The 56,952-nt window shown below is 73.3% G+C and carries 49 protein-coding genes (2 of these 49 only partly in view); 33 read left to right on the top strand and 16 right to left on the bottom strand.

Annotation, left to right across the window (positions count from 1 at the left end):
- A protein-coding gene (locus UQW22_RS01835; protein WP_407319134.1) for a FadR/GntR family transcriptional regulator crosses the window boundary here: on the top strand, nt 1-459 show its 3' portion. 249 nt of this gene lie to the left of the window's left edge; only the last 459 of its 708 coding nucleotides appear in the window; its start codon lies off the left edge, out of view; the stop codon is at nt 457-459.
- On the opposite strand, the gene UQW22_RS01830 is transcribed toward UQW22_RS01835, so the two are convergent.
- Nucleotides 429-1,685 carry an AGE family epimerase/isomerase gene (locus tag UQW22_RS01830; RefSeq protein ID WP_407319133.1) on the bottom strand — a complete coding sequence of 419 codons (1,257 nt, stop codon included), beginning with the start codon at nt 1,683-1,685 and terminating at the stop codon, nt 429-431. The two genes, UQW22_RS01835 and UQW22_RS01830, sit on opposite strands and share 31 nt — an antisense overlap.
- 103 nt (nt 1,686-1,788) lie before the next feature.
- Nucleotides 1,789-2,808: a LacI family DNA-binding transcriptional regulator gene (locus tag UQW22_RS01825; RefSeq protein ID WP_407319132.1), complete on the bottom strand. Its 1,020-nt coding sequence runs from the start codon at nt 2,806-2,808 to the stop codon at nt 1,789-1,791.
- A gap of 342 nt (nt 2,809-3,150) precedes the next feature.
- Between UQW22_RS01825 and UQW22_RS01820 the strand changes: the two genes are divergently transcribed.
- The 4 genes from UQW22_RS01820 to UQW22_RS01805 all read left to right on the top strand — a co-directional run bounded on the left by UQW22_RS01820 (nt 3,151) and on the right by UQW22_RS01805 (nt 12,656).
- On the top strand, nt 3,151-8,589 hold the full coding sequence (locus UQW22_RS01820) for a fibronectin type III domain-containing protein (protein ID WP_407319131.1): 5,439 nt from the start codon (nt 3,151-3,153) through the stop codon (nt 8,587-8,589).
- 95 nt (nt 8,590-8,684) lie between these two features.
- Nucleotides 8,685-9,713, top strand: a complete 1,029-nt coding sequence (locus tag UQW22_RS01815; RefSeq protein ID WP_407319130.1) for a beta-ketoacyl-ACP synthase III — start codon at nt 8,685-8,687, stop codon at nt 9,711-9,713.
- Nucleotides 9,714-9,846: 133 nt separating this feature from the next.
- Nucleotides 9,847-11,139 carry a Gfo/Idh/MocA family protein gene (locus UQW22_RS01810; protein WP_407320697.1) on the top strand — a complete coding sequence of 431 codons (1,293 nt, stop codon included), beginning with the start codon at nt 9,847-9,849 and terminating at the stop codon, nt 11,137-11,139.
- A gap of 170 nt (nt 11,140-11,309) precedes the next feature.
- Complete coding sequence (locus UQW22_RS01805) at nt 11,310-12,656, top strand: Gfo/Idh/MocA family protein (protein WP_407319129.1); 1,347 nt, start codon at nt 11,310-11,312, stop codon at nt 12,654-12,656.
- 7 nt (nt 12,657-12,663) lie between these two features.
- Here UQW22_RS01805 and UQW22_RS01800 read toward each other — a convergent pair whose 3' ends face one another.
- Nucleotides 12,664-13,821, bottom strand: a complete 1,158-nt coding sequence (locus tag UQW22_RS01800; protein ID WP_407319128.1) for a Gfo/Idh/MocA family oxidoreductase — start codon at nt 13,819-13,821, stop codon at nt 12,664-12,666.
- Between the two features lie 28 nt (nt 13,822-13,849).
- Nucleotides 13,850-15,817: a DUF6807 family protein gene (locus tag UQW22_RS01795; RefSeq protein ID WP_407319127.1), complete on the bottom strand. Its 1,968-nt coding sequence runs from the start codon at nt 15,815-15,817 to the stop codon at nt 13,850-13,852.
- A gap of 255 nt (nt 15,818-16,072) precedes the next feature.
- On the opposite strand from UQW22_RS01795, the gene UQW22_RS01790 reads away from it, so the two are divergent.
- The 5 genes from UQW22_RS01790 (at nt 16,073) to UQW22_RS01770 (ending at nt 21,740) form a co-directional block, all read left to right on the top strand.
- On the top strand, nt 16,073-16,996 hold the full coding sequence (locus UQW22_RS01790) for a carbohydrate ABC transporter permease (protein ID WP_407319126.1): 924 nt from the start codon (nt 16,073-16,075) through the stop codon (nt 16,994-16,996).
- The gene (locus tag UQW22_RS01785; RefSeq protein WP_407319125.1) at nt 16,989-17,942 is read left to right on the top strand and encodes a carbohydrate ABC transporter permease; all 954 of its coding nucleotides are present in this window, start codon (nt 16,989-16,991) and stop codon (nt 17,940-17,942) included. The genes UQW22_RS01790 and UQW22_RS01785 overlap by 8 nt, the downstream gene beginning before the upstream one ends.
- 82 nt (nt 17,943-18,024) lie before the next feature.
- Nucleotides 18,025-19,368: an ABC transporter substrate-binding protein gene (locus UQW22_RS01780; protein ID WP_407319124.1), complete on the top strand. Its 1,344-nt coding sequence runs from the start codon at nt 18,025-18,027 to the stop codon at nt 19,366-19,368.
- A gap of 146 nt (nt 19,369-19,514) precedes the next feature.
- Nucleotides 19,515-21,113: a UxaA family hydrolase gene (locus UQW22_RS01775; RefSeq protein ID WP_407319123.1), complete on the top strand. Its 1,599-nt coding sequence runs from the start codon at nt 19,515-19,517 to the stop codon at nt 21,111-21,113.
- Nucleotides 21,114-21,368: 255 nt separating this feature from the next.
- A complete protein-coding gene (locus UQW22_RS01770; RefSeq protein ID WP_407319122.1) occupies nt 21,369-21,740 on the top strand; it encodes a BBE domain-containing protein in 372 nt (123 codons plus the stop codon).
- A gap of 7 nt (nt 21,741-21,747) precedes the next feature.
- Here UQW22_RS01770 and UQW22_RS01765 read toward each other — a convergent pair whose 3' ends face one another.
- Nucleotides 21,748-22,029 carry a hypothetical protein gene (locus UQW22_RS01765; RefSeq protein ID WP_407319121.1) on the bottom strand — a complete coding sequence of 94 codons (282 nt, stop codon included), beginning with the start codon at nt 22,027-22,029 and terminating at the stop codon, nt 21,748-21,750.
- 169 nt (nt 22,030-22,198) lie between these two features.
- Here UQW22_RS01765 and mgrA point away from each other — a divergent pair, with 169 nt between their 5' ends.
- Genes mgrA through UQW22_RS01750 form a run of 3 tightly spaced genes read left to right on the top strand, consistent with a single transcriptional unit; the run spans nt 22,199 to nt 24,817 of the window.
- Nucleotides 22,199-23,260, top strand: coding sequence for an L-glyceraldehyde 3-phosphate reductase (gene mgrA / locus UQW22_RS01760; RefSeq protein WP_407319120.1), 1,062 nt, complete (start codon nt 22,199-22,201; stop codon nt 23,258-23,260).
- 4 nt (nt 23,261-23,264) lie between these two features.
- A complete protein-coding gene (locus tag UQW22_RS01755) occupies nt 23,265-24,125 on the top strand; it encodes a PfkB family carbohydrate kinase (protein ID WP_407319119.1) in 861 nt (286 codons plus the stop codon).
- Entirely contained in the window at nt 24,122-24,817 is a 696-nt protein-coding gene (locus UQW22_RS01750; protein WP_407319118.1) for a nucleoside/nucleotide kinase family protein, read from the top strand. The genes UQW22_RS01755 and UQW22_RS01750 overlap by 4 nt, the downstream gene beginning before the upstream one ends.
- Here UQW22_RS01750 and UQW22_RS01745 read toward each other — a convergent pair.
- From UQW22_RS01745 to UQW22_RS01730, 4 genes are all read right to left on the bottom strand, one after another.
- Nucleotides 24,789-26,042 (bottom strand): ATP-binding protein, encoded by a 1,254-nt coding sequence (locus UQW22_RS01745; protein WP_407319117.1) that lies wholly within the window; start codon nt 26,040-26,042, stop codon nt 24,789-24,791. The genes UQW22_RS01750 and UQW22_RS01745 overlap by 29 nt on opposite strands.
- A gap of 167 nt (nt 26,043-26,209) precedes the next feature.
- Nucleotides 26,210-27,565 carry an FtsX-like permease family protein gene (locus UQW22_RS01740; protein ID WP_407319116.1) on the bottom strand — a complete coding sequence of 452 codons (1,356 nt, stop codon included), beginning with the start codon at nt 27,563-27,565 and terminating at the stop codon, nt 26,210-26,212.
- A complete protein-coding gene (locus tag UQW22_RS01735; protein ID WP_407319115.1) occupies nt 27,562-28,275 on the bottom strand; it encodes an ABC transporter ATP-binding protein in 714 nt (237 codons plus the stop codon). Before UQW22_RS01735 ends, UQW22_RS01740 begins: the two co-directional genes overlap by 4 nt.
- A 111-nt stretch (nt 28,276-28,386) precedes the next feature.
- The gene (locus UQW22_RS01730; protein ID WP_106264886.1) at nt 28,387-28,860 is read right to left on the bottom strand and encodes an Lrp/AsnC family transcriptional regulator; all 474 of its coding nucleotides are present in this window, start codon (nt 28,858-28,860) and stop codon (nt 28,387-28,389) included.
- A 332-nt stretch (nt 28,861-29,192) separates the two neighbouring features.
- On the opposite strand from UQW22_RS01730, the gene pdhA reads away from it, so the two are divergent.
- The 9 genes from pdhA to UQW22_RS01685 all read left to right on the top strand — a co-directional run bounded on the left by pdhA (nt 29,193) and on the right by UQW22_RS01685 (nt 40,028).
- The gene (pdhA, locus tag UQW22_RS01725) at nt 29,193-30,377 is read left to right on the top strand and encodes a pyruvate dehydrogenase (acetyl-transferring) E1 component subunit alpha (RefSeq protein WP_407319114.1); all 1,185 of its coding nucleotides are present in this window, start codon (nt 29,193-29,195) and stop codon (nt 30,375-30,377) included.
- Nucleotides 30,374-31,417: an alpha-ketoacid dehydrogenase subunit beta gene (locus tag UQW22_RS01720; RefSeq protein ID WP_407319113.1), complete on the top strand. Its 1,044-nt coding sequence runs from the start codon at nt 30,374-30,376 to the stop codon at nt 31,415-31,417. The genes pdhA and UQW22_RS01720 overlap by 4 nt, the downstream gene beginning before the upstream one ends.
- Nucleotides 31,414-32,895: a dihydrolipoamide acetyltransferase family protein gene (locus UQW22_RS01715; RefSeq protein WP_407319112.1), complete on the top strand. Its 1,482-nt coding sequence runs from the start codon at nt 31,414-31,416 to the stop codon at nt 32,893-32,895. Before UQW22_RS01720 ends, UQW22_RS01715 begins: the two co-directional genes overlap by 4 nt.
- Nucleotides 32,892-34,559, top strand: coding sequence for a carboxyl transferase domain-containing protein (locus UQW22_RS01710; RefSeq protein WP_407319111.1), 1,668 nt, complete (start codon nt 32,892-32,894; stop codon nt 34,557-34,559). The genes UQW22_RS01715 and UQW22_RS01710 overlap by 4 nt, the downstream gene beginning before the upstream one ends.
- A gap of 5 nt (nt 34,560-34,564) precedes the next feature.
- Complete coding sequence (locus tag UQW22_RS01705) at nt 34,565-36,718, top strand: biotin carboxylase N-terminal domain-containing protein (RefSeq protein ID WP_407319110.1); 2,154 nt, start codon at nt 34,565-34,567, stop codon at nt 36,716-36,718.
- Nucleotides 36,715-37,908, top strand: a complete 1,194-nt coding sequence (locus UQW22_RS01700) for an acyl-CoA dehydrogenase family protein (protein ID WP_407319109.1) — start codon at nt 36,715-36,717, stop codon at nt 37,906-37,908. Before UQW22_RS01705 ends, UQW22_RS01700 begins: the two co-directional genes overlap by 4 nt.
- Nucleotides 37,909-37,986: 78 nt before the next feature.
- Complete coding sequence (locus tag UQW22_RS01695) at nt 37,987-38,499, top strand: MaoC family dehydratase (RefSeq protein ID WP_407319108.1); 513 nt, start codon at nt 37,987-37,989, stop codon at nt 38,497-38,499.
- On the top strand, nt 38,496-39,371 hold the full coding sequence (locus UQW22_RS01690) for an HpcH/HpaI aldolase/citrate lyase family protein (RefSeq protein WP_407319107.1): 876 nt from the start codon (nt 38,496-38,498) through the stop codon (nt 39,369-39,371). The genes UQW22_RS01695 and UQW22_RS01690 overlap by 4 nt, the downstream gene beginning before the upstream one ends.
- A gap of 51 nt (nt 39,372-39,422) precedes the next feature.
- Nucleotides 39,423-40,028: a thymidine kinase gene (locus tag UQW22_RS01685; protein ID WP_407319106.1), complete on the top strand. Its 606-nt coding sequence runs from the start codon at nt 39,423-39,425 to the stop codon at nt 40,026-40,028.
- Here UQW22_RS01685 and UQW22_RS01680 read toward each other — a convergent pair.
- Nucleotides 39,985-40,536 carry a MarR family winged helix-turn-helix transcriptional regulator gene (locus tag UQW22_RS01680; protein WP_407319105.1) on the bottom strand — a complete coding sequence of 184 codons (552 nt, stop codon included), beginning with the start codon at nt 40,534-40,536 and terminating at the stop codon, nt 39,985-39,987. The genes UQW22_RS01685 and UQW22_RS01680 overlap by 44 nt on opposite strands.
- A 120-nt stretch (nt 40,537-40,656) precedes the next feature.
- Here UQW22_RS01680 and UQW22_RS01675 point away from each other — a divergent pair, with 120 nt between their 5' ends.
- The 5 genes from UQW22_RS01675 (at nt 40,657) to UQW22_RS01655 (ending at nt 44,455) form a co-directional block, all read left to right on the top strand.
- The gene (locus UQW22_RS01675) at nt 40,657-41,448 is read left to right on the top strand and encodes an SDR family NAD(P)-dependent oxidoreductase (protein ID WP_407319104.1); all 792 of its coding nucleotides are present in this window, start codon (nt 40,657-40,659) and stop codon (nt 41,446-41,448) included.
- 71 nt (nt 41,449-41,519) lie between these two features.
- A complete protein-coding gene (locus UQW22_RS01670; protein ID WP_407319103.1) occupies nt 41,520-42,245 on the top strand; it encodes a ThuA domain-containing protein in 726 nt (241 codons plus the stop codon).
- Nucleotides 42,246-42,308: 63 nt separating this feature from the next.
- A complete protein-coding gene (locus UQW22_RS01665; protein ID WP_407319102.1) occupies nt 42,309-43,004 on the top strand; it encodes a hypothetical protein in 696 nt (231 codons plus the stop codon).
- A 63-nt stretch (nt 43,005-43,067) separates the two neighbouring features.
- A complete protein-coding gene (locus tag UQW22_RS01660) occupies nt 43,068-43,811 on the top strand; it encodes a YcnI family protein (protein WP_407319101.1) in 744 nt (247 codons plus the stop codon).
- Nucleotides 43,808-44,455 (top strand): copper resistance protein CopC, encoded by a 648-nt coding sequence (locus UQW22_RS01655; protein ID WP_407319100.1) that lies wholly within the window; start codon nt 43,808-43,810, stop codon nt 44,453-44,455. The genes UQW22_RS01660 and UQW22_RS01655 overlap by 4 nt, the downstream gene beginning before the upstream one ends.
- A 15-nt stretch (nt 44,456-44,470) precedes the next feature.
- On the opposite strand, the gene UQW22_RS01650 is transcribed toward UQW22_RS01655, so the two are convergent.
- Entirely contained in the window at nt 44,471-45,142 is a 672-nt protein-coding gene (locus UQW22_RS01650; protein WP_407319099.1) for an AIM24 family protein, read from the bottom strand.
- A gap of 81 nt (nt 45,143-45,223) precedes the next feature.
- On the opposite strand from UQW22_RS01650, the gene UQW22_RS01645 reads away from it, so the two are divergent.
- Entirely contained in the window at nt 45,224-46,390 is a 1,167-nt protein-coding gene (locus UQW22_RS01645) for an MFS transporter (protein ID WP_407319098.1), read from the top strand.
- Here UQW22_RS01645 and UQW22_RS01640 read toward each other — a convergent pair.
- Together UQW22_RS01640 and UQW22_RS01635 are read right to left on the bottom strand one after the other, a co-directional pair.
- Nucleotides 46,280-47,209, bottom strand: a complete 930-nt coding sequence (locus tag UQW22_RS01640) for a helix-turn-helix domain-containing protein (RefSeq protein ID WP_407319097.1) — start codon at nt 47,207-47,209, stop codon at nt 46,280-46,282. The two genes, UQW22_RS01645 and UQW22_RS01640, sit on opposite strands and share 111 nt — an antisense overlap.
- A 36-nt stretch (nt 47,210-47,245) precedes the next feature.
- Nucleotides 47,246-47,725 (bottom strand): tRNA (cytidine(34)-2'-O)-methyltransferase, encoded by a 480-nt coding sequence (locus UQW22_RS01635; RefSeq protein WP_407319096.1) that lies wholly within the window; start codon nt 47,723-47,725, stop codon nt 47,246-47,248.
- 97 nt (nt 47,726-47,822) lie between these two features.
- Between UQW22_RS01635 and UQW22_RS01630 the strand changes: the two genes are divergently transcribed.
- The 3 genes from UQW22_RS01630 (at nt 47,823) to trpS (ending at nt 51,299) form a co-directional block, all read left to right on the top strand.
- Nucleotides 47,823-48,911, top strand: a complete 1,089-nt coding sequence (locus tag UQW22_RS01630; RefSeq protein WP_407319095.1) for an alcohol dehydrogenase family protein — start codon at nt 47,823-47,825, stop codon at nt 48,909-48,911.
- Nucleotides 48,901-49,947, top strand: coding sequence for a proline racemase family protein (locus tag UQW22_RS01625; protein ID WP_407319094.1), 1,047 nt, complete (start codon nt 48,901-48,903; stop codon nt 49,945-49,947). The genes UQW22_RS01630 and UQW22_RS01625 overlap by 11 nt, the downstream gene beginning before the upstream one ends.
- A gap of 218 nt (nt 49,948-50,165) precedes the next feature.
- Nucleotides 50,166-51,299 carry a tryptophan--tRNA ligase gene (gene trpS, locus UQW22_RS01620; protein ID WP_407319093.1) on the top strand — a complete coding sequence of 378 codons (1,134 nt, stop codon included), beginning with the start codon at nt 50,166-50,168 and terminating at the stop codon, nt 51,297-51,299.
- Between the two features lie 106 nt (nt 51,300-51,405).
- Here the strand turns inward: trpS and UQW22_RS01615 are convergent, their stop codons facing one another.
- Nucleotides 51,406-53,343: a phosphoenolpyruvate carboxykinase (GTP) gene (locus UQW22_RS01615; protein WP_407319092.1), complete on the bottom strand. Its 1,938-nt coding sequence runs from the start codon at nt 53,341-53,343 to the stop codon at nt 51,406-51,408.
- 138 nt (nt 53,344-53,481) lie between these two features.
- On the opposite strand from UQW22_RS01615, the gene UQW22_RS01610 reads away from it, so the two are divergent.
- Nucleotides 53,482-54,963: a helix-turn-helix domain-containing protein gene (locus UQW22_RS01610; protein ID WP_407319091.1), complete on the top strand. Its 1,482-nt coding sequence runs from the start codon at nt 53,482-53,484 to the stop codon at nt 54,961-54,963.
- The gene (locus tag UQW22_RS01605) at nt 54,960-55,565 is read left to right on the top strand and encodes a 4'-phosphopantetheinyl transferase family protein (RefSeq protein ID WP_407319090.1); all 606 of its coding nucleotides are present in this window, start codon (nt 54,960-54,962) and stop codon (nt 55,563-55,565) included. The genes UQW22_RS01610 and UQW22_RS01605 overlap by 4 nt, the downstream gene beginning before the upstream one ends.
- Here the strand turns inward: UQW22_RS01605 and UQW22_RS01600 are convergent.
- Entirely contained in the window at nt 55,537-56,901 is a 1,365-nt protein-coding gene (locus UQW22_RS01600) for a M1 family metallopeptidase (RefSeq protein WP_407319089.1), read from the bottom strand. The genes UQW22_RS01605 and UQW22_RS01600 overlap by 29 nt on opposite strands.
- An 11-nt stretch (nt 56,902-56,912) precedes the next feature.
- Nucleotides 56,913-56,952: the 3' portion of a Pls/PosA family non-ribosomal peptide synthetase gene (locus tag UQW22_RS01595; protein WP_407319088.1), read on the bottom strand. 3,938 nt of this gene lie beyond the right edge of the window; only the last 40 of its 3,978 coding nucleotides appear in the window; its start codon lies off the right edge, out of view; it ends in the stop codon at nt 56,913-56,915.

Below are 56,952 nucleotides of genomic sequence, written 5' to 3'. Positions count from 1 at the left end.
CTGCACGTCGCCTCCGGGACGCTGCCCGTGCACGACGTCGTGGCGACGCGCGTGGCGCTGGAGACCTGGGCCGTGCGGGAGGCGGCGCGCGCCCCGCGTCCCGGCGACGCTGCCGGGCACGACGCCGAGGCCGGCCGGCTCGTGCGCGAGATGTCGGCGCCCGGGCTGGCGGTCGACGCGTTCGTCCGGCTCGACCAGGACTTCCACCTGGCCCTCGCGCGACGAGCGGGCAACCAGCTCGTCGAGGCGATCCTCGCCGGGCTGCGCAGCGCCGTGCGCGACTACGTGGCGCGCGGGGTCGAGGCGCTGCCGTCCTGGCCGGCCACCGCGCGACGGCTCTGCACCGAGCACCAGCAGATCCTGGACGCCGTGACCGCCGGCGACGCGGACGGCGCCGAGCGGGCGACGCGCGACCACATCGAAGGCTTCTACCGGGAGGCGGGGCTCGCCGGCGGCTGAGCGGGAGCGGCCGCTGCGTCGCGAGCGCGTCGCGCCGACTCGGCGAGGGAGCCGGTGAGCGGGAGGTCCGGGACCAGCAGGGCCTGGACCGCGTGGTAGATGTCGGGCTTCCCGGCCCAGACGTCGCCCGACGGCCGGTTCGCGGTGTCGAGCTCGTGGTGCCACGAGCCGTGCTCGTGGTCGACGAACCGCTCCCGGACCAGCTCCCACCAGGCACCCGCCTGCTCGGCGTACCGGGACGCGCCGGTGACGACGGCGAGCACCTCGGCCGCGGCGACGGCCTCGGCGGCCACCCAGTGGAAGCGCCGGCGTTCGACCGGGTCGCCGGACCAGTCGACCGTGTAGACGAACCCGGTGCCGTCGAAGCCGTCGGCCAGCGCCCGGTCGAAGAGCCGGGCGGCAGCGTCGGTGCGGCGGCCCACCTGCTCGGCGGCGACGTCGAGCTGCAGCATCAGGCGAGCCCACTCGAAGCCGTGCCCGGGCGTCGAGCCGTAGGGCTTGAACTGGTCGTGCGGGCGGTCGGCGTTGAACGCGAGGTCCGGCGCCCAGCCCGCCGTGAAGTGCTCGGGGATCCGCCAGTCGTTGTCGGCCGCCCAGGCCGTGGTGCGGTCCACGATCCGCGCGGCCCGGTCCCGCCACCGGGCGTCGCCGGTCGCGTCGGACGCCGCCAGCAGGGCCTCGACGCCGTGCATGTTCGCGTTGATGCCGCGGTACGGGGCCAGAGTGGTCCAGGCGCGGTCCCACTCGTCGGCGAGCAGGCCGGCCTCGTCCTCCCAGAAGCGCTCGTCGAGCACGCTGAGCGCCTCGTCGAGCAGCGCGCCTGCCCCCGGACGCCCGGCCTGGGACGCCGAGGCCGCGGCCAGCACCACGAACGCGTGGGCGTAGGCGGCCTTGGTGCCGTCGACGGCGCCACCCGGGCCGCGTGCGGCGAACCAACCGCCGTGCTCGCCGTCGCGCAGCGTGCCGGTGAGGCCGGCGAGGGCACGGTCGGCGCGCGCGGCACTGCCCGGCACCCCGAGCAGCTCCCCGAGGGAGTAGGTGTGCGCCATCCGCGACGTGATCCAGGTGTGCACGGGTTGGTCCGGGTCGGGTCGGCCGTCGTCGTCGAGCCAGACGGCGCCGTCGGACCCGTCGACCGACGGCGCACCGAACGCCAGGAGGCGGCGGACCTCGTCGGCGCGCCACGCGTCGGCGGGACGGTGGGGGGTGCTGGCCTCGTGCGACATCGCGATCCTTTCGGCGGGGACGGGGTGTCCCGGTGATCGATCCTGCATCCTGACAGCGCTGTCATGCGCGCACTCCCAACCTCTCATGCGCGCCGCCCACGCCTCAAGCGGCGGGCGGGCGCTCGCCGGATCCGCGCGTCACCAGACGGGTGGCGACGGTCCGCCGCCGGGGCGGCAGCGCCGGGTCCGCCGTGCGCTCCAGCGCCAGCCGAGCGGCCTGGCGACCGATCTCGGCCGTGTCGTAGGCGACCACGGTGATGCCCAGCAGGTCGGCGAGCTCCAGGTCGTCGAAGCCGACGAGCGCGGGCAGGCTCGAACCGGCCGCGCGGCGCGCGTCCAGCACCGCGAGCGCGCCCACGGTGACCCGGTGGGTACCCGCCAGCAGGGCCGTCGGCGGCTCCGGGGCGTCGAGCAGCTCGGCCACGATCCCTCGTGCGGCGGCCGCGTCGTGCGCGCCGTCGCGGACCCACGGCTCAGGCCGCGCGACACCGTGGGCCCGCAGGGCCTGCACGAAGGCGTCCCGGCGCTCGCGGGCCGTCCAGACCGAGGCGTCGTCGACGACGAGCCCGATGCGCCGGTGCCCGTGCCCGACGAGGTGGTCCACCGCCTGCCGCACCCCCGCACGGTTGTCGATGACCACCGTGTCCGCCGGGACCGACCCGGCGGGGCGGTCCACGAGCACGAGCGGGGTGCCGGCCGTGGCGACCTGGTGGAGGTGCGCGTGGTCGGAGTCCGTCGGCGTGACGACGAGCGCGGCGACCCGTCGCTCCAGCAGCGTCTCGACCAGGCGCCGCTCGCGCTCGGCGTCCTCGTCCGAGCCGGCGGTGACGAGCTGGCGCCCGGCGCCCCGCAGCGCGTGCTCCATCCCGCCGGCAGCCGCGGCGTAGAAGCTGTTGGCGAGATCGGCGGCGATGAACCCCACGAGGGGAGCCGGCCCGCCGCGGGCGAGGTCGGCGGCGACGGCGTTGCGCCGGAAGCCGAGCGCGCGTGCGGCCGTCCGCACCCGCTCCCGCGTGGCGGGAGCGACGTGCGGTTCGTCGTTGAGGACGCGGGACGCGGTCTTGAGGCTCACGCCCGCGGCCCGCGCGACGGCTGCCAGCGTGGGTCGGCGGTCGGTGGCCACGCACACTCCCTCCCGGACGAGGCACTGCCGTGGTGGGGGCAGTGGGGACACGGTAGCGCTCGTGGCGCCGCGGTGACGCGGGCTTTGCCCGCGCCTTTGCCTGGACATCGACCGAGCGACCGGGCATGATGACGACGACGCGTGGTTGAATCCTTTCATTAAATCCATACAACAACCTCACCGACGAGGGCGCGTCACCGGCCACGGGCCGGACTCAACGACGAGACGACGAGGTGAACCGTGCAGCAGCCCGACAGGCTCTCACGTGCCGAGCGTGAAAGCGCTTCCTGGCACCGTCCGACGACATCCCCACCGATCCGTACGCGGTCCGCGCGCTCCCTGGTGGCCGGCGCGGCCTCGGCCGCGCTCGTGCTTCCGTTGCTGCCGGCCGTGGCCCAGGCCGCCGACGACGGCACCGCCTGGGCGTTCGACTTCGGCACGCCCGACAGCCCGGTCGCCGAGGGCTACGACCGCGTGGACCCGACCGCCGCGTACACCGAGGAGGCCGGGTTCGGCATCACCTCGGGCGACGTGGACGCCCGCGACCGCTCCACGGACGCCGACCCGCTGACCGGCGACTTCGTGCTCGGCGCCGAGTGGGAGTTCGCGGTCGACGTGCCGAACGGCACCTACGACGTCGAGGTCTGGACGGGTGACACGCTCGCCGGGACCTCCAGCGTGCGCACCACCGTCGCCCCCGAGGGCGGCGAGGGCACCAACATCAACGCCGACGCCGAGCAGACGGCCAGCGGCACGCTGACGGCCGAGGTCACCGACGGGCAGCTCAACCTGGGCATCACCGGCAAGGGCTACGGCTACGTCAACGGCATCGAGATCACCCAGGTCTCCGAGGACACCGGCGACGACGGTTCCGGAGACGGCGGGGACGACGGCGGCACGACCGACCCGGGCACCGGCACGCCCGGCCCGGCGAACCTGCGCGTCGCGGCCGCGAGCGACGGCGAGCTCGTCCTGCGGTGGAACGAGGTCGACGGCGCCACGGGCTACGTCCTGACCCGCAGCGACGCCGTCGACGGCGAGTACACCGAGGTCGCCACGACGGGTGCCCGCGAGGTCTTCTTCGCGGACGCCGACGTCGACACCTCGGTCGTCCACTACTACCGCGTGCACGCCGTCACGGCGGAGGGCACCACCGACGCGTCCGCCCCCGCCGTCGGCACGCTCACGAGCGAGTCAAGTTTCCCTGACAGCGGCACGATGCAGGTCGACCTGGGCTCCGGGACGGTGGCCGACGGCGCCGTGGGCGTCGGCGCGGACACCGCCTACGACGCCGAGAACCGGCTCGGGTTCGTCGACACCTCCGTGGTGACGGCGACCGACCGCGGCGGGGACGACGCGCTGCGCGGCGACTTCGTCACGGCCGACGGCGCCGAGCTCGTGGTCGACCTGCCGAACGGTGACTACACGGTCGGCGTGGTCGCGGGCGACGCCGAGGGTGCCACCGACGTCGCGATCACGGCCGAGCAGATGGCCAAGGTGCAGCCGACCGAGCGGGCCGCTGGCGACCTCCTCGAGATGGAGTTCGACATCGCGCTCGTCGACGGCCAGCTCAACCTGCAGATCGCCGGCAGCGCCGCGAACCTCAACACCCTGACGATCACCCGCCAGGACGAGCGCGACGCGGCCGACCAGGCCACGGTGTACGTCACCGGCGACTCCACCGTGCAGACCTACGACCCGTACTGGGCGCCGCAGGCCGGCTGGGGCCAGATGATCGAGCGCTACCTGTCCGACGACGTCGTGGTGGACAACCACGCGATCGGTGGCCGGTCCTCGAAGAACTTCATCAGCCAGGGCCGTCTCGACGAGGTCCTCACGCAGATCCGCCCGGGCGACCACCTGTACGTCCAGTTCGGTCACAACGACAACAGCTACGGGGTCGACGACCGCTGGGCGGGGCCGGGCGACTACTACTACTACCTCAAGACCTTCGTCGACGGGGCCGTCCAGCGCGGCGCGCGGCCGATCGTCGTCACGCCGGTGTCCCGCCGGTCCTTCGACGCCGACACCGGCCGGTTCAACGTCTCCTTCCCGGACTACGTCGACGCCGCGACCCGCGTCGCGGCCGACACCGGCACGCCGCTGGTCGACCTGTCGGCCTCCTCGCGGGAGTACCTGGACGAGATCGGTCCCGAGGCCGCCAAGAGCGTGTTCCTGCACGTCCCGGCGGGCGTCTACCCGAACCGGCCGAACGGCACGACGGACGACACCCACTTCCAGGAGTACGGCGCCATCCAGATGGCCCGGCTCGTCGCCTCCGGCACCGCGAAGCTGGACGTCCCCCTCGCGGCCGAGGTCGTCGACGCCGAGCCGCCGGCCGAGGTGCCGGACTCCCCGGCGGGCGTCGTCGCGGGCAGCATCTCCGCGTCCAGCGCCACGCTGACCTGGACCGAGGTCGAGGGCGCGGACATCTACAAGGTCTTCGCGAAGACGTCGGACGCCGGCGAGGACGCGTACGAGCTGGTCACCACGTCCACGATCGGCGTCGCCGAGGTGACCGGCCTCGAGCAGGGCACGTCCTACGACCTGCAGGTCGTCGCCGTCAACGGCCGCGGCGACTCCGCGCCGTCGGCCACCGTGACCCTCGTGACCAAGGCGCCGCTGTACAAGTTCGACGTGCAGCTGGCCGGGAACCCGACGAAGGACGGCTACACGGCCTTCGACCAGAACACCCTGTACACCGAGGAGCTGGGCTACGGCTTCACCTCGGACTCCGGTCCGGGCGGCCGCGACCGCGGCACGGGCGACGGTGCGCTGGACGACCTGCAGCGCGACTTCCTGCTGCCGGGCGACGCCACGCCGATGCGGTTCGACGTCCCGAACGGCACGTACGCCGTCGAGGTCGTCTGGGGCGACCTCATGGGGACCGCCCGGCTGGGCGTGACCATCGAGGGCACCGACTACGGTTCCTCGAACGCGGGCCGCGGCAGCACGTCGGGCAAGATCGTCCAGCCGGTGGTCGTCACCGACGGGACGATCGACGTCGTCGCGTCCGGCTGGCTCAACGGTCTGGAGATCACGCCGCTGCTGTACGCGCCGACCCACCTGACGTCGGGCGACGTGACGATCGACGGGTCCGACGTCGAGGTCCCGCTGGCGTGGGACGCGGCCGAGGACGTGGCGGGGTACCGCGTGTACCGCCTGGCCGAGGGCGCGGCCGAGCCGACGGCGCTCGGCGACGTCGAGTCCTCGGTGACCGAGTTCGTGGACACCACCGCGGACGTCGGCCTGAGCTACACCTACACGGTCGTGGCGCTCGACGACGCCGGCAACGAGTCGGTCGCGTCGAACGGGCTCGAGCTGACCACGGTGGACACCGACGTGCCGACCGCACCGACGCCGTCGGGACTCGCGGTGGGCGACGTCGAGAAGAACGCGGTGCACCTGGGCTGGGAGCCGGTCGAGGACGCGCTGTTCTACCACGTCTACCGGCAGGCCGAGGCCGGTGACCTGGTGCTGCTCGACCGTTCGGCGGAGCCCGCCTACACCGACACCGACGTGCTCACCACGATCGGGTACACCTACGCGGTGGCGTCGGTGAACGCCGGCGGTGTCTCCGAGGTCTCGGAGACGGTCACGTCCGAGGCCGCGACGGACCTGTCGCGGGAGGCGGAGCGCATCGGCCGCCAGCCGGTCGCCGCGGTCTCCGAGGACGGTGTGTACGTCGGCTGGCGGATGCTGGGCGACGACGCCGACGACGTCGCGTTCCACGTCTACCGGGACGGCGAGCAGCTCAACGACGAGGCGATCACCGGCTCGACCAACCTGACCGACGCCGACGGTTCGGCCGACTCCACCTACCGCGTCTCCGCCGTCGTCGACGGCACCGAGCGGTGGGCCACCGACGAGTTCACCGCGTGGGACGCCCAGACGCTGGACATCCCGCTGAACAAGCCGGAGGACGCCTACACCAAGGACGGCCAGCCGTACACCTACTCCGCGAACGACGCCTCCGTGGCGGACCTCGACGGGGACGGCGAGTACGAGTACGTCGTCAAGTGGTACCCGTCCAACGCGCAGGACAACTCGCGCGGTGGCTACACGGGCAACACCTACCTGGACGCCTACGAGCTCGACGGCACCCGGTTGTGGCGCATCGACCTCGGGATCAACATCCGGTCCGGCGCCCACTACACGCAGTTCCAGGTGTTCGACTACGACGGCGACGGGCAGGCCGAGGTGGCGATGAAGACCGCCGACGGCACCACCGACGCCGACGGCATGGTGATCGGGGACGCCCGGGCGGACTTCCGGACCTCCGGCGGCTACGTGCTGTCCGGCCCGGAGTACCTCACGGTGTTCGACGGCGAGTCCGGTGTCGCGCTCGACACGATCGACTACGTGCCGCCGCGCGGCGACGTCGGCTCGTGGGGCGACACCTACGGCAACCGTGTGGACCGGTTCCTGGCCACGACGGCCTACCTCGACGGGGAGACCCCCTCGATGGTGTTCAGCCGGGGCTACTACACGCGCGCCGTCATCGCGGCGTTCGACTTCGACGGCGAGGAGATCACCGAGCGGTGGGTCTTCGACTCGGACGTCGAGGGGGACCAGTACCGCGGTCAGGGCAACCACGACATGCAGACCGCCGACGTCGACGGCGACCAGAAGGACGAGATCGTCTTCGGGTCGATGACCATCGACGACGACGGGTCGGCGTTGCACAACACCGGGCTCGGGCACGGCGACGCCATGCACGTCTCCGACTTCGACCCGTCGCGCCCCGGGCTCGAGCAGTTCGCGGCGCACGAGGACATGGGGCGGTCCCGCAACGTGGGTGCCACGTTCCGGGACGCCTCGACGGGGGAGATCATCTGGTCGATCCCGGCCGAGCGGGACACGGGCCGGGCCGCCATGGCGGACATCGACCCGCGGTACGACGGTGCCGAGGGCTGGGCCGTCGGCGGGGACGCCGCGTGGAACTCCGAGGTGGGCCAGCTCGTCTCGTCCTCCACGGGAGAGGTGATCGCGGAGAGCATCCCGGCGGCCAACTTCACCACCTTCTGGGACGGTGACCTGCTCTCGGAGATCGGGAACCACGACTGGGACGCCGACACCTCCACGGGCGTGCCGACCATCTCGAAGTGGGACTGGGAGAACGAGACCGAGGTCGAGCTCTACCGGGCCGAGGGGACGCTGTCGAACAACAGCACCAAGGGCACGCCGGCGCTGCAGGCGGACCTGTTCGGTGACTGGCGCGAGGAGCTGATCACCCGCACCGAGGACTCGACCGCGCTGCGGATCGCGACCACGGTGATCCCGACCGAGCACCGCCTGCGCACGCTCATGTCGGACTCGCAGTACCGCACCGCCGTCGCCTGGCAGAACACCGCCTACAACCAGCCGCCGCACACCTCGTACTTCATCGGCGAGGGCATGGAGACGCCGGACGCGCCGCGCCTGGCGTACACGACGGACGGCGAGCCGGGTGACGTCGTCGTCGAGGTCCCGGACGCCTGGACCGCGGACGCGACCTATACGGCGGGCGACCGCGTGGAGCACGACGGCGTCGTCTTCGAGGCGCTCTGGTGGACCAGGGGCGAGGAGCCCGGCGCCTCCCCGTGGGGAGCCTGGCAGGAGATCGGTGCGGCGGGCGAGCCCGCCCCCGGGTGCGGGGCTCCGTGGACCGCCAGCCGCATCTTCGTCGCGGGGGACCAGGCCGTCCACGACGGTGCGCTCTGGGAGGCCCGGTGGTGGACGCGGAACCAGGAGCCGGGCGCCGACGCCTGGGGCCCCTGGGAGCACGTCGGCGAGTGCTGACCTGAGCCTCGCGCGAACGGCGGCGGCCGGTCGGTGCCGGGGGTGATCCTGTCCCCGGCGCCGACCGGCCGCCGTCGCGTGGAATGATCGAGACCATGTTCACGCTGCCCGCCGGCGCCGCCGGCTCCCGCATCGTCGGCCTCGGCCACCACCAGCCGGCGAAGGTCATGACGAACGACGACGTCGCCCGGTTCGTGGAGACGAACGACGAGTGGATCCGGTCCCGGACCGGCATCGTGACCCGTCACGTCGCGGCCGACGACGTCACGGTCGCGGACTTGGCCACGGCCGCCGCGGAGCACGCACTCGCCGACGCCGGGGTGGCGAGCGACGACGTCGACCTGATCGTCGTCGCCACGGCCACCGCCGACGACCGCTCGCCCAACACCGCCGGGCGGGTCGCCTACGCGCTGCGCACGGGTGTGCAGCCCGGGGCGAGCACGCCCGAGGGCGAGGAGGAGCCGGACCTGCGCGACGTCGTCGGACCCGGCGTCATCGACGTCAACACCGCCTGCTCGGGGTTCGCCTACGCGGTGGGGCTCGCCGACCAGGCGATCCGTACGGGGACCGCGCGCACCGCCGTCGTCATCGGCTCGGAGAAGCTCACCGCCGTCACCGACTGGACCGACCGGTCCACCTGCATCCTCACGGCCGACGGCGCGGGTGCGGTGGTGCTGCAGGCGGCTGACCAGCCCGCCGTCGGCCCGGTGGTGTGGGGGTCCGAGCCCGAGATCACGCCCGCCGTCCGTATCGAGGCGCCGGCCGGACGGTTCGCGCAGGACGGCCGTGCGGTGTTCAAGTGGGCGATCACCCGCGCGGCGGACCGGGCGCGCCGGGTCGTGGACGCCGCCGGGATCGGCCTGGACGAGATCGAGGTGCTGGTGGCCCACCAGGCGAACCTGCGGATCATCGAGCCGCTGGCGAAGTCGCTGGGGCTGGAGGACCGCGTGGTGGTCACGGACATCACGGAGTCGGGCAACACCTCGGCCGCCTCCATCCCGCTGGGGATGTCCAAGTGGTGGCACGACGGGAGGTTGCCCGCCGGGGCGCCGGCGCTGCTGTTCGGGTTCGGCGGCGGGTTCACGTGGGCCGGCCAGGTCGTGCTCACCCCCACCGCGAGGTAGCGCGCGGCCTGGGGGCCTCGGGTACAGTAGTGGGAAACCGCTTTCTCGCCGAAGACACAGGAGTCCGACGTTGCCCTCCACCACCTCCGACCGCCTCCGCTACGCCGTCGTCGGGACCGGTCACCGGGCCGGCATGTACGTCTCGGCCCTCGTCGAGGCCCACGCCGACTCCGGTGAGATCGTCGCGTGGGTCGAGCCCAACCCCGTCCGTGCCGCCGTGCACGAGGCGCGGGTCGCCGCCGCCGTCGGGGGTACCCGGCCGGTGTACGGCCCCGACGACCTCGAGAAGGCTATCGCGGAGCTGCAGGTCGACCGCGTGATCGTCACCAGCATCGACAACACCCACGCGGACCTGGTGTCCCGTGCGCTGCGGGCGGGCGCCGACGTCGTCGTCGAGAAGCCGATCGCGGCCACCGCCGAGGAGGCGCGCCGGATCACCGACGCCGTCGCCGAGACCGGACGCGACCTGACGATGACGTTCAACTACCGCTACTCGCCGCGGAACTCGGCGCTGCGCGAGGTCATCGCCTCGGGCGAGATCGGTCAGGTGCTGTCGGTCCACTTCGACTGGGCGCTGGACATCGTGCACGGCGCCGACTACTTCCGCCGCTGGCACCGGGACAAGAAGAACAACGGCGGCCTGCTCGTGCACAAGTCGAGCCACCACTTCGACCTGGTCAACTGGTGGATCGACGACGTCCCGACCCGCGTTTTCGCCAGCGGCGGGCGCCGCTTCTACGGTGACGACGCTGCGCACGCCGAGGGCTACGAGCCCACCGCCGGCGAGGTGGCGCTGCGTGAGCAGGGCGTCGACCCGTGGGCACTCGACATGGACAAGGACCCGTACCTCGGTGAGCTCTACGGGCCCGAGGCGCAGGCGCACGACGGGTATGTGCGCAACCGGTCCGTGTTCGACGCCGGGATCACCACCGAGGACACGCTCGCCCTGGTCGTGGAGTACGCGGGCGGGCCGATGCTCACCTATTCGTTGACGGCGTCGGCGCCCTGGGAGGGCTACCGGGTCGTGGTCAACGGCTCGCGCGGCCGTGCCGAGCTGGAGGTCGTCGAGCGCGGCTCGGTCGTCTTCGGCGACGACGGCAAGGCGATCCTCGACCCCAGCTTCACCGAGGCGTTCGCCGACGACGAGCTGCGTCCCGCCGGCGAGCGCCTGCTGGTGCAGAAGCACTGGGAGCGCGCGGAGGAGCGCGAGATCGTCGCCGTCGGGCCCGGCGGGCACGGCGGTGGTGACAACCTGCTGCTCAGCGACGTCTTCGTGGGCCGGGACGAGTCCGACCCGCTCCGCCGGGCGGCGGGCTTCGTCGACGGGCTGCGCGCCTCGGGCGTCGGCTACGCGGGCAACCGGTCGCTGGAGACCGGCGACCCGGTGCGCCTGGCGGACCTGGGCCTCGGCGTCGACCTCAGCTGACACCACCCCCCACCCGACCCGCACCGCCCCCGGCCCCCCAACCCCCGAGCGCTGTGGGTATGAGATCTCCCGTTCTTCGCGACGAAGAACGGGATATCTCATACCCACAGCGAATGCCGGGTAGGGTGATCCGGAAAGCGCTTGCCCATGATCGACCCAGGAGATCGACGATGACGTCCGCCACCTTCGCCGCGCCGGCCACCGGGACCAGGCCCACGACGGATCAGGAACCGCCCGCGCGCCGCCGCCACGCCGTCGTCGGCACCGGCCACCGGGCCCGCCTCTACGTGGATGCGATGACCGGCGAGCACGCCGACGTCGCCGAGCTCGTCGCCCTGTGCGACACCAACCCGGCCCGCCTCGCCTTCCACGCCGAGCGGGCGCGCCGCGCGGGTGCGGGCGAGCCGGCCGGCTACGACGCGCACGACGTCGACCGCATGCTCGACGAGGTCCGGCCGGACGTCGTCGTGGTCACCTCGCCCGACCGGACCCACGCGGCGCACGTGGCCGCGGCGCTGCACCACGGTGCGGACGTCGTCGTCGAGAAGCCCCTGACCATCGACGCCGCCGGCATGTACACGATCCTCGACGCCGCCCGCAGCAGCGGCCGCCGGCTCACGGTGGCGCACAACTACCGGTACGCGGCGGCCAACGCGGCGCTGCGCCAGGTGGTGGCGGACGGGCGCGTCGGCGACGTCGTCTCCGTGCACTTCGAGTGGCTGCTCGACACCGCGCACGGCGCCGACTACTTCCGTCGCTGGCACCGGGACAAGGCGGCGTCGGGCGGGCTGCTCGTGCACAAGGCCAGCCACCACTTCGACCTCGTCAACTGGTGGACGCAGGACGTCCCCGAGTCCGTGTACGCGCGCGGCGGCCTGCGCTTCTACGGTGAGGCGGCCGGGGACGGCGGGCCGCGGTACGCGCTCGACCTCGCCGCGGACCCGGAGCTGCGTGCCCTGTACCTCGACGGCGCGGACGCCGACGGCTACCGGCGCGACCAGGACCCGTTCGGGCCGGGCGCCACCATCGAGGACACGCTGAGCGTGCTCGTGGGCTACCGCTCCGGTGCCTCGATGACGTACTCGCTGACGGCCCACAGCCCCTGGGAGGGCTACCGGGTCGCCGTCAACGGCACCCGCGGCCGGGTCGAGCTGGACGTCGTCGAGCGCTGCCACACGACGGCGGGCCTGCCGGGCGCCCGGGCCGAGGCGCCCGGGTGCTGCGAGGTGCGGCGGGCCGGCGGGCGACTGGTGGTGCAGGAGCACTGGGGGCGAGCGGTGGAGGTGCCGCTGGCGGGACCGACGGGGCATCGCGAGGGCGACGCCGCGATGCTGCACGACGTGCTGCGCGGGCACCTGCCGACCGACGACCCGGTCGACGGTCCCGCGGTGGACCCCCTGGAGCGACGTGCCGGCCTGGTCGACGGGCTGCGCTCGGTCGCCGTGGGTGTCGCGGGCAACCGCTCGCTCGTCACCGGCCAGGTGGTGCCGGTGGACAGCCTCGGCATCGACCTGTAGAGGGCGTTCAGGGCGTCCAGGGGGCCCCGAGCTCGGTGAACGTCTGCTGGGTGCGCGCCACCTGCTCGCACCACGACTCCACGTCGCGGACCACCGGGCGTCGGATGCCGCCGTCGCTGTGCCAGGTGACGACGTCGTCCGGCACGGCGCGCGGGTCCGGCCCGGTGCGGACCGCCTCGAGCACGCGCATGAAGGCCCCGGTGTCGCGCACGTCGCACATCAGCGTGCGGTCGAGGTCTCCGGCGGCCCGCACCGTGCGCACCGCCAGGAGGTCCTCGAGCAACGGGGTGCGGCCGTACGTCTTGTCCATCGTCACGCGGTCGCTGCGCAGCACGAGCCGGTCGTGCTCGTACTCGAGCTCGATCTCGCCCCGGGTGCCGAGCACCAGCACGTGGGCCGTGCTGCGCTCGGCGGCGCACAGCGTCAGCCCGAACCCGTACCGGGTCCCGTCGGCAGCCGTCACGCGGACAGACGACGTGTCGTCCGCCTCGATCGGGTTCGCCCGGAACAGGTCGGCGTCCACCCAGGCCACGTCCTCGGCCCGGGTGACGCCCCCGATGCGCAGCGTGGTCGCCACGGCGTGCGCCAGCGGGTTCGTCACCACGCCGTCGACGACGTCGCGGCCGTCCAGCCGCCGACGCCCGGCCCACGGTGCGCGCGCCCAGTACGCGGCGTCGCGCACCCAGGTGCCGACCGCGCCGTAGCCGACGACGTCGCCGATCTCGCCGCGCGCCACCAGCTCCGCCACCGCGTCGAGCGCGTGCGAGCCGAAGGTCTGGAACCCGACCTGGCACAGCCGGCCCGTGCGGTCGCTGATCGCGACGAGCTCGGTCAGCTCGGCGAGCGACGCCGTCGTCGGCTTCTCCAGCAGCACGTCCATGCCCGCCTCCATCGCGGCCTTGGCGAGCGGCAGGTGCGTGGGGATGGGCGTGCACAGGACCACGACGTCGGGGTGGACGTCCGGGTCGGACGAGGACAGCAGGTCGCCGAACGTCGGGAACCAGGGGGTGTCCGTGCCGTGCGCCGCGTGCCCGTCGCCGGGCTCGCGCGGGTCGACGACGGCGCTCAGCCGCGCCCGTCCGGTGCGGCCGAGCCCGAGCGCGTGCTCGACGTGCTTCTCGCCGTGCCCGTGGATGCCGACGACGGCGATGCGAACGTGCGTCATGGAGTTCTCCGTGGGTGGGTGGGGAGCGTCAGCGCAGACCGGTGGCGAGCGTGGCCGCCCCGTCGGCGTCGAGCTCACGGTCGATCAGTGCCGCGACGACACCGGTCTCGACGGTCCCGCCGGCGGGCACCTGCAGGGGCGTGTCCCAGGCGAGCGCCGGGCAGGCGCCGGGGTACTCCTCGGAACGCAGGAACCAGTGACGTGCCGGCGACGTCTGCGTGAGGAGCGTCGTCGTGGTGTGCTCCGTGCCACGAGCGTCCCGGTGCCGCTGGACGAACGCGACCCACGGCGACGTCGACCCGTGGGCGACGTCCTGGCCCTCGCCGTCGGCCGACAGGACGCGCGTGGACTCGGCGATCGGCAGGCGCCAGAAGACGCCGCCGTAGCCGGCGCCGGGGCGGCCGTTGGTGGCGGGGGAGCGGATCTCGAGCGGACCGTGGGCGGCGTGCAGCGTCGAGCGCCACTCGAGGGCCCAGCCGTCGTCGAGCAGCCGGGCGCCGATGCGGCGCCGCTCGTCGAGCTGCGGGTCGCCGTGCTCGTCGGTCCACAGGACCGTGTCGAGCAGGAGGTTCGGCGAGAGCGGGTCGACGGTGGTGCTGGTCGACGTCTGCCGTCCGTGGTTGGGCAGCAGCGTGGGGCCGACGTCCGTGACGAACGTGCGACCGCCCCAGTGGCTGGTGCCGTTGACGTCGGCGACGGCGATGCTCACGCCGTAGTGGTGCCGGTGGTCGACCGGGCCGGACTCCGTGAGGGGCACGCCGGCCAGCGAGTGGACCGGGTGCAGGAAGGGGCGGGGGGAGTGGATCGTGGGCAGCCCCGCGCCGGACTCGTAGCGGGACAGCGCCACCCGGTCCGCGGCGCGCCGCAGGACGGGGACACCGTTCTCGACGGTCCACGCGGGTGCCTGCTCGGCCTCGCCCGGCACGGTCGCGGGTGGTGCCGGCTCGGCGGCCACCTGGACCGGGGCCTCGGCGCGGGCGGCGGTGCGGGGCACCGGTCCGGTGCTCGCCCGGACCTCGAGCCGCACCCCGAAGCGGGTCGAGTCGGCGGCGCTCGCCGTGTTGTCGATCACGGCGTTCAGTTCCCTCCAGGCGTGCCGCCCCAGCTCTTCCTGGGGGACGGCGACGGTGGTCAGGCCCGGGGTGGCGTACCGGGCGAGCTCGATGTCGTCGAAGCCGGCCACGGAGATGTCCGTGGGCACGGCCACACCAGCCTCGTTGAGCGCGGCCAGCAGGCCGAACGAGACCAGGTCGTTGAACGCGACCGCGGCGGTGACGCGGCTGGCGAGCACGGCAGGGGCGGCGGCGTGTCCCGCCGCGATGTCCGACCCCGCGGTGATGTCGACGATCTCCAGGTCGGGGTGGCGGTCCTCGCACAGGGCCAGCCCGCGGCGCCGGGCACCGTCCGAGACGGACGCCGCCGGCCCGGACAGGTAGGCGATGCGGCGGTGCCCGAGGTCGACCAGGTGCTCGACCACCTGCACGGTCGCGTCGGCGTAGTCCACCACGAGGCTCGGAGTTCCGCCCGCGACCTCCCTGTTGATGACGACGGCGGGGGAGACCTCGGGCAGCAGCGCGTCGAGGGCGGCGTCGGGCATGCGGGGGGAGACCAGGATGAGGGCGTCGCAGCGGTGCCGCGCCTCCCGGGCGATCGCGGCCTCGGCGCTCGGGTCCTCGGCGGAGTCGGCGACGAGCACGCGGTAGCCGTCCTCGCCGGCCGCCGACGACACCCCGCCGAGAATCTGCTGGAAGACGGGGTTCCCGAGGTCGGGGACGACGAGCGCGACCGTCGTCGTGCGGCCCAGGGACAGGCTGCGTGCGACGTTGCTCGGGCGGTAGCTCAGCTCGATCGCGGCCTCCTGCACGCGGGCGGAGATCGCGGGGTCGACCGTGCTCCGGCCGTTCATCACCCGCGACACCGTCGCTCGGGAGACGCCGGCCGCCTGTGCGACGTCGGCGATCGTCACCCCGGGACGGCGTGTCTTCGCGCCGGGCATTTTTGCCTCCGTCCTCGCATCACGCGTGGATCACGCGTCGATCACGGTCTGATCACGGCCGACCTCCTGGCACGGGGTCGGTCCAGAAGATGACGGTACACCATGGGAAACCGGTTCCTCCTGTGGTACGTTCCTCGACAGCAACCGGTTTCCCGGGTGTGGGGCACGGAGCCCCACGGTCGGCGGATTGCGATCGACGACGATCGGGAGGACGACGATGGTGTCCATCACGGCGCCGCACGGGGAGGTGCGGCCATGTCTGTGATCCAAGAGGTCGCCAAGACCCGTGGCGCGAGCCGCGAGACGCGCAAGGGTGACGGCAAGGCAGCCGCCATCTTCCTTGCCCCCTGGTTCCTCGGGCTCGGGCTGATCACCGCCTTTCCTCTGCTCGCCTCGCTGTACCTGTCGTTCACCGACTACAGCCTCCTCGAGGCGCCGAGCTGGATCGGGATCGAGAACTACCAGCGGATGTTCGAGGACCCCCGCTGGCTCCAGTCCCTGAGCGTGACGCTGCGCTACGTGCTCATCTCGGTGCCGCTGCAGCTCATGGCGGCGCTCGGTCTGGCGATGGTGCTGGACCGCGGCCTGCGCGGGCTCGCGATCTACCGGTCGGTGTACTACCTGCCCTCGCTGCTCGGCAGCTCGGTGGCCATCGCGCTGCTGTGGCGTCAGGTGTTCGGGGCCGACGGCCTGGTCAACCAGGTGCTCGCGTACTTCGGCATCGAGGGCTACGGCTGGGTGTCGCACCCCGACTACGCCCTGGGCACCCTGATGATCCTCAACGTGTGGACGTTCGGCGCACCGATGATCATCTTCCTCGCCGGACTGCGGCAGGTCCCGGCGATGTACTACGAGGCCGCCTCGATCGACGGCGCCTCCAAGATCCGGCAGTTCTTCAACATCACGATCCCGCTGCTGAGCCCGATCATCTTCTTCAACCTGGTGCTGCAGCTCATCGGAGCCTTCCAGTCGTTCACGCAGGCGTTCATCGTCTCCGGCGGGACGGGCGGTCCGGTCGACTCGACGCTCTTCTACACGCTGTACCTGTACCAGAACGGCTTCAAGTCCTTCGACATGGGGTACGCCTCGGCGATGGCCTGGTTCCTGCTCCTCATCGTCGCCGGCATGACCGCCGTCAACTTCCTCGCCTCCAAGTACTGGGTCTTCTACGATGACTGACACGCCCGTGCGCCCCGACGCACCCACCCAGACGACGACGAAGCCGCCCGTGCGGGAACGCCGGTCGCTGTCCGAGGTCGCCGCCCAGGTCCCCGACGCCCCGCGTCGACGCGACGCAGGTCCTCGCGTTCGCCGCGTGGTGAAGCACGTCCTGCTGATCGGCTTCGGGCTGGTCATGCTCTACCCGCTGCTGTGGATGCTCTCGAGCTCGTTCAAGCCCAACGAGATCATCTTCCGGGACCCGAGCCTGATCCCCAGCGCGATCGACCTGTCGAACTACGGCGAGGGCTGGAACGCTCTGCTGCACCCGTTCCACCACTACCTGCTCAACTCGGCGATCATCGTGCTGGGGTCCGTGGTGGGGAACCTGATCTCGTGCTCGATGGCGGCCTACGCGTTCGCGCGGCTGAAGTTCCGCGGCCGGCCGATCTGGTTCGCCATCATGCTCATGACGATCATGCTGCCCATCCACGTGATCATCGTGCCGCAGTACATCCTGTTCTCGGAGCTGCAGTGGATCAACACGTTCCTGCCGCTCATCGTCCCCAAGCTCCTGGCCACGGACGCGTTCTTCATCTTCCTCATGGTGCAGTTCTTCCGCGGGCTGCCCAAGGAGCTGGACGAGGCCGCGCGCCTGGACGGCTGCGGGCACGGCCGCATCTTCCTGCAGATCATGCTGCCGCTCTCGCTGCCGGCCCTCGCCACCACGGCGATCTTCACCTTCATCTGGACCTGGAACGACTTCTTCAGCCAGCTGATCTTCCTGACCAGGCCGGACATGTACACGGTGCCCATCGCGCTGCGGACCTTCATCGACGCCACGAGCAACAGCTCGTGGGGCCCGCTGTTCGCCATGTCGATCGTGTCCCTGGTCCCGGTCTTCATCGTCTTCCTCTTCGGCCAGAAGTACCTGGTCAAGGGGATCGCCACGACAGGTATCAAGTAGCCGCTCCGACGAGGCTCCCGACGGCGGGGGCTCCTGCTAGATGACAACGACGACGTTTCGTCACGCACACCCAAGGAGAATCATGCGAGCAACGACCACTCGGCGTGGACGGACCCGTGCCGCCTTCATCGCCATGACGGCGGCCGGTGCGATGGCGCTGGGCGCCTGCGCCGGAGGGTCGAGCGGCGGCCCGGGCTCCGAGAGCACCCAGGCCGAGGACGACGGCGGCAGCGACGGCGACGGCGTCGAGATCCGCTTCTCCTGGTGGGGCTCGGACGACCGGCACCAGACGACCCAGGAGATCATCGACCTCTTCGAGGAGAAGAACCCGGGCATCACGGTGGTCCCCGACTACACGGACTGGGGAGGCTACTGGGACAAGCTCGCCACCTCGACGGCGGGCGGCGACACCCCGGACGTCATCACCCACGAGGAGCGCTTCATCGCCGACTACGCCAGCCGCGGCGTGCTCGCGGACCTGGAGTCCCTCGACATCGACACCGCCGAGATCCCCGAGACCATCGTCGACGGCGGCCGGGTCGACGGTACGCTCTACGGCCTGGCTACCGGTGTGAACGCCTACGCCATGATGGCCGACCCGCAGATCTTCGCCGGCGCGGGCGTCGAGGTGCCGGACGACACGACCTGGACGTGGGAGGACTTCGTCGCGGTCTCGGGCGAGCTCTCGAAGGCCGCCGGCGACGACGTCTACGGCACCCAGGACATCGGGTTCAACGAGGCCGGGCTCAGCATCCTCGCGCGGCAGAAGGGGCAGAACCTCTACGACGAGGACGGCTCCCTCGGGGTCGACGCCGCCACGGTCGAGGAGTTCTTCCAGATCGGGCTCGACCTGCAGGAGAACGGTGGTGCGCCGGACGGCAGCCGCACCGTGGAGATCCAGAACGCGGGCCCGGAGGGTTCGCTGCTCGGCACCAACGCCGGGGGGATGGGTGTGTGGTGGTCCAACCAGCTCGGTGCGCTGAGCTCGGCCTCGGGCAACGAGCTCGAGCTGCTGCGGGTGCCGGGCGAGACGGAGTACGAGCGGACCGGCATGTACTTCAAGCCGGCGATGTTCTACTCGGTCTCCGCGACCTCCGAGCACCCGGAGGAGTCGGCGATGTTCGTGGACTTCCTCCTCAACGACCCCGAGGTCGCCGCGCTGCAGCTGACCGACCGTGGCCTGCCGTCCAACCTGTCGGTCCGCGAGTCCATCCTCGGTGACCTCGAGGCCGCGGACGCCAAGGTCGCCGACTTCATGGCGGACCTCGAGGACGAGATCGTCGACGGCCCGCCGGTGCCGCCGAACGGTGCGGGCGACGTCCAGGACATCATGATCCGTATCAACTCCGAGGTGCTCTTCGGCTCCATGACCCCGGCAGAGGCCGCAGACGCGTTCCTCTCCGAGGTCGAGGCAGCCACCTCCTGAGCCACCTCGGTCCCGAGCCGATGCCACGGCTCACCTGACCCGAAGGGTGCGGGGCCGCCGACCGGAACCTCCGGCGGCCCCGTACCCGACGGTCCCAGCCCCGCTGCCCGGCGGGGCTGTCGCCATGTCGAGGACGGAACGACCTGATGAACGACCTGCTCGTGCTCCGCCAGGGTGACGACGTCGCCGTCGCCACGCGCGACCTCACCCCTGCCGACCGCGCCGTCGCGCCCGACGGGAGCGCCGTCGTCGTCCGTGACGCCGTCCCGCGCGGCCACAAGGTCGCGCTGCGGCAGGTCGCCACCGGTGCTCCGGTGCACAAGTACGGCCAGGTCATCGGCGTCGCGACGGCGGACATCGCCGTGGGCGACCACGTGCACGCGCACAACCTGGGCTTCGACCCGGGCGAGCGTGAGGCGCCGCTCGGCGGTACGCACACCGAGCTGACGGTGCCCGACGACGTCCCGCGGCCTACGTTCCGCGGCTACCGCCGAGCGGACGGCCGGGTCGGGACCCGCAACTACCTGGCGATCCTCACGAGCGTGAACTGCTCGGCCACGACGGCGAAGATGATCGCGGAGCAGTTCCGCGGTGCGGCGCTCGACGAGTTCGAGCACGTCGACGGCGTCATCGCCCTGACGCACACCTCGGGCTGCGGGCTGGTGCCCGACTCCGAGGGCGGTCAGATGCTGCTGCGCACCCTGCGCGGGTACGCGGCGAACCCGAACGTCGCGGGCGTGCTGGTCCTCGGCCTCGGCTGCGAGATGGTGCCCGGGGCGGCGCTGTCCGCGCGCTCCGGCTCCGTCGCCGACCTCGGCATGCCGGGCGTCGGCGCGCCGGAGGACCCGGGGGCCGCCGGGCTGCTGGCCGCGATCCCCGAGGACACCGTGGTGCGGTCGATGACCATCCAGGAGACCGGGGGAGTGCGGGCCTCGGTGCGGGCCGGTTCCGAGGCCGTGCGGGCGATGCTGCCCATGTTGAACGCGCGCCGGCGCACCGAGTGCGACATCTCCGAGCTGGTCCTGGGCCTGGAGTGCGGCGGCTCCGACGGCTACTCCGGGATCACCGCCAACCCCGCGCTCGGCTGGGCGTCGGACCGGATCGTCGCCTACGGCGGCACGTCGGTGCTCGCCGAGACGCCCGAGGTCTACGGTGCGGAGCACCTGCTGACCGCGCGGGCCACCTCGCCAGGCGTGGCGAAGAAGCTGCTGGACCGGATCGACTGGTGGCGCCACTACGTGGCGGCCGGGCAGGGCACGCTGGACAACAACCCGTCGCCCGGCAACAAGGCGGGCGGCCTGACGACGATCCTCGAGAAGTCGCTCGGCGCCGTGGCCAAGGGCGGCACGGCCGACCTGACGGCCGTCTACGAGTACGCGGAGCAGATCACCGACCGCGGCTTCACCTTCATGGACACCCCCGGTTACGACCCGGTGTCGGTGACGGGCATGGTGGCGGGTGGCGCGAACGTCGTCGTGTTCACCACGGGTCGCGGCTCGGTGTTCGGCTGCCAGCCGACGCCGTCGATCAAGGTGGCCACGAACACGCCCATGTACGACCGGATGCGCGAGGACATGGACGTCAACGCCGGCCGGATCGTGGACGGGACGGCGTCGCTGGAGGAGGTCGGCGAGGAGATCCTCGCGAAGATCCTCGCGGTCGCGTCCGGCGAGCAGTCGGTGAGCGAGGAGCTGGGGATCGGTGCCGAGGAGTTCATCCCCTGGCACCTCGGTGCCGTCACCTGACCCCTCTCGGTTGTGGGTATGAAATCTCCCACCTGGGGCGTCCCCAGGTGGGAGATTTCATACCCACAGCGGGACGGCCGCAGGGCTGGCGAGCTGACCCGCTCTGTCAGCCGGTCGCGGCCTGCTCGAGCAGCGAGCGAAGCGCCGTGCGCTTCGCCGGAGCCAGGGCCGCGAGCAGCTCGTCCTCGGCGCGGGAGACCTGGGCATCGAGGGCGGCGACGACGTCGCGTCCGTGCGGCGTCGCGACGATCCTCCGTGCACGACGGTCCGCCGGGTCGGGCTGACGTCGTGCAGGCCGGCGACAAGCACCACACGGGCGGCGGCGACCCCTCGGTGCGGTCCGCCCTGCTGGCCCACCTCGACGCCGCGACGGCGTACGCGCACCGGCGGCAGAACTTCCTGCTGTCGGCGATGTCGCCGTCGCAGCAGGCGCTCGACGCCGTCTGGGACGCGGAGATGCTGCCGCACGCGGACGGGCTCCACCTGTCGTTCGACACGGACACGCGCCCGGAACGGCTCACCGACGCCTTCCCCGAGCCGACCCTGACGCGGCTGCGCACGGTCAAGCGGGACTGGGACCCGGAGAACCTCTTCCGGGCCAACTTCCCGGTGCCGCCGGCGGAGTAGCCCGCGCTCAGCCGTGCCCGATGCTCGCCGCGAGGGAGAACAGCACCACGCCCAGCGCCACGACGCCGATCATCGCTCCGACGAGCCCGCGGGCGGTGCCGGGCCGGCCGTCGCGCTCGGCGACATGGATGCCGAGGGAGCCCAGCACGATCGACACGACGGCGAGCGGTGCGGCCACCCAGTCGCCCACCACGGGGACGGCCGCCAGCACCAGGCCGGCGACACCCAGGGCGATCGACCAGTCGCACACTGCGGGTGCGTGCTTGCGCGCCCGGTAGCCATCGTCCATCCGTCCTCCGTCCCGCACGCATCCTAGGCCTCGGACGCCCGCGTCCGCCGTCGCGACCACGCCCGTCGCGTCCATGGACCCCGACGTGGTCCGCGAGGCCCTGGACGTGGACGACCGGGTCTTCGACGTCGGCAACGACGGCACGTGACCGCCGTGCCAGGATGACCGCATGCCTCTCGCGCCCCGATACCGAGCCGACGACGCCCGCTACGACTCGATGACCTACCGCCGCACCGGCCGGTCCGGCCTGGACCTGCCGGCACTGTCGCTCGGTCTGTGGCACAACTTCGGCCACGTGAACCCGCTGGAGACGCAGCGCGCCATCCTGTGCCGCGCGTTCGACCTCGGCGTGACGCACTTCGACCTGGCGAACAACTACGGCCCGCCGTACGGCTCGGCGGAGGAGAACTTCGGGCGCCACCTCGCGGCGGACCTCGGTCCGTACCGTGACGAGCTCGTCATCTCCACCAAGGCCGGCTACGACATGTGGCCCGGACCGTACGGCGACCACGGCTCGCGCAAGTACCTGCTGTCCTCGCTCGACCAGTCGCTGACGCGGATGGGCGTGGACTACGTCGACATCTTCTACCACCACCGTCCCGACCCCTCCACGCCCCTGGAGGAGACGATGGGTGCTCTCGCGTCGGCGGTGCAGCAGGGCAAGGCGCTGTACGTCGGGGTGTCCAACTACTCCGCGGCACGTACCCGCGAGGCCGCACGCATCCTGGCGGACCTGGGTACGCCGATGCTCATCCACCAGCCGAGCTACTCGATGTTCAACCGGCACATCGAAGGCACTGCGGATCCCGACCGATATGACGGCCGGCAGAGCGAGTCGCTGCTCGACGCCGTCGGCGACCTCGGCGTGGGCACCATCGTGTTCTCCCCGCTGCAGCAGGGGCTGCTGACCGGCCGGTACCTGTCGGGCGAGGCGCCGGAGGGGTCGCGCGCGGCGCGGTCGGACTCACCGTTCCTGTCGAGCGACGCCCTGAACCAGACGTACCTCGAGCGGGCGCGCGCCCTGAACGAGATCGCTCAGGGGCGCAGCCAGAGCCTCGCCCAGCTCGCCCTGTCCTGGGTGCTGCGCGACGCGCGCGTCACGTCGGCGCTGATCGGCGCCTCGTCGGTGGCTCAGCTCGAGGACAACCTCGCGGCGCTCGACGCCGGGCCCCTGACCGAGGACGAGATCGCCGCGATCGAGCCGCACGCCGTCGACGGCACGGGCCGCTGACCGGATGGGCACCTGCTGGTTCGTCGGACTGACCACGCTCGACGTCGTGCACCGCGCGTCCGCCCGGCCGGGCCGCGACGAGAAGGTCACCGCGGTGCGCCAGGACGTCGCCGCGGGCGGACCCGCCGCCAACGCCGCCGTGACCGCCGCTGCGCTGGGGATGCGGGCCGTGCTGGTCACCGCGCTGGGTGACGGCCCGGTCGCGATGGCGGCCCGCGGCGACCTGGCGGCGCACGGCGTGGAGGTGCACGACGTCGTCGGCGGCCAGGCCTTCCCGCTCGCCGTCTCGGCGGTGCTGGTCGACGACGCCACGGGGGAGCGGTCCGTCGTCTCGGCGGACGCGGCGCTCGCCGACGCGCCGGCGCCGGTGAACCTGCCGCAGCTCCCCACGCCCGACCTGGTGCTGCTCGACGGACACCACCCGGCGATCGCTCGCGCCGTCGTCGAGCACCTCGACGGCAGCACCCGGCGCCCGCCGGTGGTGCTGGACGCCGGGCGGTGGCGACCGGTCTTCGAGGACCTCCTGCCCGCCGCCGACATCGCCGCGCTGTCCGCGGACTTCACCGTCCCCGGGCACGACGACGGCGCGTCCGGTGCGCGGGCGCTCGGTGCGGGAGCCGTCGTGGTCACCCATGGCGGCGGTCCGGTCGAGTGGTTCGACCACTCCGGCTCCGGCACGGTCGACGTCCCGGAGGTCGAGGTGCGCGACACGCTCGGTGCGGGCGACGCCTTCCACGGCGCGCTGGCCGCGGCGCTCGCCGAGGGCTCGCCGCTGCCGGAGGCCTGCACCACGGCTGCGCGCGTGGCCACCACCCGGGTGCAGCACGTCGGCCCGCGCGCCTGGCTCGCGCAGGTGCCCCGGTGAGCACGACGGCGGAGCTCGTCGCCCGCGCGCAGGGTCTCGTCGCGTCGGGGGAGCGCGTCGTCCTCGGCATCGTCGGGGCGCCCGGGTCGGGCAAGTCGACGCTGGCGGCCGAGCTGGTCGCGGCGCTCGGGCCGGAGCGGGCCGTGGGCGTCGGGATGGACGGGTTCCACCTGTCGAACGCCGTCCTGGCGGCGCACGGCCGCGCCGGCCGGAAAGGGGCGATCGACACCTTCGACGACGCCGGGTACGCGGCGCTGGTCGCGCGGCTCGCCGACGCGCGTCCTGGTGACCCACCGGTGTACGCCCCCGTGTTCCGGCGGGAGATCGAGGAGCCGGTCGCCGCGGGCGTGGAGGTGCCGGCCGACGTGCCGCTGGTCGTCACCGAGGGGAACTACCTGCTGGCGCCGTCGGGCGCGTGGCCGCGCGCCCGGGAACGCATGGCCGAGGTCTGGTACGTCGAGGTGCCCGACGACGTCCGGCTGGCCCGGCTGGAGGCGCGGCACCGGGCGTTCGGCAAGAGCGCCGAGGAGGCGCGGCGCTGGGCGCGCGGCTCCGACCAGGTCAACGCGAAGCTCATCGCGGCGACACGGGGCGCGGCCGACCTGATGGTCCGGCTGCCGATGGACGGCACCGGTACTGCGACGCGCGCTCCCGAGCGCCGGATCACGGGCCGAGCAGCGCCGCGGGGATGACGGCGATCCCGTCCGGACGACGGTAGGCGTGCGACCCGGTGGTGATCACGGCGGCGTCCGCCAGGTCGTCGCCCAGCCTCTCGCGAAGCCAGCGCAGGTGCTTGACGTCGCCGTCGGAGACCGAGGAGGCGAGCTTGACCTCCAGTGCGACGACTCGCCCGTCGGCTCCCTCGACGATGAGGTCGACCTCGTGGTCGCCGTTGCGCGTGCGTAGGTGATGGACGCGTGCCCTTGAGGACTCTGCGTAGACGAGGACGCTGAGTGCGACCAGGTGCTCGAAGAGCGGCCCGAGGAGTCCGGCGTGACGTCGGCCGAGGAGAAGCGAGTGCTCGGTGGCGCCGCACAGGCGTGCGGCGAGCGCGGGATCGGCGAGCTGGTGCTTGGGGGCCGAGACGAGCCGGTCGAAGACGTTGCGGCTCGGGCTCCAGGCGGGCAGCGGGTCGAGCAGCCAGAGGCCTGCCAGAGCGTCGCGGTAGGTGATCGTCGTCGTGACGGCGGGCTTGTTCGCCTGGCCCGGCGACGACGCGTCCAGGATCCGGTTGTAGCTCGTGGTGGTCGACGTCGCGGCGGCGTAGGCGGTGAGCCAGGCGCGGAGCGTCTGCGGTCTGCGGACCGGGTAGCCCTGCTCGGGGAACTCGCGCTGGACGATGTTGTCCACGTATGCGTCGAGGAGGTCGAGACGGTCCTCGGCCTCCATGGCGTGGATCCCCGGCAGGCCGGACGAGACGATCTCCCGCACGTAGTCGGGCAGGCTGACGCCGGTCGAACCGCCGACGTCCGGGCATTCGCCGTCGAGCAGGGCAGCCAGGCTCGTGGTCGGCGTCTCGAGCCCTCGCTCGGCGAGGCTCAGCGGACGCATGCGGAAGGTGACGATCCGGCCAGCGCCGGAGTGGACCGTCGCGCCGCGTGGAGCGGAGCTGCCGGCCAGGATGACCTGGCCCGGGGCGAGCCCGTCGTCGACCGCTGTGCGGACCCTGTCCCAGGACTCGGGCCATCGCTGCCACTCGTCGACGAGGACGGGGGCGTCGGCGGTGGTGAGGATCGTCGGGTCCGCGGCGAACCGTTCGCGGACCTCGGCGAACTGGAGCGGCAGCACCGTGCGGGCGCGCCGCGTGGCCGTCGCGGTCTTTCCGACCCCCTTGGGGCCCTGGAGCGCGATGGCGGCGAGCCGAGGCTGACGGGTGTCGAGACGATCGTCGACGAGGCGACGGGAGTAGGCTGCCACCACGCAAAACTAACATCAGCAGTACGTCTGCACTACTGTTAGCACAAGAACTAGCCTAGCGTTAGCAGCCCGTGTTCATCCCGGCGCTGGCCGGCCATGGCTACCGGGAGCTGTGGTACGTGGCCGGGGCGAGCCCGCGGCGCGGCTTCTCCACGTGTGCCACGGCCCTACAGCACCCGCTCCGGACGGGCCAGGATCCCGGGGACCAGTCGGGCACTGAGACCAGCAGCGGCCCGGACCAGACCGAACCCGGCCGCGAACACACAGACCGCCGTGGCGACCGCGATCGGCTGCGTGAACACCGCCATCCCCACCAGCGGCAGCAGCAGGAGGCTCGCGCACAGCGCCGACCCGCCGGCCACCAGCCACAGCGAGGACATCACCGCGCGGCGGGAGGCCTCCGCCATCACCGAGCGCGGCACGCCCAGGCGGTCCATCGCCACGTGGACGGGAGCACGGTCCAGGGTGGCCGCGGCCTGGTTGATCCCCACCGAGCACGCCACCATGAGGAACGACGCCGCGACGGTCACCAGCACGCCGGTCGAGACGTCCCGGAAGAGCCACCGCTCGGCCGTGTCCATCCCCGTCGTGTCGGCCGACGTGGAGAAGGCCAGGCCGACGGCGCCGAACACCCCGACGAAGCTCGTCATCGCCATCCCGCTGACCTGCCGCCAGGCCGCCTGCGGAGACTCCAGGACCGTGCGGGCGGCCAGGAGTCGCGGGACGGTCCGGGCCTTGCGGACCTGACGCCGTCCCCGGACCCCGATCAGCCAGGGGCCGACGACGTCCAGGGCGAGCAGCACCCCGGCGAACACGGCCCCGAGCACGGCGACGATCGCCACCGCACCGCCCAGCCGGCCGAACAGGCTCAGGCTCTGCGTCGCCAGGATCCCCAGGAGCACCACCGCTGCGGCGAGCGCGGCCCGCACCCAGTGCACCCGTCCGGCGCGCTGCCGGGTGCGCACCCCGAGCGGCGTGACGACGACGGCACGCAGCCCGACGACGGCGCTCGCGGCGGCCAGCAGGGTCACGGCGAGCACGATGAGCGGCAGGGCGTACCAGGGCAGCCACATCTGGCCGCCGAGCGGGGTGCCGCGGAACGACAGCAGCCCGACGAGCGGGGCGGTGGCGGCGTACACGACGATCCCGGCCACCGCACCGACCAGGGCCGACGCCGCCGCCTCGAGCACCGTCAGGGCGGTGACGGTGGCGCGCGTGGCTCCCAGCAGGCGCAGGGAGGCGAGTCGCTCGTCCCGCCGTCGGGCAGCCAGCCGTGCCGCCGACGCCCCGACCGTGGCCAAGGGCACGATCAGCAGCGCCAGGGCGATCGTCGCCAGGGACGCGTAGGTGGGGGCGAGCTCGTCCTCGCCGCCGTAGAACGACTGCGCGCCACCTGCCACCAGCGCGACCAGCGTCGTGACCACGGTGAAGGCGACCACGGGCAGGGCGGCGGCGAGGCGGTCGCCGTCGCGCCGGCGGGCGAACAGCGGCGCGATCTGCAGCGCGGTGCGCACCGAGCTCATCGCGTCGCCTCCTGCGTCGCCACGGCGGTGTCGGAGACCACGCGGCCGTCTCGCAGGGTGACGGTGCGGGCGCAGCGGCGGGCGACGTCGACGTCGTGGGTGACGACGACGAGGGTGCGGCCGGCCTGCACCGCGGACAGCAGGACGTCCAGCACCTCGGTGGACGTGGTCGAGTCGAGCGCGCCCGTCGGCTCGTCGGCGAAGAGGAGCCGTGCCCCGGTGACCTGCGCGCGGGCGATGGCGACACGCTGGGCCTGCCCGCCCGAGAGCTCGCCGAGCCGGCGCTGCTCCAGCCCGGCCAGACCCAGGTGCGCGAGCCACTGCGCGGCCTCCCCCTCCGCCTGGGCGCGCGGGACCCCGGAGAGCATGCGCGCCACGGCGACGTTCTCGAGCGCCGTGAGCTCGTGGAGCAGGAGGCCCTGCTGGAACACGAAGCCCAGCTGCTCGCGGCGCAGGCGAGCGCGACCGTCGTCGTCCAGGGCGGTGACGTCGACCAGACCGCTCGCCGCGGCCAGGGTGACGGTCCCGGCGGTGGGCCGCAGGATGCCGGCGAGGCAGTGCAGCAGGGTCGTCTTGCCGGAGCCGGACGCGCCCATGATCGCCACGGACTCGCCCGGAGCGACGTCCAGGTCGACGTCCGCCAGGGCAGGTGCGGTGCCGCCCGGGTAGCGCATCTCCAGCGCGCGGGCCTGCAGCAGTGAGGTGGTCATGCGTCCACCGTGCCTCGCGGGTGGCCGCGGCGTCGTCGGACCTGGGTGGGATCCGTCCGCGGAGGTGTCCACCTGCGGGTGGACGCGGCCTCAGGGTTTGCCCGGAGACCGTCAGAGCCCGCGGCGGAGCTTCTCCACCAGCGGCTGGATCCGGTAGGGCACCAGCTCGCCCATCGACAGGGCCGTCTCGGTCCGCTGCACGCCGTCGATGCGCAGGATCGCGGCGTCGATGCGGAACAGGTGGTCGGTGTCGCGGCACACGACGTGCACGCGCAGGTCCGCGACGCCGCTGTGGCCGTAGGCCTGGACGACCTCGGGGATCTCGGCGAGCTCGGTGACGATCCGGGCGAGCTCCTGCTGGTGCACGGTCACCTCGATGAAGGCGGTCAACGGGTGCCCGAGCACGGCCGGGTCGATGCAGCGGTCGAACTCGCGGAACGCGCCGGCCTGCTCCAGGCGGGTCAGTCGGGCCGCCACGGTGTTGCGCGAGATGCCCAGCCGCTGGGCGAGGGCGACCGTCGTCGCGCGCGGATCCTGCGAGAGGGCCCTCAGCAGTGCGAGGTCCACGGCGTCGATGCTGTGCACCCGTCCAGCCTATCCGCCGACGTGCCCGGTTCGTTCGGCAGTTCCTGTCAGGTTCGGCAGCTTGAACTGCCGAACGCGCCCGGAACTGCCGAACGACAGCCGGCCCTCACGGCGTGCACCAGGTTGAGCACTCTGCTTGCCCTGGCATCGCGAGGCCGAGCATGGTGCTCAGCCGCCCCGACGGCGGTGGTGCGGTGTGACCCCGCAGCATTACGTTCGCCACATCGGCGCTCGACGAGGAGCGCCGGCTCCGATGCGAGGTGAGGCCACCCATGCCCAGCACCACGGATCCGAGGACGCGGCGCCTGTCACGAGCAGGCCACGACTCCTCGGTGGACAGCGCCCACGGCGGCGCGCGGGACCATGCGCCTGCGCCTGCCCACCCGGCCCCGGCGCCCGAGGGCGTCGACCCCGGCGACGGGACCGTCCGGCTGATCGACGCCGACGGGACCCGCCGACCGGACGCCACGTACGACCGCTGGGTCGAGGACGTCGACCACGCGGCTCTGCGTGACCTGTACGAGGACATGGTCGTCGTGCGCCGCATCGACACGGAGGCCACCGCCCTGCAGCGCCAGGGGCAGCTGGCCCTGTGGCCCCCGTTGCTCGGCCAGGAGGCCGCACAGATCGGGTCGGCCCGGGCGCTCGCGACCGACGACTTCGTGTTCTCCAGCTACCGAGAGCACGGCGTCGCCCACGTGCGCGGCATCGCCGGCGCGGACCTGCTGCGCGTGTGGCGCGGCGTGACCGGCGCCGGATGGGACCCGCACGAGGCGCGGATGGCGCCGATGCAGGTGATCATCGGCGCGCAGGCCCTGCACGCCGTCGGATACGCGGTCGGCATCCTCGCGGACCAGGGCGCCGACCCGGACCAGTCCACCGAGGCCGTCATCTCCTACTTCGGCGACGGTGCCACGAGCCAGGGCGACGTGGCGGAGGCGTTCACGTTCGCCTCGACCTGGACCGCGCCGGTCGTGTTCTTCTGCCAGAACAACCAGTGGGCGATCTCCGAGCCCGTGTCCCTGCAGTCCAAGGTGCCCCTGGTCGAGCGTGCCCGCGGCTACGGCATGCCGGGAATCCGGGTGGACGGCAACGACGTCCTCGCCGTGCTCGCCGTCACCCGCGAGGCTCTGCACCGCGCGCGCACCGGCGGTGGACCGACCTTCGTCGAGGCCGTCACGTACCGCCGCGGGCCCCACACCACCGCCGACGACCCCACCCGCTACCGCACGTCCGCCGAGATCGAGCACTGGGAGGCCCGCGACCCGATCGACCGGATCGCTGCCCACCTGCGTGCCGAGGGCGCCCTCGACGACGACGGCGAGGCTCGCGTCCAGGCGGCCGCCGACGCTGTCGCGGGCGAGCTGCGCGCCGGGGTCACCACCATCGCGGACCCGTCCTGGCAGGACGTCTTCGCGGAGGTGTACGCCGAACCGCACGGCGAGCTCGAGGCCGAGCGGGACGCCTACTCCCGGTACCTCGACGGGTTCGAGACGGCCGAGGGAGGCGGACGATGACCGGCGCGACCACGCAGATGACCCTGGCGCAGGGCCTCAACGCGGGCCTGCGCCAGGCGCTCACCGACGACGACCACGTCGTCCTGCTCGGGGAGGACATCGGCGCGCTCGGCGGGGTCTTCCGCGTGACCGACGGATTGCAGCGCGAGTTCGGCACCCGCCGGGTGATGGACACGCCGCTCGCCGAGTCGGGGATCCTCGGCACCGCCATCGGCATGTCGTACCGCGGCTACCGTCCGGTGGTCGAGATCCAGTTCGACGGGTTCGTCTACGTGGCGTTCGACCAGATCGTCAGCCAGGTCGCCAAGATGCATGCCCGCACCCGCGGCAAGGTCCCCATGCCGATCACCATCCGCATCCCGGTGGCCGGCGGCATCGGCGCGGCGGAGCACCACAGCGAGTCGCCGGAGACGTACTTCGTGCACACGGCCGGGCTGCGGGTGGTGTCGGTGTCGAACCCGCAGGACGCGAGCACGGTGCTGCGCCAGGCCATCGCCTGCGACGACCCGGTGGTCTTCTTCGAGCCCAAGCGGCTCTACCACGTCAAGGGTGAGGTGGACCCGGCCGTCGACCTCGCCGACGCCACGCCGATGAGCGCGGCCCACGTGGTCCGCCCGGGGCACGACGTCACCGTGGTGGGCTGGGGCTCGCACGTCGCCACCGCGATCGACGCCGCCGAGGCGTACGACGACGGCGCGTCCGTCGAGGTGATCGACCTGCGGTCGCTCTCGCCCTGGGACGCCGACGCCGTCGCGGAGTCCGTGCGCCGCACCGGGCGTCTCGTCGTGGTCCACGAGGGCCCGCGGCAGGTCGGGGTCGGCGCCGAGATCTGCGCGACCGTCACCGAGCGGTGCTTCGAGCACCTCGAGGCGCCGCCCGTACGCGTCACCGGTCATGACGTCCCCTACCCGCCCGCCAAGCTCGAGGGTCACCACGTGCCGGACCTGGACCGGGTGTGCTTCGGCATCGACCAGGTGCTGGGCCGTGTGCCGCTCGACGTCCCGACGGTCACCCGGACCGCCCAGGAGGTGGCCGCATGAGCACCCAGGACTTCCTGCTCCCGGACCTCGGCGAAGGGCTGACCGAGTCCGAGGTGGTCGAGTGGCGCGTGGGACCCGGCGACACGGTGACCCTGAACCAGGTGATCGCCGAGGTCGAGACCGCCAAGGCGCTCGTGGAGATCCCCTCGCCGTACGCGGGCGTCGTCGCCCGGCTGCACGCCGAGGAGGGCCAGGTCGTCGAGGTCGGCGAGCCGCTGGTCACGTTCGAGCTCGACGGGGCGGACGGGGGCCGCGGCAACGGTTCGGCGCTTGCGTCCGAGGAGAAGCCTGCAGCCGCCGAGGAGCCCGCAGCGGCCGAGGACTCGACGGAGTCCACCGACTCGCCCGCCACGTCGGCTTCCTCGGCCTCCGCGGACACGTCGGCGTCGTCCGCCTCCGCGGCATCGCCCGAGGAGTCCGCCGCGGAGGAGTCCCGGCCCAACCTGGTCGGCTACGGCGCCCGCGCGGCCCGGCGCGGTCGCCCGACCCGCCGCCCGCGCAAGCCGGTCGCCATGCCCGGTGTGCCGCCGTCGGACGGTGTGGCACCCCGCGCCACCGCGACCCGCCGCGCCACCCCGGGAGTCCGGGCGATGGCCCGGCGACTCGGCGTCGACCTCACCCAGGTCACCGGGTCCGGCGCGGACGGGCGCATCGTGCGCGACGACGTGGAGACCGCGGCGCACGGTGCACCGGGCGCACGCGCCGGCCGTCCGGAGCCCGTGGACACGCGTGAGCCGGTACGCGGCGTGCGCAAGCACACCGCGGCGGCGATGGTCGCCAGCGCGGCGATCCCGCAGGCGACGGTCCACCTCACCTGCGACGTCACCGCGCTGACCGAGCTGCTGACCCGCCTGCGGGAGCACCCGCGCACGGCCGGCACGCGCCTGACAGTGCTCGCCCTGGTCGCCCGCGCCGTCTGCGTGCTGCTGCCCGACCACCCGGCACTCGTCACCCGCTGGGAGGAGTCCGACGACGGCCCCCAGCTCGTGCGCCCGGCGCACGTCCACCTGGGGATCGCGGTCGCCACGGACCGCGGGCTGGTGGTGCCGCACGTGCCGCACGCCGACGAGCTCTCCCTGGCCGGCCTGGCCCGGGCGCTCGGAGACCTCACCGCGACCGCGCGGGCCGGACGCACCCGGCCGGAGCGGCTCACCGGTGGCACCCTGACCCTCACCAACGTGGGTGTCTTCGGCGTCGACGCGGGCACGCCGCTGCTCAACCCCGGCGAGTCCGCGATCCTCGGCATCGGGCGGCTCGCGCGTCGCCCGTGGGAGCACGCGGGAGAGATCGCGCTGCGCGAGACGCTGACGCTCAGCCTCACGTTCGACCACCGGGTGGTCGACGGCGAGCAGGGCGCCCGGTTCCTCGCCGACCTGGGAGCGCTCCTCGCCGACCCGGGACTGGCGCTGCTCCTCGGCGGCTCCGACGGTGCGGATGGCGACGGCACGCCGACCGACGACGACGGGCGTGGCGCATGACCGTCCTCACCTCCACCGTCGACCCGGCGAGCGACGCCGCCCGCGCGAACGCCGACGCGCAGGGCGCGCTCGCGACGGCCCTGCGCGAGCGCACGGCCGAGGCCTCCCGGGGCGGCTCGGATGCCGCCCGCGAGCGCCACGTGGGCCGCGGCAAGCTGCTGCCGCGCGACCGGGTCGACCGGCTGCTCGACCCCGGCAGCCCGTTCCTGGAGATCTCCCCGCTCGCGGCGTACGGCGTCGACGCCGGCCCGGGCGAGGTGGGCGAGTGGCCCGGCGCAGGCGTCGTGGCAGGCATCGGGCTGGTCAGCGGGCGGCAGGTGATGGTGGTCTGCAACGACCCCACGGTCAAGGGCGGCACGTACCACCCTCTGACCGTCAAGAAGCACCTGCGCGCGCAGGAGATCGCGCTGGAGAACCGGCTGCCGTGCGTCTACCTGGTGGACTCGGGCGGGGCGTTCCTGCCCCGCCAGGACGAGGTGTTCCCCGATCGCGACCACTTCGGCCGGATCTTCTACCACCAGGCGCGGCTGTCGGCGGAGGGGATCCCGCAGATCTCCGCCGTGCTGGGCTCGTGCACGGCGGGCGGGGCGTACGTCCCGGCGATGAGCGACGAGACGGTCATCGTGCGGGACCAGGGCACGATCTTCCTGGGTGGACCGCCGCTGGTGAAGGCCGCGATCGGCGAGGTCGTCACGGCCGAGGAGCTGGGTGGGGGAGAGCTCCACGCGCGGCGCTCCGGCGTCGTGGACCACCTGGCCGACGACGACGAGCACGCCCTGGACATCGTGCGCGACATCGTCGCGACCCTCCCGTCCGACCCCGAGCCCGCGTGGGCCGTCGACGAGACCGAGGCGCCCGCCGTCGGCCCGGACGCCGCGGCAGGCCCGGGTGCAGCGGCCGGCGGTGCCGGGCTGGACGCCGTGGTGCCCGCCGACGTCCAGCAGCCCTACGATCCGCGCGAGGTGATCGCGCGCCTGGTGGACGGCAGCAGGCTGTCCGAGTTCAAGGCCGAGTACGGGACCACGCTGGTGTGCGGGTTCGCGCACCTGCACGGCCACCCGGTGGGCATCCTGGCGAACCACGGCGTGCTGCTGCGCGAGTCGGCGCTCAAGGGCGCGCACTTCATCGAGCTGTGCGACCAGCGCGGTATCCCGCTGCTGTTCCTGCAGAACATCTCCGGGTTCATGGTCGGCACCGACGCCGAGGCCGGCGGGATCGCCAAGGACGGCGCCAAGATGGTCACGGCCGTCGCCACCGCCCGGGTGCCGAAGCTGACCGTCGTCGTGGGCGGGTCGTTCGGTGCGGGCAACTACGCGATGTGCGGGCGGGCCTACTCCCCGCGCTTCCTGTGGACCTGGCCGGGTGCGCGGGTCTCGGTGATGGGCGGCGAGCAGGCCTCGGCCGTGCTGGCCACCGTCAAGCGCGACCAGGCCGACGCCCGCGGCCAGGAGTGGGACGCCGCGGACGAGGAGACGTTCCGTCGCGAGATCCGGGACTCCTACGAGGCGGCAGGCAACCCGTACCACGCGACCGCCCGGCTGTGGGACGACGGCATCATCGAGCCGGCCGAGACCCGACGCGTCCTCGGCATGGCCCTGGCGGTGTGCGCCCGCACCCCGCTCCCGGCGACCCAGGGCCCGCGGTTCGGGCTCTTCCGGATGTGAAGCACGTGTTCAGCACAGTCCTGGTCGCGAACCGCGGCGAGATCGCCTGCCGGGTGATCGGCACCCTGCGCCGCCTCGGCATCCGGTCCGTGGCCGTCCACACCGACAGTGATGCCGGGGCCCGGCACGTCCGCGAGGCCGACGTCGCGGTCTCGCTCGGACCGGCGCGCGCCTACCTGGACGTCGGGGCGGTCGTGGCGGCCGCCGTCGCGACCCGGGCCGAGGCGATCCACCCCGGGTACGGCTTCCTGTCGGAGAACCCGGAGCTCGCCCACGCGTGCGAGCGGGCGGGGATCACGTTCGTCGGCCCGCCCGCCGGTGCGATCGAGGCGATGGCGGACAAGGTCGCGGGCAAGCGCATCGTCGCCGACCGCGGCGTGCCCGTGCTGCCGGGCACCATGGACGCGGGGCTCGACGACGCGGAGCTCGTCGCGGCCGCGGCAGACGTCGGGTTCCCGCTGCTGGTCAAGCCCGTCGCCGGGGGCGGCGGCAAGGGGATGGTGGTCGTGGGGGACGCGGCCGCGCTGCCGGAGGCGCTGGCCTCCGCACGGCGGGTCGCGACGTCGGCGTTCGGCGACGACGGGCTCCTGCTCGAACGGCTCGTGGAACGGCCCCGCCACGTCGAGGTGCAGGTCCTCGCGGACGCCCGGGGCGCCGTCGTGCACCTCGGCGAGAGGGAGTGCACGCTGCAGCGCCGCCACCAGAAGATCGTCGAGGAGGCGCCGTCGCCCGTGGTCGACGCCGCGACGCGTGACCGGCTCGGCGCGGCGGCCTGCGAGGTCGCCCGGTCGGTCGGGTACGTCGGCGTCGGCACCGTGGAGTTCCTCGTGCCCGCGGACGCGCCGGACGACTTCGCATTCATCGAGATGAACACCCGCCTGCAGGTGGAGCACCCCGTCACCGAGATGGTCACGGGCCTGGACCTGGTCGAGGCCCAGCTCCGCGTCGCGGCCGGCGAGCCGCTGTGGTTCACCCAGCAGGACGTGCGGATCACGGGTCACGCCGTCGAGGCGCGGGTGTACGCCGAGTCGCCGGCGCGCGGGTTCCTGCCGTCGGTGGGCCGCGTCGACGTGTTCGACGACGCCGGCGTGGGCGCGGGACCTGCGGCGTTCCCGCTCCGGCTGGACGCGGGCGTCGCCAGCGGCGACGAGGTGTCCGGCGACTACGACCCGATGCTCGCCAAGGCCGTCGCCCACGGCACCGATCGTGACCAGGCCCTGGCGCGGCTCGACGGGCTGCTCGCCCGGACGGCGGTGCTCGGCGTGGAGACCAACACCGGGTTCCTGCGGGACCTGCTCGCGGACCCTGAGGTCCGAGCGGGCAAGCTCGACACGGGTCTGGTGGACCGTCTCACCACCGACCTGTCTGAAGGTGTCGCGGGTAGGCAGCCACCAGGTCCTGACAGCTCGTGGGTGGTGGTGGCGCTGCTGGCCGCGGGCGACGCCATCGCCGGGCCGCGCGGTGCCGCCGACCCGTGGGTCGCCGACGGGTGGCGGCTCAACGCACCCCGGGTGCCCCGCCCGGTCGCGCTGCGCGACCCTGCCGGGGACACCCACGACCTCGCCGTGACCGGCCATCGTGGCGACGCCGTCGTGGTGCGCGACGGCGGCACACCGTTCCGTGCCGGGCTGCGGCCCGCCGGAGGCCCGGCGCACCGTTGGCTGCTCACCGAGCTGTCAGAACGTGGCGCGGGTACGCCTCGACCAGATTCTGACAACGGGCGCGCCCCAGAGTTGTCAGAACGTGGCGTGGGTATGCCTCGACCAAGTTCTGACAGCTCGCGGGTGGAAACCGTGGCCGCCCTCCGCGTCGGCGACACCGTCTGGGTGGCCCGCGCTGGCCGGACGTCCCGCTTCACCGTCCTGGACCGAGCTGCCCGCGCCGCGCTGAGCCGCAGCGGACGGACGGCCGTCGGCGGCGCGGGCGCACCCGCGACCGGACCCACCGAGATCCGGGCGCAGATGCCCGGCACTGTCACCGCCACCCATGCCGAGGGGCCCGTCCTCGCCGGCGCCGCCGTCGTCGTCGTCGAGGCCATGAAGATGGAGCACCCCCTGCCCGCACCCGCCGCAGGGACCCTGCGCGTCGTGGTGCACCCGGGCGACCAGGTCCGCCTCGACCAGGTGGTCGCCGTCGTCGAACCCGAAGGAGCGTCATGATCCCCGACACCGCCGCCACCGCCCTCACCGACGAGCAGCGCAAGCTCAGCCAGACGGTGCGCGAGTTCGCCGACGAGGTCGTCGCGCCCGCGGCCTACCAGTACGACACCGAGCGCCGGCTGCCGATGGAGATCATCGCGCAGATGGGCGACCTCGGGCTGTTCGGCCTCCCGTTCCCCCGCGAGGTCGGCGGGCAGGGCGAGGACTACGTGTCGTTGTGCCTCGCCGTCGAGGCGCTCGCCCGCGTCGACCAGTCCATCGCGGTGACCCTCGAGGCCGGTGTGGGGCTAGGCATCATGCCGATCTACCGGCACGGCACGCCGGAGCAGAAGGAGCGCTGGCTGCCGGACCTGGTGGCCGGCCGGGCGCTCGCGGCGTTCGGTCTCACGGAGGCCGGCGCGGGGTCCGACGCCGGGGCGACGCAGACCCGGGCACGGCTCGAGCCCGGTCCGGGTGGGGACGAGTGGGTCATCGACGGGACCAAGCAGTTCATCACCAACTCCGGGACCCCGATCACCAGCGTCGTCACCATCACGGCCGTGACGGGGGAACGCGTCGGCCGCGACGGCGTCGCCCGCCCCGAGCTGTCCTCGATCCTGGTGCCCGCGGGCACGCCCGGCCTCGCGGTCGGCGAGCCGTACGACAAGGTCGGGTGGCACACGTCGGACACGCACCCGCTGGCGCTCGACGACGTCCGCGTGCCGGCGTCGAACCTGCTCGGCGAGCGGGGCCGCGGGTACGCGAACTTCCTGCGCGTGCTCGACGAGGGGCGGATCGCGTTCGCCGCGCTGGCCACCGGCGCCGCCCAGGGCTGCCTGGAAGAGGCGTTGCGGTACGCGAACGAGCGCGAGGTGTTCGGCCACTCGATCGGGAGCAACCAGCACGTCGCCTTCACCCTCGCCCGGATGCAGGCCCGCGTGCACGCGGCACGGCTGTGCTGGCTCGACGCGGCCCTCAAGCTCACGCACGGCAAGCCGTTCAAGGCGGAGGCGTCCGTCGCGAAGCTGACCTCCGGCGAGGCGGCCATGGCGAACGCCCGCGACGCCTCGCAGATCTTCGGCGGGTACGGGTTCCTCAACGCCAACCCCGTGGCCCGGCACTACCGGGACTCGAAGATCCTGGAGGTCGGCGAGGGCACCACGGAGGTGCAGCTGATGGTCATCGCCCGCGACCTGGGACTCACCGCATGAGCGCCGAACAGGACGTTGCGCCCGGTATGGGCGTGGATTGCGGGCCCAGGTTCCTGTTCGGCGACGGAGGGGGGAGCGATGCGTGACGAGATCCAGCGGGGTCTCTACCTCGACGAGCTCGACGAGGGCGTGCGGTACGTGCACCGACCGGGCCGGACCCTCACCGAGGCGGACAACACCCTGTTCACGGCGGTCACGATGAACCCGCAGGGGCTGCACCTGGACGCCGCGTGGGCGTCGACGCAGCCCTTCGGTCGGCCGCTGGTCAACTCGATGCTCACCCTCGCCACCCTCGTCGGGCTGAGCGTCGCCCACCTGACCCGCGGCACCATCGTGGCGAACCTGGGCTTCGCGGACGTCCGCTTCCCTGCGCCGGTGTTCCCCGGCGACACCCTCTACGGCGCGACGACGGTGCGCGACCGCCGGCTCTCCGCGTCCCGTCCCGGCACGGGGATCGCCACGCTCGAGCACGTCGGGACCAACCAGGACGACGTCGAGGTCGTCCGGGCCGTGCGCACCGTCATGATGTGGACCCGCGCCGCGCACCAGCAGGCCGGACACCAGACGACGCCGACGGGCGACGAGCCGTGACCCCGGATCCCTTCGCCCTCGGCCCTGCGCTGCTGTTCTGCCCGGCGGACCGGCCCGACCGGTTCGACAAGGCGGCACATCGGGCCGACGGCGTCATCCTCGACCTGGAGGACGGCGTCGACCCCGCGGCCCGCCCGGTCGCCCGCCGAGCCCTGCGCGAGCATCCGCTCGACCCGGCGCGCACGATCGTGCGCGTCAACGCCGTCGGGACGCCTGACCACGAGGCCGACCTGGCGGCGCTCGCGGGCACCGCGTACACCACCGTCATGCTGCCGAAGGCGGACGGCCGGTTCGTCGGTCCGCTGCTGCGGGCCGACGGCGCGCCGTACGCCGTGGTGGTCCTGTGCGAGACGGCGGCCGGCGTGCTCGCCGCGCCGGCGCTCGCGATGCGTCCCGACGTGGTGGCCCTCGCCTGGGGCGCCGAGGACCTCGTCGCCTCCCTGGGCGGGACGTCGAGCCGGCACCCGGACGGCACGTACCGAGACGTGGCCCGGCAGGCCCGGTCCGCCGTCCTGCTGGCGGCGGGTGCGGTCGGCAAGGCCGCGGTCGACGCGGTGCACGTCGACCTGGACGACGTCGACGGGGCCCGTGCCGAGGCGGTCGACGCCGCGGCGTCCGGGTTCACGGCCACGATGTGCGTCCATCCCCGCCACGCGGCAGCGGTCCGGGAGGCGTACGCGCCCTCCGAGGAGGACGTCGAGCGCGCGCGGAGGCTGCTCGGCGGCACCGGTGTGCCGCCGTCGGGCGGGGCGTCGCGGGTGGGGGGCAGCATGGTTGACGAACCCCTCCTGCGGCACGCGCGCACGGTGCTGGACCGGGCGGCGCGGAGCAGCCGCTCGGCGACGGCGGGCGGGGTACGGACGGAGCGCTAAGGTGCTTCCGGCGGGCGCCGTGTCCGCCGCGGACGGCAGGGGAGGTGCCCGGTGGAGCTGTCGCTGGTGCTCGGCCCGATGAAGTCCGGCAAGTCGCTCGACCTCATCGCGCAGGTCGCCCCGCTGGCCTACTCGCGGCTGAGCTGTGCCGTGGTGCAGTCCGCGCGGCACGTGCGCGACGCGCGGATCGTCTCGCGCACGGGTGCCTCCGTGCCGACGATCAAGCTGGAGACGCTCGAGCCGCTGCTGCACACCACCGAGGACGTCGTCGCCATCGACGAGGTGCACATGTTCACCCCCGCCGACGTGCGGGTGGTCGAGGAGCTCGTGCTGCGCGGCACCAAGGTGCTGGCCTGCGGCATCGACCTCGACCACCGGGGCGAGCTGTTCGCGACGATCCGGGCCCTGCTGGAGCTCGGACCCACGGACGTCCGGTACCGCCGTGCCGTGTGCGACCGCTGCCAGGACCTGCACGCGGCGTTCACCCAGGTGCTCAGCGGTGGCGTACCGTTCCTCGAGCCGCTGGGTGCCTCGGAACCGATCCCGGACGACGGCACCTTCACCTACGAGGCGCTGTGCCGGCGCTGCTTCGTGCTGCCGGAGACGGCGATCGTCACCGGGTCGCCGGGGGTCCCGCGGGCGACGGCGCAGCCGTAGCCGGACCGGGCGGCGCGGGAGAGGCGGGCGGCACCCAGCTCCCGTCGCTCCGGATGGCCTGCGCGATGCGGAGGCTGGCCTCGCGCAGGTGCCGGGTCTGGGGCTTCGTCAGGCGGTCGAGCACCAGCTCTCGCACCGTGTGCACGTGGCCCGGTGTCGCCTGCTCGACCTTGTCCCGGCCCTGGTCGGTGAGGACCGCCAGCGTGGACCGCCCGTCGGCGGGGTCGGGAGCGCGCCGCATCCAGCCCTTGGACTCCAGGCGGGTGACGGCGCGCGACAGGCGTGACAGCGAGCTGTTGGCGTACCCGGACAGGACGCTCATGCGGAGGGTCAGGTCGGGGGCGCGCGAGAGGGCGTACAGCACGCCGTACTCGAAGTGCGTCAGCTGCGCATCCCGTTGCAGCTGCGCGTCCAGGGCCGCCGGCAGCCACTCCACGACCGTGGCCAGCGCGGCCCAGGTCTCCAGCTCGTCGCCGGTCAGTGCTGCGGGCGGGTCCGGGTCCGTCATGTGCTCAGGGTAGCGTCTGCGCGCTCGGGGCACTTGCTCAGGAAACTCAATCGGTCTACCTTTCACTTGACTGAGAAAGTATGTGCCGGCGGCGGGCGGCACCGAGAGAGGGCGGACGTCATGGATCTGGAGCTGGTGGGCAAGCGGGCCTTCGTCAGCGGTTCCACGCAGGGGATCGGCTTCGCGATCGTCGAGGGGCTGGTGCGGGAGGGGGCGGCGGTCGTCGTCAACGGCCGCGACGAGCACCGGGTGGGGGCCGCGGTCGACGAGCTGCGGGCCCGTGTGCCCGCGGCGGACGTCACCGGGATCGCCGCGGACCTCTCCGACCCCGAGCAGGTGCAGACGCTGCTGGCTCGGCTGGGGAGCGTCGACATCCTGGTCAACAACGCCGGCGTGTTCGACGTCCAGGACTTCCTGGAGGTCTCCGACGAGGAGTGGCAGCGCTCCTTCGACGTCAACGTGATGAGCGCGGTCCGGCTCTCCCGGCACGCGCTCGGTCACATGTTCGAGAACGGCTGGGGGCGGATCGTCCTCGTCGCCAGCGAGTCCGGCGTCGACGTCCCGGCCGACATGGTGCACTACGGCGTGACGAAGGCCGGGCTGCTCGCGTTGGGCAACGGCCTGGCCAAGGCGACACGAGGAAGCCGGGTCACCGTGAACACCGTCGTCGGAGGGCCGACGTACTCCGACGGCGTCGCCCATGCGGTCGAACAGCTCGCGCACGCCCAGGGCATGTCGGCCGACGAGCTCAAGGACGCGATCGCCGCCGGCCGGCCGACGTCGCTCCTCCAGCGCTTCATCGAGCCGGCCGAGATCGCCAGCCTGGCGCTCTACCTGGCCAGTCCTCGGTCCGCCGCCACCAACGGTGCCGCGCTGCGCGCCGACGGCGGGGTCCTGACGACGATCCTCTGACCCGGCCGGCTCCCCTGCACGCTGCTGATCGCCCACCGGCCGGCACACGCCGCCCGTGGCACGATCGTGCCGTGACGACGACGCCTGACCCTTCCGAGAACCCGTACCGCGTCCTGGTCCTGGCCGGGCGCGGCCGCTACGAGGACCCGTGGCACGACCATGCCGCGACCAGCCACCGCCTGGCGACGGTGCTCGACGAGCTGGAGCTCGGCGGGCGGACGACCGACGTCGTCGTGCGCTCCGTGTTCCCCGACGCGCTGGACGACCTCGACGAGGTCGACCTGCTCGTGGTCAACGCCGGTACCTCGTGGCCCGGCTTCCTCGAGGCCGGGATCGGGCCCGACGACGACGCGTGGGCGCCGTTCCACGAGCGGCTCGACCGCTGGGCGCGGGACGGTGGCGGCGTCCTGGCCGTGCACCAGGCGGCGAACACCTTCGGCGACGCCCCGGGCTGGGAGGAGATCGTCGGCGGCCGGTGGGTGCCCGGGACGTCGTACCACCCGCCGTTCGGCCGGGCCGAGATCACCCTGGCGACGGGCGGGCACCCGATCGTCGCGGGAGCGCCCGGGTCCGTGGCGCTGGAGGACGAGCGGTACTGCGCGCTGCGGGTCGCGCCGTCGGTCGAGGTCCTCGGCTGGGTGCCCGACGACGACGACGAGCCTCAGCCGGCGCTGTGGACGACCGAGGAGCACGGCGGGCGCACCGTGTACTGCGGGCTCGGCCACGACGTGCGCGCCTACGACTCGCGTGAGTACGTCCTGCTGCTGCTCCGGGCCGCGACCTGGTTGCTCACGTGACGTTCGGCACGCTCGGGGGTCGCCCGCCCGTCGTGCCGCCGGCTGCCGCCTAGGCTGGTGGTCATGCCACCCGCACCGGCCGTCCACGTGCTGCCGGTGCGTGCCCTGCTCGTCGGCGGCACGTCGCTGGCGATGGCCACCGCGGCCCACGCCGCGGCCGGGGGCGGGGCGCCTCGCAGCGCGCTGGCCGTCGCGGTGCTCGTCGCCTCCGTGGTGCCCGTCGCCGTAGCGCTGGGCCGCGGCGCCCTGACGCTGCCCCGGCTCCTGCCCGTCCTCGGCCTGCTGCAGGCGCTCCTGCACGCCGAGCTGGCGGTCCTGGCCACGCACGGCACGCACGGCGTGCCGTCCCCCGGAGCCGGAGCCGGAGCCGCGGCAGTGACCGCCGGCCACGCGGCGCACGGAGTCGACCCTGTCGCGCTCGCACACCTGGACGCGACCGCAGCCGCGGCCGGTGGCGGTCACGGTGGCGGGACGCTGATGGCCGTGGCGCACGTCGTCGCGGTCGCGCTCGTGGCCGCCGTCCTCGCCTCCGGAGACCGGGCGGCACGCTGGGTGGTCGCCTGGATGTCCGCCGTGGCCCTGCTGGTGCGACGCGCCGCCCTTCCGCTGCCACGGTCCCGGCCCGCCGCCGTCGTCGTCGACCGGCTGGTCGGCGCGCGTGCCCTGGAGCGCCTGATCGGCGCCGGGAGACGGTTCCGGGGCCCGCCGGGCCTCGTGTGCCCGAGCGCCCTGGCGACACCCTCGCCCGGCGCCGCCTGACCCGCTCCTCGTCCGGGGTGCGGGTCCTGCCGCCGTACCCCTCAGACACTGGAGCGATCCGTCATGCACACCTTCCTTCGCCGCGCCCTGAGCGCGGGCGCCACCGGCCTGCTCGGCCTCACCGTCGTCGTCGCGGGAGCGGGCGCCGCCTCCGCTCACGTCACCGTCGACCCCGCCGAGGCCGAGGCCGGCGGCTACACGCTGCTGACCTTCCGCGTGCCCAACGAGTCCGACACCGCCTCGACGACCGAGCTCGAGGTGGACCTGCCCACCGACACCCCGTTCGCGCACGTCTCCGTCGAGCCGGTCCCCGGCTGGACGGCCACGGTCACCACGACCGAGCTCGACGAGCCGGTCAGCGTGCACGGCGCCGAGGTCACCGAGGCCGTCGACTCCGTCACCTGGACGGCGGACGACGCCGACGCCGCGATCGCGCCGGGGGAGTTCCGCCGCTTCGCCGTCTCGGCCGGACCCGTCCCCGAGGTCGAGAGCGTCGTCCTGCCCGCCCACCAGACCTACTCCGACGGCGAGGTCGTCTCCTGGGAGGAGGTCGCGGAGGGCGACGCCGAGCCCGAGCGGCCCGCACCCGTCCTGACCGTCGCCCCCGCGCAGGACTCCGACGGCGCCACGCACGGCGGCGCGGCCGACGCGGACGCGCAGGGATCGGGCGAGACGGCGACCGCCGAGGGACCGGTGGACGGCGCCGGTCCATGGCTCGGTGCCGTCGGGCTGGGCCTCGGGCTCGTCGGCGCCGTGACCGGTGTCCTCGCGCTGTCCCGCGTGCGCCGTGGGGGTTCGGCACGATGACCGGGCGCGGGCCGGCACGGTGGGCGGCCGTCGCCGGTGCGGTCGTCGTGCTCGCGACGGCCGCACCGCCGGCGTCGGCCCACAACTACGTCGTGGGCACGGACCCCGAGGACGGGGCCACGGCGGCGGACCCGGTGACCGAGGTGTCGGTGACCTTCAACGACGTGCTGCTGGACATGGGCGGCGACTCGACCGTCGTCGACGTGACCGGACCGGACGGCCGCCACTACGCGACCGCCTGTCCGGAGCTCTCGGGCGAGGTCGTCTCCGCGCCGGTGGAGCTGAGCGGGGCGGGCGAGTACACGGTGGCCTGGCGGGTCGTGTCGGCGGACGGTCACCCGGTCTCGGGCGACTTCACGTTCGACCACGACCCGCCGTCCGGTGCGGACGGGGCCACGGGCACCGAGGCTCCGGTGTGCGGCACGTCGGCCGCCGGCTCCCCGTCGAGCGGCCCCGACGGGACCGCAGGCCCCGACGAGACCGCGACGCCGTCGACGGCCGCGATCGTGGCGGTCGCCCTCGGCACCGCGCTGCTGGGCGGCGCCGTCGTGCTCGTCGTCCTGCGCGCCGGGCGACGTCGGGCCGCTGGAGGCTCCGACGGCGGCCGCGACGTCGGACCGGACGGGGGTTCCCCGCCGGCGTGACACCGGCTCCGGGGGTCAGTCGTCCTTCAGGGGCGGGTGGCCCTCGGAGGCCTGCACGACGACGAACCCCTGGCCGCTCAGCCCGAGCTGGTAGGCCTCGCCGGACCCGCGGCCGATGAGGGCGCCCATCTTGGCGGTCTTGCGCACGGTGCTGGACAGGGACGTCGACCACAGGACGGCGGACTGCATGTCCACGAAGGTCGGCTCGTCGACGTTCAGCACCACCGGGGTGCCGTAGGCCGTCACGGCGAGCGCCCCGGTGCCGGTGAACGTCGTGTTGAAGAGCCCGCCGGTGAGCATCGACGCGCCCTCGACGCGATTGATGTCCCACGTCAGGGTGCTCTCGAACGCCAGGATGTTGTCCCCGCTGACGGTGACGCTCTCGTTCTCCAGGGAGAGGACGAACACCTCGTCGGCATCCTGGGCGAGGAACACGTCGCCGCGCCCGGAGACCTTCATGAGGGACATGCCCTCCCCGGTGAAGGCCTTCTTGAACAGCTTGGTCATGGACCCGCTGCCCTCGTAGGAGAAGTCGACGTCGCCCTGGTAGGCGACCATCGAGCCCTGCTTGGCGTAGAAGAACCCGCCGGAGCCCGTCAGATCGACCTTGAGCATGTGCTTGTTCGCGAGCTGGAAGCTGCCCGGCTCGCCCTCGGGTTCGGTGTGCTGGAACAGGTGTGAGCGCATCGCCCCATCCTGCGGCATCCCGGTCAACACCTCGCGGCGATCGATCAACTTCGCCCGCACGTGCCGACGCAGCATGGTCGGGTGACCACCTCGACAGACACCACCCCCACCGTCCCCGCGACCGGCCGGACGACCTGGGCGCCCGTCCTGGCGCTGGCCGCCGGCATCACGATGCTGGTCGCCAGCGAGTTCCTGCCCGCCGGCGTGCTGCCCGGCCTGGCCGCCGACCTCGGTGTCAGCGAGGGGACGGCCGGGCTGGCCGTCGCGGCGACCGCCGTCGCCGGACTCCTCACCGCCCCCACGATCGCCGTCGTGCTGCCGCGGACCGACCGTCGTACCGTGCTGGTCGCGCTGCTGGCGATCGGTGCGGTGGCCAACCTGGTCGTCGCCGTGGCCCCCGTGTTCGCCGTGCTCCTGGTCGGCCGGTTGCTGCTGGGCGTGGCCGTCGCCGGCTACTGGGCGTTCGCGTTCGCCGCGGGGATCCGTGCGGTGCCTGGCCGTGCCGCCACCGTCTCGACGACGCTGGCCATGGGGGTCAGCATCGCCACGATCGCCGGGGTACCGCTGGGCTCGCTGCTCGGCGACCTGTTCGGCTGGCGGGTCGTGTTCGGGCTGGCCGCGGCGCTCACCGCCGCGACCGCCGCCGCGGTGTGGTTCGTCATGCCCGCCGTGCCCGCACAGCCGGGCGCCGGGCTGGCGATGCTGCGGCAGACCCTCACCCACCGGCGGCTCATGCTCGGCATCACGTTCCTCTTCGTGGCGGTCCTGGGCAACTTCGCCGCGTACCCCTTCATCCGCCTGGCGATCGAGCGGGTGGACGCCTCGGTGGTCGCGCTGCTGCTGCTCCTGTGGGGACTCGGTGGGCTGGGCGGCAACCTGACCGCAGGGTCGCTGTCCCGCCGTCTGCGGCTCGCCACGACGCTCGGGCCCGCGCTGTTCGGGCTGGCGCTGGCCACGCTGGCCGGTGCCGGGTCGCTGTGGGTCGTGGTGCCCGCGATCGTCCTGTGGGGCTTCGGGATGAACATGGTGCCGGTGTCGACCCAGCTCTGGGTGACGACGGCGGAGCCGCAGCGCACCGAGTCGGCGCTCGCCCTGCAGGTCACCGCGTTCCAGGCGGCGATCATGCTCGGTTCGGTGCTAGGTGGCAGGCTCCTCGACGAGACGGGCCTCACGCCGGTGCTGCTGGTCGGCGCGGTGCTCGCCCTGGTCGGGGCCGCGGGGTTCGCCGGCCTGCGGGCGCGGGTGTGAGCCGGCGCGCCAGCACCGTGGCGTCACGCCGTGCACGCTGGTGAAGGCGCGGCTGAACGCGGCGACGGACCCGTAGCCGACGGCGAACGCGACGTGGGTGACCGAGTGGTCGTCGTCGGCGAGGAGCTCGCGGGCACGGTGCATGCGGGCCTCACGCACGAACTGCAGGGGGCTGGTCCCCAGGGTGGCACGGAACCGTTCGCCGAGGCCGGACCGGCTCAGGTGCGCCAGCCGCGCGAGCTCGTCGAGGGTCCACGGGTGGGCAGGGTCGTCGGAGACGGCGGACACCACCCGGGCCAGCTCGGGGGCGACGGCGTCCGGGGCGTCGGGCTCGTCCAGCTCCTCGAGCCACTGCTGACGCATCGCCGCGGCGATCAGCTCGCCGTAGCCGGCCGCGAAGTGCCGCAGGACGTGCGCCGTCGACACCGGGCAGATCTCCACGAGCGCGGTGACCCCACGGTTCGCGGTGGCGAAACCGTGCGCGACGAACCGGTCGGGCACGGGCGGTTCGCCTCCGGCCTGCCGCACGGACGCGAGGACGAGGCGAGCCGGCGTCGTCGCCGCGACACGGTAGGCGTGCGCACGGCCCAGGAAGATCGCGTCCCCCGCGGTGAGCGTGTCGGTGGCCTGCCACGACTCCACGGCGAGCTCGCCGTGGAGCAGCAGCAGCCAGGCCGAGGGACCCGGCAGGTGGACGGGCGCGCCCGCCGCGAGGGTCTCGATGCTCGACCCGGTCAGCTCCCAGCGGGCGACGCTCGCGACGACGGCCGAGAGCGTGTCGGCACGTGCGGCCCGCGGTGCGGGTTCCAGGGCGCCCATGCACAGGACAGCGCGGTCGGTGGCGCGACTATTCCGTCAGGCGCCGGCGAACCCGGTCTGCCGCCAGGCCTCGTAGACCGCGATGGAGGCGGCGTTGGTGAGGTTGAGCGAACGCCGTCCGGCGAGCATGGGGATGCGCAGCTGGTCGGTGACCCGCGGGTGGGCCAGGATCTCGTCAGGCAGCCCGGTGGGTTCCGGACCGAACAGCAGCACGTCGCCGGGGGCGTAGGCGACCGAGGTGTACGACGTCGCCGCGCGCGTCGTGAAGGCGAAGACCCGGGCGTCGGGAAGGGGGTCAAGCACGGCGTCGAGCGAGGGGTGCACGTCCATGACCGCGAGGTCGTGGTAGTCGAGGCCGGCGCGCTTCAGCTTCGCCTCCGACAGGTCGAACCCGAGGGGCTCGACCAGGTGCAGACGGGCGCCGGTGACCGCGGCGAGGCGGATCGCGGACCCCGTGTTGCCCGGGATGCGCGGCTCGAAGTAGACGATGTGGGCGAACGGGGACGGCTGGTGCACGCCGACGATTCTCCCACCTCGGACCGCGCTCGAGCCTGGGGGAGCGCGTCGGGACCGCCGCCCCTAGTGTCGAAGGATGGAACCGATACCTGACGTGATGAAGGCTGTGCAGCTCGTCGGTCACGGCGGGCTCGACCAGCTCGTCTACCGCGACGACGTCCCGACGCCCGCGCCCGCCGCGGGCGAGGTGCTGATCGACGTCCACGCCTGCGGCATGAACAACACGGACGTGTGGGTCCGTGAGGGCGCCTACGGCTCCGAGACCGACGCCGCGGAGGTGTCCACGTGGCGGCGCGGCCGGTCCACGCTCGAGTTCCCCCGCATCCAGGGCACCGACACCGTCGGGGTGATCGCCGCCGTCGGCGACGGGGTCCCGGCCGAGCGCGTCGGTGAACGCGTCATGGTCGACTTCTCGATCTACAACAGGCCCGAGGGCGACGACTCCCTGGCCGACATCGACTACATCGGCCACGGGCGGGACGGCGGCTACGCCGAGTACGTGGCCGTCCCCGCGGAGAACGCCTACGAGATCACCGCCGACCTCACCGACGCCGAGCTGGCCACCTTCTGCTGCGCCTACCTCACCGCGGAGCAGATGCTCGACCGCTCGCGGCTGGCCGAGGGTGAACGGGTCCTGGTCACCGGCGCCTCCGGCGGTGTCGGGTCGGCGATCGTCCAGCTCGCCCGCGTCCGTGGCGCGGTCCCGTACGCCGTGACCAGCGCCGGCAAGGAGGACGCGCTGCGGGAGATCGGCGCGGAGGACACGATCCTGCGGGACACCGACGATCTCGTCGCGGAGACCGAGCGGGTCGTCGGCGCGCCGGTGGACGTGGTCGCGGACCTCGTGGCCGGCCCGATGTTCAACGACCTGCTGCGCATCCTGCGCCCCGAGGGCCGGTACAGCACCGCGGGCGCCATCGGCGGGCCGGTGGTGGACCTCGACCTGCGGACCATGTACCTCAAGCAGCTCGAGCTCCACGGCTCGTCGCAGGGGACGCGGACGGCGTTCCGCCGCCTGGTCCGGTACATCTCGGACGGCGAGATCAGGCCGTTGCTGGACCGGACCTTCCGGCTGTCCGACTTCCACGACGCGCAGCGCACCTTCATGAGCAAGACCTACATCGGCAAGCTGGTCGTCGTCCCCGACCGGCACTGGGACACCGTGGGAGCCTCCTATGCATCGTGAGCGGACGCTGCACCTCATCGACACCCAGTCCGGCGGGGACGTCAGCCGGATCGTCATGGAGGGCGTCGAGCTCATCCCGGGGACGACGGTGCTGGAGAAGGCCCGCTACCTGGAGCGCGAGGGCGACGGTCTGCGCCGCTTGCTGCTCTCGGAGCCCTACGGCGACCCCGCGATGTCCGTCGACCTCATCGTGGAACCGAGCCACCCCGAGGCGGAGGCCGGCTACATCATCATGGAGGCGATGGGCTACCCGCTGTACTCGGGCTCCAACACCATCTGCACGGCGACGGCCCTGCTGACCAGCGGCACGATCCCGATGCGTGAGGACGACGGCCTCCAGAGCGTGGTGCTGGAGTCGCCCGCCGGGCTCGCGCGCATCACGGCGCGGATCACGAGCGGTCGCGTCGCCTCGATCACGACCCAGGGCGAGCCCGCCTACGTGGCCGAGGAGGGACTCGTCGTCGACGTGCCCCACTACGGCGAGGTGCACTTCGACCTCGTCTGGAGCGGTGCGTACTACGCGATGATCGACGCCGCCGTCCACGGGTTCACCATCAACGCCGAGGAGCAGATCGCGTTGACGGCCTTCGGCGACGCCTTCGTGCGCGCCGCCCGCCCCGGTCTGCTGGAGGAGCACCCCGAGCTCGGCAACGTCGGTCCGCTGCCGTTCGCGCACTTCATGGGACCGGTGCGGGGGGCCGGACCCGGCCACCTGGAGTCGCCGTCCGCGACCTACGTCCACCCCGGTGTGATCTGCCGCAGCCCGACCGGTACCGGCACGTCGGCCCGGCTGGCCCTGATGGCCCAGCGCGGCGAGATCGCCGAGGGCGACGCGCTGGAGACGATCTCCCCGCGCGGCAGCCGGTTCGTCGGCACCGTCCTGGGGGAGGCGACGGTCGGTGCCTACCGTGCGCTGCACTCGACCATCACCGGCTCGGCCCGGCTGCTGGCGCACTCGCAGATCACGGTGGACCTGGACGACCCCCTGGTGGACGCCTCCGACCTGGAGCACGTGCTCGCGGTGCAGCCGGCGTAGTCCCTGGTCCGCATCCCCACACCCTGGGAACCCCAGGCCGCGAGCGCTATCCTTCCACCATGACGAGGCGCACGGACTGGTGGCGGCTGCACGAGCAGCCGTGACCTGACGCGCCCCGCGCCGAACCCGAGTCCCGAGCTGCCTGCCGCAGCCCGGGACTCGTCGCGTTCGTGCCGACGTCGGGCACCGGTGGGCGGCGCCCACCGAAGGAGCCCACCATGACCGCCACCACCAGCACGCCGACCGTCCCTGCCCTCGACGGCGAGAGCGCCCCCGACGGCGAGACCCCCTCCGTGCGCGCCGCTCGCGCGCGCACCGCCGAGATCGAGGAGCGCATCGCTCGCGACCCGAGCACGTTCCGGGTCCTGACCGGCGACCGGCCGACCGGTGCCCTGCACCTGGGCCACTACCTCGGCACCCTGGCCAACCGGGTGCGGCTGCAGGACGCAGGCGTCGACGTCGTCCTCGTCGTCGCCGACTACCAGGTGCTCACCGACCGCGACGAGACGGGCGACCTGCCCGCCGTCGTGCGCGAGGTGGTGCTGGACTACCTCGCGGCCGGCATCGACCCGGGCCGCACCACCGTGTTCGCCCACTCGGCGGTGGCCGCCCTGCACCAGCTCATGCTGCCGTTCCTGTCGCTGGTCACCGTGGCCGAGCTGGAGCGGAACCCGACGGTGAAGGCCGAGTCGGTGGACGCGGCCGGCAGGCAGGGGCGGAGCATGTCGGGCCTGCTGCTCACCTATCCGGTGCACCAGGCGGCGGACATCCTGGCCGTGCACGGCAACCTCGTGCCGGTGGGCACCGACCAGCTGCCCCATCTCGAGACGACGAGGGTCGTCGCGCGGCGCTTCAACCAGCGGTTCAGCGCGGCGCAGCCGTACTTCGCCGAGCCGGAGGCGCTGCTGGCCGACACCCCGACGGTGCTGGGGAACGACGGCGCCAAGATGTCGAAGTCGCGGGGCAACGTGCTCGAGCTGCGGGCCGACGAGGACGCGACCGCCGCCTACTTCCGGCGCGCGCGGACCGACTCGCAGCGGCACATCACGTTCGACCCGGAGTCCCGGCCGGAGGTCGCGAACCTGCTGCGCATCGGGGCACGGTTCGCCGGGACGACACCGGAGCACCTCGCCGAGTCGGTCGGCGCGGCGGGCGCGGGCCGCCTCAAGGAGGTCGTCACAGAGGCGGTGGTCGAGGGGCTGCGACCGGTCCGCGCCCGACGGCGGTCGCTGGCGGCCGAGGGGTCTGCCGTCGTCGGCGAGGCGCTGGCGCGGGGGACGGCGCGGGCCACCGTGCTGGCCGAGGGCACCCTTGCGGACGTGCGCGAGCTCATGGGCACGGTCTACTCGTGACCTCTGCCCGGAGGCCGTTCTGCCGATGTCGGTAGTTCGTGTCGAGGTCGGCAGTCCGGACTGCCGACCTCGACACGAACTACCGACATCGGCAAAACGTCACGGGTCAGCCGAGCCGGTCGGTGAGCCGGTCGAGCTGCGTGCGCAGCGCCGACGGGACGCGGTCGCCGAACGTGTCGAAGAACTCGGCCGTCAGTCCGGCCTCGGCGAGCCATGCCTCCGTGGGCACGTCGAAGAGATCGGCCAGGTCGTCGTCGGAGAGGTCGAGCCCGTCGACGTCGAGTGCCCCCGGCGCCGGCAGCAGACCGACGGGCGACGTGACCGCGCCGGAGTCGGTGCGCACGCCGCGGGCCCGGTCGATCTGCTCGGCGATCCACTTGACCACGCGGGAGTTCTCCCCGAACCCGGGCCAGACGAACCCGCCGTCGGCGTCCTTGCGGAACCAGTTGACCTGGAAGATCTTCGGTCGCTTCTCCGAGCCGAGACCGGCACCGACCCGCAGCCAGTGCGACCAGTGGTCGGCCATGTTGTAGCCGCAGAACGGCAGCATGGCGAAGGGGTCGCGGCGCAGCTCGCCGACGGCGCCCTCGGCCGCGGCGGTGCGCTCGGAGCTGATCGTGGCACCCATGAAGACACCGTGCTCCCAGCTCGTCGCCTGCGCGACCAGCGGCACGTTCGACGCCCGGCGCCCACCGAAGACGATCGCGTCCACCGGGACGCCCGCCGGGTCTTCCCACCCGTCCGCGATGGACGGGCACTGCGCGGCGGCCACCGTGAACCGCGAGTTCGGGTGCGCGGCCGGGCGGTCCGCGGCGCCGTCGGCGGGCGTCCAGTCGTCGCCCTGCCAGTCGATCAGGTGCTCCGGCGGCTCCGGGGTGAGGCCCTCCCACCACACGTCGCCGTCGTCGGTCAGGGCGACGTTGGTGAAGATGACGTCGTGGGTGAGGGTGTCGATGGCGGTCGGGTTGGTCTCGACGCCGGTGCCGGGCGCGACGCCGAAGAACCCGGCCTCGGGGTTGATGGCCCGCAGCGTGCCGTCGGGGCCCGGGCGCATCCACACGATGTCGTCGCCGAGCGTCTCGACCTTCCAGCCGGGGACGGTCGGGCGCAGCATCGCCAGGTTCGTCTTGCCGCAGGCGCTGGGGAACGCCGTCGCGAGGTGGTACCGGCGCTGCTCGGGGGACGTGACGCGGATCAGCAGCATGTGCTCGGCGAGCCAGCCCTCGTCGCGTGCCATCGCCGAGGCGATCCGCAGGGCGAAGCACTTCTTGCCCAGCAGTGCGTTGCCGCCGTACCCGGACCCGTAGGACCAGATCTCCCGCGTCTCGGGGTAGTGGACGATGTACTTGGTGTCGTTGCACGGCCAGGGGACGTCCTCGGTCCGCTCGCCGTGCTCGTCCACGAGCGGGGCTCCCACGGAGTGCACGGCGGGCACCCACTGCTGCCCGCGGTCGACGAGGTCGAGCACCTCGCTCGAGACGCGGGTCATGACGTGCATCGAGACGACCACGTAGGGCGAGTCGGTGATCTCGACGCCGACCTGGGAGATCGGCCCGCCGACCGGCCCCATGGAGAACGGCACGACGTACATGGTGCGGCCCCGCATCGACCCGGCGAAGACGCCGTCCAGCTCCTCGCGCATCGCGGCGGGGTCGCGCCAGTTGTTGGTGGGACCGGCGTCGTCCTCGTGCTCGGAGCAGATGAACGTGCGGGACTCGACGCGGGCGACGTCGGAGGGGTGCGACCGGGCGAGGTAGGAGTTCGGCCGCTTGACCGGGTCGAGGGGAGTGAGCGTGCCGGCCTGCACCATGAGGTCGATCAGCCGCTGCTTCTCCGCGGCGGACCCGTCGCACCAGACCACGTCGTCGGGCTGGGTCAGCTCGGCGATCTCGCTCACCCAGGCGCGCACGTCGCGGACCGGTGCGGGGGCCGACGCCGCGGTCCCGACCGCGGGAAACCCTGCGGCGTCGGTGCGGTCCAGGAGGTCGGGGGCGATCTCCGCGAGGGCGAGGCGGGTCCGGCGCGGGTTGGCGGTGAACGTCATGGGTGCTCCCTGGGTCGAGGCTGGTCCTGCCGTGGTGTGCCCAGCGGCGGGCTCCTGCTCTCAGCGTGACCCGCGCGGCCACCTTCTTTCCACCGGTCCAGCCGTGAAGATCCATCGATCTTCACGTATTGTGAATCCATGACCGCGACGACGCCGTCCGACGCCCCGGACCTCATCACCCTGGGCCGCCGTATCCGGCACGCCCGCACCTCCCGGGGTCTCACGCTGGACGCTCTCGGGAAGGCCGTGGACTGTGCGCCGAGCCTGCTCTCCCTCATCGAGAACGGCCGCCGCGAGCCACGGCTCTCCCTGCTGCGCACGCTCGCCGAGGCGCTGGAGGTGGCGCTGCCCGACCTCCTCGCGGACGAGCCACCGTCGCGCCGCGCCGCGCTCGAGATCACGCTCGAACGGGCCCAGCGCGGGCCCCTGTTCGGTGCGCTCGGGCTGCCGCCGATCAGACCGAGCCAGAAGCTCCCCGTCCCGGTGCTCGAGCAGCTCGTCGGGCTGCACGCCGAGATCGCGCGGCGCGAGGAGGAGGCCATCGCCACGCCCGAGGAGGCGCGGCGGGCCAACACCGTCCTGCGGACCGAGCGCCAGGAGCGCGACAACCACATGCCGCAGATCGAGGCGCTGGCCCACGACATGACGCGCCGCGCGGGCTACACCGGCGGCGCGCTGACGCACCGGACCGTGGCGCGCATCGCCGAGGACCTGGGCCTGACGATCCTGCACGTCGACGACCTGCCGCGCTCGGCACGCTCGGTGACCGACTGGAAGAACGGCCGCATCTACCTGCCTCCCGCCTCCATCCCGGGCGGGCACGGGCTGCGGTCGCTGGCGCTGCAGGCGATCGGGCACCGGGTGCTCGGCCACGAACGCCCGCGCTCCTACGGAGAGTTCCTGCGCCAGCGCGTCGAGATCACCTACTTCGCCGCGGCCTGCCTGATCCCGGAGCCCACGGCCGTCGAGTTCCTGTCCCAGCGCAAGCGGGACAAGGACCTCGCGGTGGAGGACTTCCGGGACGCGTTCGGCGTCACGCACGAGGCCGCCGCCATGCGGCTGACCAACCTCGCCACGGTGCACCTGGGCGTCCCGCTGCACTTCTTGCGCGTCGGGGACGACGGTGCCCTCTTCCGCGGGTACGCGAACGACGGCATCCCGCTGCCGCAGGACGTCACCGGCGCCATCGAGGGCCAGCTCGTGTGCCGGTGGTGGCCGGCCCGGGAGGCGTTCCGCCGCCGTGACCGGGCCACGGAGTCCTACCAGTACACCGACACCCCGGCCGGGACGTTCTGGGACTCGGTGCAGACGGGCACCGCCGCGGACGGCCGGCAGTTCTCCATCACCGTCGGCGTGCCGTACGCGCACGCCAAGTGGTTCCGCGGACGCGACACCCAGGTGCGCCACACCTCGACGTGCCCGGACCCCTCCTGCTGCCAGCGGCCGCCGTCGGACCTCACCGAACGCTGGCAGGCGCACTCGTGGCCGAGCGCCCGCATGCACCAGCAGGTGCTCGCCGCGCTGCCGCGCGGCGTCTTCCCGGGGGTGGACGACACCGACGTGTACCGCTTCCTCGAACGGCACGCCCCCACCGTCCCGGACGGACGGCCCACAGCGTGAGCAGGCTGCTGGTCCAGGTCGCCGCCCTGCCGGGAGGGCGCGCCTCCCCGGGCTACCGGGACGTCCGCGCGGGGCTCCTGAGCAGCGTCCTCGCGGCGGCAGGCCTCGACCTGGGCGGCGAGGCCGCCGTCCTGCAACGCCGCTGTTCGACGTGCGGCGGGACCGACCACGGCAAGCCGGAGGTGCCCGCGGCGCTGGTGGCCGGCTGGCACGTCAGCGTGGCGCACACCGCGACCCGCCTGGTCGTCGCGGCGGCCGACGCCGGTCCGTGCGGTGTCGACGCCGAGGACGTCGACGCCGTCGGCCGGGCACCCGTGACGGCGGTGCTGCTCGCACCCGAGGAGCGGGTGGACGCCGCGTCGGTGGACCGGGTCGCCCGCACCTGGGTCCGCAAGGAGGCGCTCCTCAAGGCCACGGGCCACGGGCTGGCCGTGGATCCCGCGCTGCTGGCGCTCGACGCCGGACGAGGTGCCCCGCAGGTCGTGCGCTGGCAGGGTCCGGGCCCGGCGCCGGTGCCGGAGGTGTGGACCGAGGACGAGCTGCCGGCGACCCCGGCCGCGCCGCGCGCGCTGGTCAGCGCGGTCGCGCTGCGCGCTCCCTGAGCCCGGCGCCGCGGGACGACGGATCCCCGCCCGGCGGCAGGTCGGGCAGCCCCCGGGCGTCGAGCCAGCGGTCGAGCAGCTCCTCGAGGCCGTCCGTGGACGCTGCCAGCTCGCGGACGAGCGCACGCAGGTCCGCCGTCGTCGCATGACCGTGCCGGTAACGGTCGGTCCAGGTGTGCAGGAGCGCGAAGAAGGTGTCGTCGCCGAGCGCCAGGCGCAGGGCGTGCAAGGTGAGGGCGCCGCGCTTGTACAGCCGGTCGTCGAACATGAGGCGTGGCCCCGGGTCGGCGATGACCAGGTCCTGGTCCAGCACCGCGAGCCGGCCGTGGTGCTCGCGGGCGAGCTGGTCCGCCGCCGGTCCGCCCGAGGCCTCCGACCACAGCCACTCCGCGTAGCAGGCGAACCCCTCGTTGAGCCAGATGTCGCGCCACTGCCGGACCGAGACGCTGTTGCCGAACCACTGGTGCGCGAGCTCGTGGGCGACGAGACGGTCCGACCCCTTGCTCCCGTCGAGGTGGTTGGCGCCGAACACCGAGAGACCGTGCGCCTCGAGCGGGATCTCGAGCGGGTCGGACGTGACCACGACCGTGTACCCGGCGAACGGGTACGGGCCGAAGAGGCCCTCGAACAACGAGAACAGCTCGTCGTGCCGGTCGAGGTCGTGCCGGACGTCGGCGGCCCGGCCGGCGGGCCGGGCCACCCGTGCGTGCTCGCCCGACGCCACGACGTCGTACGGGCCCACCTGCACCGTGGCGAGGTAGGTGCACATCGGCTCGGTGCGCTCGAAGGTCCAGGTCCGGGTGCCGGCCCGCCGGGTGACCGTGCGCAGGGGGGCGTTGGCCACCACGGTGTACGGGGCGTCGGTGGTGAACGACAGGTCGTACGTCGCCTTGTACCCCGGGTGGTCGTTGCACGGGAACCAGGTGGGTGCCCCCGTGGGCTGCCCGGCGACGAGCGCCCCGTCGGTGAGCTCCTCCCAGCCGACGTCGCCCCAGGCGCCCGTCGCGGGGGCGGGGTTGCCGGCGTAGGCGATCGTCACCGCTGCCGTGCCACCGGGCTGCAGCGCGTCGGCCAGCCGGAGCCGGACCGAGCCCTTGCGGTGGGCGTGGCGGACGCGGGCCCCGTCGACCTCGACCCGGGCGACCCGCAGGCCCACGAGGTCGAGCCGCAGCTCGTCGAGGGTGTCCACCGCCCGCACGTCCAGACGGGCCCGACCCTCGAGACGGTTCGGTCCCACGCGGTAGCGCAGGTCGAGGTCGTAGTGGTCGACGACGAAGTCGCGCGAGCCGTGGTGCGGCACGTACGGGTCGGGGTCGCTCGCGCGGCTGCTGGGCATGGTCGGTGAGCCTATCCGTCCGTCGTCGGCCAGGGGGAGACCGGGTTGCCG

Source organism: Isoptericola halotolerans (assembly GCF_045689585.1).
GTDB classification, from domain to species: Bacteria; Actinomycetota; Actinomycetes; order Actinomycetales; family Cellulomonadaceae; genus Isoptericola; species Isoptericola halotolerans_B.
Note: the sequence above shows the minus strand (reverse complement) of the source record. Positions and strands in the feature narration are given on the sequence as shown.

What these genes read in the sequence shown, in the direction of transcription:
- UQW22_RS01830 (WP_407319133.1), bottom strand. Translation starts at nt 1,685, where the DNA reads ATGTCGCACGAGGCCAGCACCCCCCACCGTCCCGCCGACGCGTGGCGC.
- UQW22_RS01815 (WP_407319130.1), top strand. Translation starts at nt 8,685, where the DNA reads ATGTTCACGCTGCCCGCCGGCGCCGCCGGCTCCCGCATCGTCGGCCTC.
- UQW22_RS01810 (WP_407320697.1), top strand. Translation starts at nt 9,847, where the DNA reads ATGTACGTCTCGGCCCTCGTCGAGGCCCACGCCGACTCCGGTGAGATC.
- UQW22_RS01805 (WP_407319129.1), top strand. Translation starts at nt 11,310, where the DNA reads ATGACGTCCGCCACCTTCGCCGCGCCGGCCACCGGGACCAGGCCCACG.
- UQW22_RS01800 (WP_407319128.1), bottom strand. Translation starts at nt 13,821, where the DNA reads ATGACGCACGTTCGCATCGCCGTCGTCGGCATCCACGGGCACGGCGAG.
- UQW22_RS01795 (WP_407319127.1), bottom strand. Translation starts at nt 15,817, where the DNA reads ATGCCCGGCGCGAAGACACGCCGTCCCGGGGTGACGATCGCCGACGTC.
- UQW22_RS01790 (WP_407319126.1), top strand. Translation starts at nt 16,073, where the DNA reads ATGTCTGTGATCCAAGAGGTCGCCAAGACCCGTGGCGCGAGCCGCGAG.
- UQW22_RS01785 (WP_407319125.1), top strand. Translation starts at nt 16,989, where the DNA reads ATGACTGACACGCCCGTGCGCCCCGACGCACCCACCCAGACGACGACG.
- UQW22_RS01780 (WP_407319124.1), top strand. Translation starts at nt 18,025, where the DNA reads ATGCGAGCAACGACCACTCGGCGTGGACGGACCCGTGCCGCCTTCATC.
- UQW22_RS01775 (WP_407319123.1), top strand. Translation starts at nt 19,515, where the DNA reads ATGAACGACCTGCTCGTGCTCCGCCAGGGTGACGACGTCGCCGTCGCC.
- UQW22_RS01765 (WP_407319121.1), bottom strand. Translation starts at nt 22,029, where the DNA reads ATGGACGATGGCTACCGGGCGCGCAAGCACGCACCCGCAGTGTGCGAC.
- mgrA (WP_407319120.1), top strand. Translation starts at nt 22,199, where the DNA reads ATGCCTCTCGCGCCCCGATACCGAGCCGACGACGCCCGCTACGACTCG.
- UQW22_RS01755 (WP_407319119.1), top strand. Translation starts at nt 23,265, where the DNA reads ATGGGCACCTGCTGGTTCGTCGGACTGACCACGCTCGACGTCGTGCAC.
- UQW22_RS01740 (WP_407319116.1), bottom strand. Translation starts at nt 27,565, where the DNA reads ATGAGCTCGGTGCGCACCGCGCTGCAGATCGCGCCGCTGTTCGCCCGC.
- UQW22_RS01735 (WP_407319115.1), bottom strand. Translation starts at nt 28,275, where the DNA reads ATGACCACCTCACTGCTGCAGGCCCGCGCGCTGGAGATGCGCTACCCG.
- UQW22_RS01720 (WP_407319113.1), top strand. Translation starts at nt 30,374, where the DNA reads ATGACCGGCGCGACCACGCAGATGACCCTGGCGCAGGGCCTCAACGCG.
- UQW22_RS01715 (WP_407319112.1), top strand. Translation starts at nt 31,414, where the DNA reads ATGAGCACCCAGGACTTCCTGCTCCCGGACCTCGGCGAAGGGCTGACC.
- UQW22_RS01710 (WP_407319111.1), top strand. Translation starts at nt 32,892, where the DNA reads ATGACCGTCCTCACCTCCACCGTCGACCCGGCGAGCGACGCCGCCCGC.
- UQW22_RS01700 (WP_407319109.1), top strand. Translation starts at nt 36,715, where the DNA reads ATGATCCCCGACACCGCCGCCACCGCCCTCACCGACGAGCAGCGCAAG.
- UQW22_RS01695 (WP_407319108.1), top strand. Translation starts at nt 37,987, where the DNA reads ATGCGTGACGAGATCCAGCGGGGTCTCTACCTCGACGAGCTCGACGAG.
- UQW22_RS01680 (WP_407319105.1), bottom strand. Translation starts at nt 40,536, where the DNA reads ATGACGGACCCGGACCCGCCCGCAGCACTGACCGGCGACGAGCTGGAG.
- UQW22_RS01675 (WP_407319104.1), top strand. Translation starts at nt 40,657, where the DNA reads ATGGATCTGGAGCTGGTGGGCAAGCGGGCCTTCGTCAGCGGTTCCACG.
- UQW22_RS01665 (WP_407319102.1), top strand. Translation starts at nt 42,309, where the DNA reads ATGCCACCCGCACCGGCCGTCCACGTGCTGCCGGTGCGTGCCCTGCTC.
- UQW22_RS01660 (WP_407319101.1), top strand. Translation starts at nt 43,068, where the DNA reads ATGCACACCTTCCTTCGCCGCGCCCTGAGCGCGGGCGCCACCGGCCTG.
- UQW22_RS01655 (WP_407319100.1), top strand. Translation starts at nt 43,808, where the DNA reads ATGACCGGGCGCGGGCCGGCACGGTGGGCGGCCGTCGCCGGTGCGGTC.
- UQW22_RS01650 (WP_407319099.1), bottom strand. Translation starts at nt 45,142, where the DNA reads ATGCGCTCACACCTGTTCCAGCACACCGAACCCGAGGGCGAGCCGGGC.
- UQW22_RS01640 (WP_407319097.1), bottom strand. Translation starts at nt 47,209, where the DNA reads ATGGGCGCCCTGGAACCCGCACCGCGGGCCGCACGTGCCGACACGCTC.
- UQW22_RS01630 (WP_407319095.1), top strand. Translation starts at nt 47,823, where the DNA reads ATGAAGGCTGTGCAGCTCGTCGGTCACGGCGGGCTCGACCAGCTCGTC.
- UQW22_RS01625 (WP_407319094.1), top strand. Translation starts at nt 48,901, where the DNA reads ATGCATCGTGAGCGGACGCTGCACCTCATCGACACCCAGTCCGGCGGG.
- trpS (WP_407319093.1), top strand. Translation starts at nt 50,166, where the DNA reads ATGACCGCCACCACCAGCACGCCGACCGTCCCTGCCCTCGACGGCGAG.
- UQW22_RS01615 (WP_407319092.1), bottom strand. Translation starts at nt 53,343, where the DNA reads ATGACGTTCACCGCCAACCCGCGCCGGACCCGCCTCGCCCTCGCGGAG.
- UQW22_RS01610 (WP_407319091.1), top strand. Translation starts at nt 53,482, where the DNA reads ATGACCGCGACGACGCCGTCCGACGCCCCGGACCTCATCACCCTGGGC.
- UQW22_RS01600 (WP_407319089.1), bottom strand. Translation starts at nt 56,901, where the DNA reads ATGCCCAGCAGCCGCGCGAGCGACCCCGACCCGTACGTGCCGCACCAC.